The 57,671-nt window shown below is 62.0% G+C and carries 44 protein-coding genes and 2 pseudogenes (1 of these 46 running past the window's edge); 18 read left to right on the top strand and 28 right to left on the bottom strand.

What is annotated here, in order from left to right:
* Nucleotides 1-373 carry the 3' end of a heavy metal sensor histidine kinase gene (locus M1B35_RS21990; protein WP_279653868.1) on the top strand. 989 nt of this gene lie to the left of the window's left edge, so 373 of the gene's 1,362 nt are visible here — the last part of the coding sequence; its start codon lies beyond the left edge, outside the window; it ends in the stop codon at nt 371-373.
* A gap of 57 nt (nt 374-430) precedes the next feature.
* Here M1B35_RS21990 and M1B35_RS21985 read toward each other — a convergent pair whose 3' ends face one another.
* The 3 genes from M1B35_RS21985 to M1B35_RS21975 form a co-directional block, all read right to left on the bottom strand.
* Nucleotides 431-1,675 (bottom strand): lipoprotein-releasing ABC transporter permease subunit, encoded by a 1,245-nt coding sequence (locus tag M1B35_RS21985; protein WP_123330724.1) that lies wholly within the window; start codon nt 1,673-1,675, stop codon nt 431-433.
* Between the two features lie 72 nt (nt 1,676-1,747).
* Complete coding sequence (gene lolD, locus M1B35_RS21980; RefSeq protein ID WP_185039174.1) at nt 1,748-2,431, bottom strand: lipoprotein-releasing ABC transporter ATP-binding protein LolD; 684 nt, start codon at nt 2,429-2,431, stop codon at nt 1,748-1,750.
* Between the two features lie 7 nt (nt 2,432-2,438).
* On the bottom strand, nt 2,439-3,689 hold the full coding sequence (locus M1B35_RS21975) for a lipoprotein-releasing ABC transporter permease subunit (RefSeq protein ID WP_123330719.1): 1,251 nt from the start codon (nt 3,687-3,689) through the stop codon (nt 2,439-2,441).
* Nucleotides 3,690-3,783: 94 nt separating this feature from the next.
* Between M1B35_RS21975 and M1B35_RS21970 the strand changes: the two genes are divergently transcribed.
* Both M1B35_RS21970 and M1B35_RS21965 read left to right on the top strand, forming a co-directional pair.
* Nucleotides 3,784-4,371 (top strand): PilZ domain-containing protein, encoded by a 588-nt coding sequence (locus M1B35_RS21970; RefSeq protein WP_123330717.1) that lies wholly within the window; start codon nt 3,784-3,786, stop codon nt 4,369-4,371.
* Nucleotides 4,372-4,432: 61 nt separating this feature from the next.
* Nucleotides 4,433-5,155: a glycerophosphodiester phosphodiesterase gene (locus M1B35_RS21965; RefSeq protein ID WP_123330715.1), complete on the top strand. Its 723-nt coding sequence runs from the start codon at nt 4,433-4,435 to the stop codon at nt 5,153-5,155.
* Between the two features lie 42 nt (nt 5,156-5,197).
* Here M1B35_RS21965 and sthA read toward each other — a convergent pair whose 3' ends face one another.
* Nucleotides 5,198-6,592, bottom strand: a complete 1,395-nt coding sequence (gene sthA / locus M1B35_RS21960; RefSeq protein ID WP_078471222.1) for a Si-specific NAD(P)(+) transhydrogenase — start codon at nt 6,590-6,592, stop codon at nt 5,198-5,200.
* A gap of 201 nt (nt 6,593-6,793) precedes the next feature.
* Nucleotides 6,794-7,771 (bottom strand): FAD:protein FMN transferase, encoded by a 978-nt coding sequence (locus M1B35_RS21955; protein ID WP_268263050.1) that lies wholly within the window; start codon nt 7,769-7,771, stop codon nt 6,794-6,796.
* Between the two features lie 332 nt (nt 7,772-8,103).
* Between M1B35_RS21955 and tcuC the strand changes: the two genes are divergently transcribed.
* Nucleotides 8,104-9,402 carry an MFS transporter gene (gene tcuC, locus M1B35_RS21950; protein WP_268263049.1) on the top strand — a complete coding sequence of 433 codons (1,299 nt, stop codon included), beginning with the start codon at nt 8,104-8,106 and terminating at the stop codon, nt 9,400-9,402.
* Nucleotides 9,403-9,411: 9 nt separating this feature from the next.
* Here the strand turns inward: tcuC and M1B35_RS21945 are convergent, their stop codons facing one another.
* From M1B35_RS21945 to M1B35_RS21925, 5 genes are all read right to left on the bottom strand, one after another.
* A complete protein-coding gene (locus M1B35_RS21945) occupies nt 9,412-10,881 on the bottom strand; it encodes an efflux transporter outer membrane subunit (protein ID WP_268263048.1) in 1,470 nt (489 codons plus the stop codon).
* Between the two features lie 9 nt (nt 10,882-10,890).
* Complete coding sequence (locus tag M1B35_RS21940; protein ID WP_268263047.1) at nt 10,891-13,035, bottom strand: glycosyltransferase family 2 protein; 2,145 nt, start codon at nt 13,033-13,035, stop codon at nt 10,891-10,893.
* Between the two features lies 1 nt (nt 13,036).
* On the bottom strand, nt 13,037-14,287 hold the full coding sequence (locus M1B35_RS21935) for a hypothetical protein (RefSeq protein WP_268263046.1): 1,251 nt from the start codon (nt 14,285-14,287) through the stop codon (nt 13,037-13,039).
* A complete protein-coding gene (locus tag M1B35_RS21930) occupies nt 14,284-15,495 on the bottom strand; it encodes an HlyD family secretion protein (RefSeq protein ID WP_268263045.1) in 1,212 nt (403 codons plus the stop codon). The genes M1B35_RS21935 and M1B35_RS21930 overlap by 4 nt, the downstream gene beginning before the upstream one ends.
* A gap of 657 nt (nt 15,496-16,152) precedes the next feature.
* Complete coding sequence (locus M1B35_RS21925; RefSeq protein ID WP_123330703.1) at nt 16,153-17,616, bottom strand: glyceraldehyde-3-phosphate dehydrogenase; 1,464 nt, start codon at nt 17,614-17,616, stop codon at nt 16,153-16,155.
* A 352-nt stretch (nt 17,617-17,968) separates the two neighbouring features.
* Here M1B35_RS21925 and mfd point away from each other — a divergent pair, with 352 nt between their 5' ends.
* The 3 genes and pseudogenes from mfd to M1B35_RS21910 all read left to right on the top strand — a co-directional run bounded on the left by mfd (nt 17,969) and on the right by M1B35_RS21910 (nt 24,698).
* The gene (mfd, locus tag M1B35_RS21920) at nt 17,969-21,418 is read left to right on the top strand and encodes a transcription-repair coupling factor (protein WP_268263044.1); all 3,450 of its coding nucleotides are present in this window, start codon (nt 17,969-17,971) and stop codon (nt 21,416-21,418) included.
* A 10-nt stretch (nt 21,419-21,428) separates the two neighbouring features.
* Nucleotides 21,429-21,995 (top strand): CsiV family protein, encoded by a 567-nt coding sequence (locus M1B35_RS21915; RefSeq protein WP_268263043.1) that lies wholly within the window; start codon nt 21,429-21,431, stop codon nt 21,993-21,995.
* Nucleotides 21,996-22,006: 11 nt separating this feature from the next.
* Nucleotides 22,007-24,698 (top strand): annotated as a pseudogene (locus M1B35_RS21910) (SNF2-related protein).
* Between the two features lie 46 nt (nt 24,699-24,744).
* Here M1B35_RS21910 and M1B35_RS21905 read toward each other — a convergent pair.
* The 3 genes from M1B35_RS21905 to M1B35_RS21895 all read right to left on the bottom strand — a co-directional run bounded on the left by M1B35_RS21905 (nt 24,745) and on the right by M1B35_RS21895 (nt 27,411).
* Nucleotides 24,745-25,488: an S-methyl-5'-thioinosine phosphorylase gene (locus M1B35_RS21905; protein WP_268263042.1), complete on the bottom strand. Its 744-nt coding sequence runs from the start codon at nt 25,486-25,488 to the stop codon at nt 24,745-24,747.
* A 12-nt stretch (nt 25,489-25,500) separates the two neighbouring features.
* Nucleotides 25,501-26,499 carry a beta-N-acetylhexosaminidase gene (gene nagZ, locus M1B35_RS21900; protein ID WP_185039279.1) on the bottom strand — a complete coding sequence of 333 codons (999 nt, stop codon included), beginning with the start codon at nt 26,497-26,499 and terminating at the stop codon, nt 25,501-25,503.
* Nucleotides 26,500-26,703: 204 nt separating this feature from the next.
* On the bottom strand, nt 26,704-27,411 hold the full coding sequence (locus M1B35_RS21895) for a TetR/AcrR family transcriptional regulator (protein ID WP_268263041.1): 708 nt from the start codon (nt 27,409-27,411) through the stop codon (nt 26,704-26,706).
* Nucleotides 27,412-27,663: 252 nt separating this feature from the next.
* Between M1B35_RS21895 and lexA the strand changes: the two genes are divergently transcribed.
* Nucleotides 27,664-28,272, top strand: coding sequence for a transcriptional repressor LexA (gene lexA, locus M1B35_RS21890; protein WP_123330689.1), 609 nt, complete (start codon nt 27,664-27,666; stop codon nt 28,270-28,272).
* A gap of 10 nt (nt 28,273-28,282) precedes the next feature.
* Nucleotides 28,283-28,756 (top strand): SOS-induced cell division inhibitor SulA, encoded by a 474-nt coding sequence (gene sulA / locus M1B35_RS21885; protein ID WP_268263040.1) that lies wholly within the window; start codon nt 28,283-28,285, stop codon nt 28,754-28,756.
* Nucleotides 28,757-28,848: 92 nt separating this feature from the next.
* On the opposite strand, the gene M1B35_RS21880 is transcribed toward sulA, so the two are convergent.
* From M1B35_RS21880 to M1B35_RS21840, 9 genes and pseudogenes are all read right to left on the bottom strand, one after another.
* Nucleotides 28,849-29,082, bottom strand: a complete 234-nt coding sequence (locus M1B35_RS21880; RefSeq protein WP_123334319.1) for a hypothetical protein — start codon at nt 29,080-29,082, stop codon at nt 28,849-28,851.
* A gap of 160 nt (nt 29,083-29,242) precedes the next feature.
* Nucleotides 29,243-29,800: a LemA family protein gene (locus M1B35_RS21875; RefSeq protein WP_123330685.1), complete on the bottom strand. Its 558-nt coding sequence runs from the start codon at nt 29,798-29,800 to the stop codon at nt 29,243-29,245.
* A 3-nt stretch (nt 29,801-29,803) separates the two neighbouring features.
* Nucleotides 29,804-30,805: a hypothetical protein gene (locus tag M1B35_RS21870; protein ID WP_268263039.1), complete on the bottom strand. Its 1,002-nt coding sequence runs from the start codon at nt 30,803-30,805 to the stop codon at nt 29,804-29,806.
* A 50-nt stretch (nt 30,806-30,855) separates the two neighbouring features.
* On the bottom strand, nt 30,856-31,380 hold the full coding sequence (locus tag M1B35_RS21865) for a DUF6586 family protein (protein ID WP_268263038.1): 525 nt from the start codon (nt 31,378-31,380) through the stop codon (nt 30,856-30,858).
* 156 nt (nt 31,381-31,536) lie between these two features.
* The gene (gene topA, locus M1B35_RS21860) at nt 31,537-34,149 is read right to left on the bottom strand and encodes a type I DNA topoisomerase (RefSeq protein WP_123330678.1); all 2,613 of its coding nucleotides are present in this window, start codon (nt 34,147-34,149) and stop codon (nt 31,537-31,539) included.
* Nucleotides 34,150-34,263: 114 nt separating this feature from the next.
* On the bottom strand, nt 34,264-34,500 hold the full coding sequence (locus M1B35_RS21855; protein ID WP_123330676.1) for a DUF1653 domain-containing protein: 237 nt from the start codon (nt 34,498-34,500) through the stop codon (nt 34,264-34,266).
* Nucleotides 34,501-34,599: 99 nt separating this feature from the next.
* Nucleotides 34,600-35,775, bottom strand: a complete 1,176-nt coding sequence (gene fadA / locus M1B35_RS21850) for an acetyl-CoA C-acyltransferase FadA (protein ID WP_268263037.1) — start codon at nt 35,773-35,775, stop codon at nt 34,600-34,602.
* A gap of 30 nt (nt 35,776-35,805) precedes the next feature.
* Nucleotides 35,806-37,952 (bottom strand): annotated as a pseudogene (fadB, locus tag M1B35_RS21845) (fatty acid oxidation complex subunit alpha FadB).
* Between the two features lie 574 nt (nt 37,953-38,526).
* Complete coding sequence (locus M1B35_RS21840) at nt 38,527-38,964, bottom strand: hypothetical protein (RefSeq protein WP_268263036.1); 438 nt, start codon at nt 38,962-38,964, stop codon at nt 38,527-38,529.
* A gap of 104 nt (nt 38,965-39,068) precedes the next feature.
* Here M1B35_RS21840 and M1B35_RS21835 point away from each other — a divergent pair, with 104 nt between their 5' ends.
* Nucleotides 39,069-39,506, top strand: a complete 438-nt coding sequence (locus M1B35_RS21835; protein ID WP_123330665.1) for a universal stress protein — start codon at nt 39,069-39,071, stop codon at nt 39,504-39,506.
* 64 nt (nt 39,507-39,570) lie between these two features.
* Here the strand turns inward: M1B35_RS21835 and M1B35_RS21830 are convergent, their stop codons facing one another.
* Nucleotides 39,571-41,490, bottom strand: a complete 1,920-nt coding sequence (locus tag M1B35_RS21830) for an ATP-binding cassette domain-containing protein (protein WP_123330663.1) — start codon at nt 41,488-41,490, stop codon at nt 39,571-39,573.
* On the opposite strand from M1B35_RS21830, the gene M1B35_RS21825 reads away from it, so the two are divergent.
* Nucleotides 41,489-41,662: a hypothetical protein gene (locus M1B35_RS21825; protein ID WP_185039172.1), complete on the top strand. Its 174-nt coding sequence runs from the start codon at nt 41,489-41,491 to the stop codon at nt 41,660-41,662. The two genes, M1B35_RS21830 and M1B35_RS21825, sit on opposite strands and share 2 nt — an antisense overlap.
* A 41-nt stretch (nt 41,663-41,703) precedes the next feature.
* Nucleotides 41,704-43,632, top strand: a complete 1,929-nt coding sequence (locus tag M1B35_RS21820; RefSeq protein WP_123330661.1) for a transglycosylase SLT domain-containing protein — start codon at nt 41,704-41,706, stop codon at nt 43,630-43,632.
* A 135-nt stretch (nt 43,633-43,767) separates the two neighbouring features.
* On the opposite strand, the gene M1B35_RS21815 is transcribed toward M1B35_RS21820, so the two are convergent.
* Complete coding sequence (locus tag M1B35_RS21815; RefSeq protein ID WP_268263035.1) at nt 43,768-45,546, bottom strand: ABC transporter transmembrane domain-containing protein; 1,779 nt, start codon at nt 45,544-45,546, stop codon at nt 43,768-43,770.
* Between the two features lie 255 nt (nt 45,547-45,801).
* Here M1B35_RS21815 and M1B35_RS21810 point away from each other — a divergent pair, with 255 nt between their 5' ends.
* Nucleotides 45,802-45,981: a PA1571 family protein gene (locus M1B35_RS21810; RefSeq protein WP_123330657.1), complete on the top strand. Its 180-nt coding sequence runs from the start codon at nt 45,802-45,804 to the stop codon at nt 45,979-45,981.
* A 90-nt stretch (nt 45,982-46,071) separates the two neighbouring features.
* Here the strand turns inward: M1B35_RS21810 and pdxB are convergent, their stop codons facing one another.
* Nucleotides 46,072-47,217 (bottom strand): 4-phosphoerythronate dehydrogenase PdxB, encoded by a 1,146-nt coding sequence (pdxB, locus tag M1B35_RS21805; protein ID WP_268263034.1) that lies wholly within the window; start codon nt 47,215-47,217, stop codon nt 46,072-46,074.
* 181 nt (nt 47,218-47,398) lie between these two features.
* Here pdxB and M1B35_RS21800 point away from each other — a divergent pair, with 181 nt between their 5' ends.
* Nucleotides 47,399-48,808: an MATE family efflux transporter gene (locus M1B35_RS21800; RefSeq protein WP_268263033.1), complete on the top strand. Its 1,410-nt coding sequence runs from the start codon at nt 47,399-47,401 to the stop codon at nt 48,806-48,808.
* Here the strand turns inward: M1B35_RS21800 and tusA are convergent.
* Nucleotides 48,805-49,056, bottom strand: coding sequence for a sulfurtransferase TusA (gene tusA, locus M1B35_RS21795; protein ID WP_123330651.1), 252 nt, complete (start codon nt 49,054-49,056; stop codon nt 48,805-48,807). The two genes, M1B35_RS21800 and tusA, sit on opposite strands and share 4 nt — an antisense overlap.
* A gap of 144 nt (nt 49,057-49,200) precedes the next feature.
* Nucleotides 49,201-50,274, bottom strand: coding sequence for a 23S rRNA (cytidine(2498)-2'-O)-methyltransferase RlmM (gene rlmM, locus M1B35_RS21790; RefSeq protein WP_123330649.1), 1,074 nt, complete (start codon nt 50,272-50,274; stop codon nt 49,201-49,203).
* A 202-nt stretch (nt 50,275-50,476) separates the two neighbouring features.
* Here rlmM and acnA point away from each other — a divergent pair, with 202 nt between their 5' ends.
* The 3 genes from acnA to M1B35_RS21775 all read left to right on the top strand — a co-directional run bounded on the left by acnA (nt 50,477) and on the right by M1B35_RS21775 (nt 55,939).
* A complete protein-coding gene (gene acnA / locus M1B35_RS21785) occupies nt 50,477-53,218 on the top strand; it encodes an aconitate hydratase AcnA (RefSeq protein ID WP_268263032.1) in 2,742 nt (913 codons plus the stop codon).
* Nucleotides 53,219-53,346: 128 nt separating this feature from the next.
* Nucleotides 53,347-54,138, top strand: a complete 792-nt coding sequence (locus tag M1B35_RS21780) for a CPBP family intramembrane glutamic endopeptidase (protein ID WP_268263031.1) — start codon at nt 53,347-53,349, stop codon at nt 54,136-54,138.
* Between the two features lie 235 nt (nt 54,139-54,373).
* Nucleotides 54,374-55,939 (top strand): methyl-accepting chemotaxis protein, encoded by a 1,566-nt coding sequence (locus tag M1B35_RS21775; RefSeq protein WP_123330643.1) that lies wholly within the window; start codon nt 54,374-54,376, stop codon nt 55,937-55,939.
* Nucleotides 55,940-56,118: 179 nt separating this feature from the next.
* Here the strand turns inward: M1B35_RS21775 and M1B35_RS21770 are convergent, their stop codons facing one another.
* Nucleotides 56,119-56,814 carry an alpha/beta family hydrolase gene (locus M1B35_RS21770; RefSeq protein ID WP_123330641.1) on the bottom strand — a complete coding sequence of 232 codons (696 nt, stop codon included), beginning with the start codon at nt 56,812-56,814 and terminating at the stop codon, nt 56,119-56,121.
* A gap of 99 nt (nt 56,815-56,913) precedes the next feature.
* Here M1B35_RS21770 and M1B35_RS21765 point away from each other — a divergent pair.
* Nucleotides 56,914-57,671 (top strand): cbb3-type cytochrome c oxidase subunit I (locus M1B35_RS21765; protein WP_268263030.1); only part of this gene is annotated, 758 nt, incomplete at its 3' end.

The raw sequence follows: 57,671 nt of genomic DNA, 5'->3' as shown, positions 1-57,671 counted from the left end.
CCTGAGCCGGGAAGGCGACGCCGATGTTGCCGGGGATCGCAGCATGCTCAGGCGAGCACTGTCCAACCTGCTGGACAACGCCCTGCGTTTCACTCCCGCCGGAGGCTCGGTCAAGGTGCGGATCAGCGACGGCCCACAGGAATTGAGCCTGAGCATCGAGAACACCGGCGAAGGCATCGCCAAGGAAGTGCTGCCACGGTTGTTCGATCGTTTCTACCGCGCCGATCCGGCGCGGCGCGAAGGCAGCAGTGAGCATGCCGGGTTGGGGCTGGCGATCACCCAGTCGATCATCCGCGCCCATGGCGGGCAGATCCGTTGCGAATCAGACCCAGGCTGGACCCGCTTCGTCATCACGCTGCCAAAAACCAACTAAACCGCCTCCCACAACTCGCGGTAGGAGCCGGCTTGCCGGCGAAACCCTACTTAAAAATCACGAATAACGCAGGGCGTGGGCCGGCTCGACCTTGGACGCCCGCCAGGCCGGGTAAACCGTCGCCAGGAAGCTCAGGACAAACCCGGCGCCGCAAATCAGCGCCACGTCCCCGCCCTGCAACTCGGACGGCAGATTGCTGACGAAATACACATCCGAACTGAAGATATGCTGGCCGGTCACGCGCTCCAGCCACCCCACCAGTTCACTGACATTCAACGCCGCAATCACCCCCAGCACGCCGCCAACCAACGTGCCGACGATGCCGATCACCGTGCCCTGAACCATGAAGATCGCCATGATCTGCCGCGGTGTGGCGCCGATGGTGCGCAGGATGGCGATGTCCGCCCCCTTGTCGTTCACCACCATGATCAAGGTGGCGATGATGTTGAACGCGGCCACTGCAACGATCATCAGCAGCAACAGGCCGATCATGGTCTTCTCCATTTTCATCGCGCTGAACAGGCTGCCCTGGGTGTGGGTCCAGTCGTCGGCCTTGAAGTCCGCACCCAAGCCTTTGGCGATGTCACTGGACACCAGCGGCGCAGCGTACAAGTCCTTGACCGCCAGGCGCACGCTCTGCACCTGATTCGGCTGCCAGCGCTGCATTTCCGCGGCGTCGGCCACGTGGATCAGGCCCATGGAGCCGTCCAGCTCGGCACCCACCTTGAACACCCCGACCACGTTGAGACGCTGCATGCGCGGGGTAATGCCCCCTGGCGCCGAGCTGACTTCCGGAACGATCAGGGTCAGTTTGTCGCCGACGCTCAAACCGAAGCGCCGCGCGGTAATTTCACCGATCACCACACCGAACTCGCCGGGTTTCAGGTCTTGCAGGCTGCCACGGACAATATGCTGGGTAACGATGGAGACTTTGCCTTCCTGGGCCGGGTCGATGCCACTGATCTGGATCGGCTGCATCAAGCCTTTATAGGACAGCATGCCTTCCATCTCGGTGAAGGGCACCGCAGCAGTGACTTCAGGGTTTTTCAATGCCGCAGCGGCCACCGGCTGCCAATCGTCGATCGGCTTGACGCCGACGATGGTGGCGTGGGGCACCATGCCGAGGATGCGCGAGCTCATCTCGCGCTGAAAGCCGTTCATCACCGACAACACCACAATCATCGCCAGCACGCCCAGGGCGAGGCCGATCATCGAGGTCATGGAGATAAACGAGACAAAGCGGTTGCGGCGCTTGGCGCGGGTATAGCGCGTGCCGATAAAGATCGATAACGGTCTGAACATTAGCGAGGCACCGTAGAAAAATTAGAAACCCGGCGCCCGCGGATCAAGCCGCCAGCGCCGTGTGCAGCCGCATCAAATCGCGACCAGATGGCCTTCTTGCAAGTGCAGTACGCGATCCATCTGCCGGGCCAGGTTCATGTCGTGGGTCACCACCAGGAACGCGGTGCGCATCGAGGTGCTGAGTTCCAGCATCAAATCCTGAATGCCCTGGGCGGTGTGGGAGTCGAGGTTGCCGGTGGGCTCGTCGAGCATCACCAGCCCGGGCCGGTTGACCAGCGCTCGAGCAATCGCCACACGCTGGCGCTCGCCGCCGGACAATTCGGCCGGCTTGTGCTCCAGGCGATGACCCAGGCCAACCCGCTCCAGCAACGCCGTGGCACGCTGCCGCGCCTCGGGGATTGGCGTGCGGCCGATCAGCAACGGCATGCAGACGTTTTCCAGGGCCGTGAATTCCGCCAGCAAGTGGTGGAACTGATACACGAAGCCCAGGGAGCGGTTGCGCAGTTGGCCGCGGGCCTTTTCACCCAGGGCCGACAGTTCTTCACCCGCCAGCCAGACGCTGCCCTTGGACGGCGTGTCCAGCCCGCCCAGCAGGTTGAGCAAGGTGCTTTTGCCGGAACCGGAAGTGCCGACAATCGCCACGCGCTCACCCGGGTGCAGCTCCAACTGCAGGCCAGACAACACCACCACCGACTCCGGGCCTTCCTCGTAGGCCTTGCCCAGGTCGCGGCAGCTCAAGATTGCTTTTTCACTCATGCCCAACTCACTCATAACGAAGCGCCTCCGCCGGCTGGGTGCGCGCGGCACGCCAGGCTGGATACAGGGTGGCGAGGAAACTCAGGACCAAGGCCGCGCCACAGACCATCAACACGTCCTCGGCCATCAGCTGGGACGGCAGGTAGTCGATGAAGTACACGTCGGCATTGAGGAATTTGTGCCCGATCAGGCCTTCCAGGGCGGAGATCGCAGCGCTGACATTCAGCGCGGCGAACATCCCGACCAAGGCGCCGATCAGGGTGCCCACCACGCCAATCACCGTGCCCTGGACCATGAAGATCGCCATGATCGTGCCCGGTGTGGCGCCCAAGGTGCGCAGAATGGCAATGTCGCCCTTCTTGTCATTCACCACCATCACCAGGGTGGAGATGATGTTGAAGGCCGCCACCGCGACGATCAGCAGCAACAGCAGGCCGATCATGGCTTTTTCCATGCGAATGGCCTGGTACAGGTTGCCGTGGGTACGGGTCCAGTCACGGGCGTAATAGTGGTTCTCACCCAACTGCTGGGCGATTTCCCAGGCAGTGCGCGGCGCCTGGAACAGGTCGTCGAACTTCAGGCGCAAGCCCTGGACCTGGTCCGGCTTCCAGCGATGCAAGCGGCCCAGGTCATCGAGATTGGTCACGCCCAGGTAACCGTCGATCTCACCGGCACCGACGTGGAAGATGCCGACCACCGTGAAGCGTTTCATGCGTGGGAACATCCCCGCCGGCGTCACCGTGACTTCCGGCGCGACGAAGGTCACCTTGTCGCCCAGGACCACGCCCAGCTTGGCCGCTGCTTTGTCACCGATCACGATGCCGAAGCTGCCGGGCGCCAGGGCGTCCAGTTGGCCTTGCTGCATGAAGTTGTCGATGATCGACACCTGCCGTTCTCTGGCCGGGTCGATGCCATTGAGCAAGACCTTCTGCACCTGGCCGTTATTGGTCAGCAACCCCTGCATCTGGGTGAAGGGCGCCACCGCCAGCACTTTGGGGTTCTGCTTGACCTTGTCGGCCAGGCTTTGCCAGTCGCCGATGGGCTCACCGGACTCGATGGTCGCGTGGGGCACCATGCCCAGCACGCGGGTGCGCATCTCATGGTCGAAACCATTCATCACCGACAGCACAACGATCATCACGACTACGCCGAGGGCGAGTCCGATCATCGAGGTCAGGGAAATGAATGACACAAAATGATTGCGACGCTTTGCACGGGTATAACGCGTGCCAATAAATACAAACAGAGGTCTGAACATGTCGGGGCTTGTTCGGAGGAAAAGAAGACGTCCTTGTGGCGGGGCCTGGTAAGCAGCTTTACACTCAGACCACTGCCTCTACCATGGGTTCGCCATGTCGACATTAGATGAAGAAGATCGCCGCGAATACTACCGTATCGAGGACACGATCGCACTGGAAATTAGGCCCCTGTCCGCCCCCGCCGCGGCGAGCAGGGAAGTGTTGCTGGATGAGTCGCCGCTGTTCAATTTGCTCAGCGAATTGCACCTCAGCGAGTTCGAATCCCAGCATCTGCTGCGCCAAGTCAGCGAGCGTGATCGCACGCTGGCCGCCTACCTGAAAGTCATGAACAAACGCATCGATCTGCTCGGCCAGGTGGTGGCCCAGACGGTGCTCGGCAAGTTTGGCGAACCGCAGCGAGTAATCATTTCCGAAGGCGGCATCGAGTTCAGCCATCACCTGGCCTACCCGACCGGCAGCCACCTCGCGGTGAAACTGCTGCTGATGCCCCAGGCGCTGGGCTTGCTGCTACGCGCCAAAGTCACCCATTGCGAACCGCAAAGCTTCGGCACCTTCGAAATCGGCACCGAGTTCGAAGCCCTGACCGACGGCCAACGGCAGCTCCTGGCCCGCTACATCCTGCAGAAACAGGCACAGGAACGGCGCCTGGCCCGAGAGCAGAACGATCCGCCGGCTGACTGAGTCATAGCTGTGCGGCGCCCTCAAGAACACCTGCTGTAACCCTCTGCGTTAAGGAGCAAACGTGACCCTGATTTATGGCCATCGCGGCGCTAAAGGCGAAGCACCGGAAAATACCCTGACCAGCTTTCAGGAGTGCCTTAAACACGGCGTTCGCCGTTGCGAGCTCGACCTGCACCTGTCCAAGGACGGCGAGTTGATGGTGATCCACGACCCGACCCTGAAACGCACCACCGAACGCCGCGGCAAGGTAGTGGAGCACAGCGCAGCCGAACTGGTGACCTACGACGCGCGCAAGGGCGGCCCGGGCTGGATCAACCCCTGCCCCATTCCACGCCTGGAAGAGTTGTTCGAGAAGTGCGACTTCGACCACTGGCAACTGGAGGTCAAGAGCGCCTCCCGCACCCGCGCCGCCACCACCGTGCTGGCGATTCGCGAGATGGCCCAGCGCTTCGGCCTGCTGGACAAGGTCACCGTGACCTCTAGCTCCCGGGAAGTGCTCAAGGCGGCGGTCGACCTGACCCCCGACCTGTCCCGTGGACTGGTCGCCGAATACGCCTGGCTCGACCCGTTGAAGGTCGCGCAAAGCTATGGCTGCGAGATTCTGGCGTTGAACTGGACGTTGTGCACCCCGGAGCGCCTGCAACGGGCACAGCGCCAGGGCTTGCATGTATCGGTATGGACCGTCAACGAACCCGCGCTGATGCGCAGGCTCGCCGACTTCGGCGTAGATAGCCTGATTACAGACTTTCCCGGTTTGGCCACTGCCACCCTCGAGAATTACTGAAATCGGTCTCCCCGGCCGGCTCAGGCCACCGGCCGGAGCCGCTCAAAAAAGCCGGTTGAGGCCGTCGTACGCCGCTACCCGATAGGCTTCAGCCATGGTCGGGTAGTTGAAGGTGGTGTTGACGAAGTACTTCAGGGTGTTGAGTTCGCCCGGCTGGCTCATGATGGCCTGGCCGATGTGGACAATCTCCGACGCCTGGTAACCGAAGCAGTGCACACCCAGCACTTCCAGGGTTTCACGGTGGAACAGGATCTTCAGCATGCCTTGCGGCTCGCCGGCGATCTGCGCCCGCGCCATGCTCTTGAAGAAGGCCTTGCCGACTTCGTAAGGCACCTTGGCCTGGGTCAGTTCCTGCTCGTTCTTACCGATCGAGCTGATCTCGGGAATGGTATAGATCCCGGTCGGCACGTCGTTGACGAAACGCCAGCTGCCGTTGTCGACGATGCTGCCCGCCGCCGAGCGACCCTGGTCATGGGCGGCACTGGCCAGGCTTGGCCAGCCGATCACGTCACCGGCGCCATAGATGTTCGGGACGCAGGTGCGGTAGTTCTCGTCCACCTCGATCTGGCCCCGGCTATTGACCTTGACCCCGATGTTTTCCATGCCCAGCTTGTCGGTGTTGCCAGTCCGGCCGTTGCACCAGAGCAAGGCGTCGGCCTTGATCTTCTTGCCGGACTTCAGGTGCAGGATCACGCCGTTGTCCAGGCCTTCAACGCGGTCGTATTCCTCGTTGTGGCGCACGGTGATGTTGTTGTTGCTGAAGTGGTAGCTCAGGGCCTGGGAAATCTCCGAATCCAGGAAGCTGAGCAACTGGCCGCGGTTATCCACCAGCTCCACCAGCACCCCAAGGCCGCTGAAGATCGAAGCGTATTCGCAACCAATGACCCCGGCGCCGTAAACAATCAGTTTGCGCGGGGTGTGGCCGAGGCTGAGGATGGTGTCGCTATCGTAGATACGCGGGTGGTGGAAATCGATATCGGCCGGGCGATAAGGACGCGAACCGGTGGCGATGATGATGTGCTTGGCCACCAGCTTTTCCACTACACCGTTGGCGCAAACCACTTCAATGGTCTGCTCGTCGGCGAAGCTGCCGGTACCGAAGAACACATCGACCCGGTTGCGGGCGTAGTAACCGGTGCGCGAGGCCACCTGCTTGGAGATGACCTTCTCGGCGCTCTTGAGCACGTCCGGGAAGGAGAACCAGCGCGGCTCGCCAATGGCCCGGAACATCGGGTTGGTGTTGAACTGCATGATCTGGCGGACCGAGTGACGCAGGGCCTTGGACGGAATGGTACCCAGGTGGGTGCAGTTACCGCCGACCTGGCGACGGCTATCGACCATCGCCACTTTGCGTCCTGCTTTCGCGGCATTCATTGCCGCACCTTCTCCAGCGGGGCCTGAGCCCAGCACCACTACGTCGTAGTTGTAGACAGCCATGCGTACTCCTCAGAACAGGCCGAGGCACCCTTCTGGCGCCTCCGGCTAAATCATGCCGCGGCCAGCGGCATGAAGGATCAATTTGGCTCGGTCACGAACCCGGGCACAGTCTATAGAAGCGTCAACGCCGCGCACATTAACCCTTGGTCGCGTCGTAGGCTACTTTTGCCTTCACTACAGGCCGCACCGAGGCGCACAGGATCAGGGCCTTGGCCCGCCAAACAGGCGCTCGAAGGGTGGATTGCTGCGTGTGACGAAAGCTGTATCGGCACGAATCACAAAAAATGCTGCGATATCGTGCTTTTCTGCGTAATCCCAACCCTGCTCGGGGCCGAGAATCAGCAACAAGGTGGATAAGCCATCGGCCATCAGCGCGGAAGGATGAATCACCGTGACCGAAGCCAGGGCGTGATTTACCGGCTTGCCGCTGCGGGCGTCGAAGGTGTGCGAATAGCGCTGGCCACCCTGTTCGAAGTAATGGCGATAATCCCCCGAGGTGGAGACGCCATAACCGTCCAGTTCGATGATCCGCTGCGCCACCTGCCGATCATCCCGAGGCTCCTCAAGGGCGATGCGCCAAGGCGCACCGTCGGGTTTCCTGCCGGCGGCCTTGAGTTCGCCGGTGGCTTCCACCAGGTAATTGGCGATCCCCATCTGCACCAGCCTGGCAGCGATTCGGTCCACGGCGTAGCCGGCGGCGATGCTATTGAAGTCCACTTCCACCGCCGCATCCTTGCACAGCCGATCGCCGTCGATACGCAGATGGCCGTGCCCGACGCGCTGGTGCACCTCGGCCTGAGCCGCCGCACTCGGAACCTGTTCCTCGCGCCCTTGCGGGCCAAAACCCCACAGGTTGAGCAACGGCTCGACCGTCAAATCGAAAGCGCCGGCGCTCTCCCGGGACAACCCCTCGCCCACCCGCACCAATTGCAGCACCGGCTCGGGCATCACCTGGCAGCTGTTGGCCGGCAACCGATTAAAGACTTCGATCAGCGAATCGCCGCGGTAAGTGGATAACTGCTGATCGACCTCGGCGAGGATCTTTTCCACCTCGCCCTGCACTTCGCCGGGAGCAGCCAACCCGGCCTCCCGGACGTAGCTGACCGAATAGTGGCTGCCCATGGTCGGGCCGCCGATCTGCTCCAGGGACGCGCCCTGGCCGCAGCCCCCAAGCAACACCGCCAGCCATCCGAGAACCGCCCCTCGCCACCCTTGCTCAACCACCAAGACCCGTTCTCCCGTACAGGGGCCGAAAACCACGGCCCTGCTGTTGCAACACTGGCCATTATGCGACAAACGGAAGCCGGTTCCGCCCCGCTATTTCGCCACTAACCGCTCTAACTCGCGCACCGGGCCAATCACTAGGTAGCTAACGGTTTTTATTGCCTGAACGCCGCTCTACACATATTGTTACAAATATGCTCCACCGTGCAGCCCTGCGCCGCAACGTTGCAGTGAGGACGAGTAACGACCATGGATTGCTAACAAGACAGCCAAAGTGAGTGAAAAAAATGTCCACGACCACGGGCAAAGGCAAGGCGATCTTTCGCGTTGTCAGCGGTAACTTCCTCGAAATGTTCGACTTCATGGTCTACGGCTTCTACGCCACGGCCATTGCCAAGGCCTACTTCCCGGCCGACAGCGCTTTCGCGTCGTTGATGCTGTCCCTGGCGACCTTCGGCGCCGGCTTCCTGATGCGTCCATTGGGGGCGATCTTCCTCGGTGCCTACATCGACCGCCACGGCCGGCGTCAGGGCCTGATCATCACCCTGATGCTGATGGCCGCCGGCACCGTGCTCATCGCCTGTGTGCCCGGCTACGCCACCCTGGGCGTCGCCGCACCGCTGCTGGTGCTGCTCGGGCGCCTGCTGCAAGGCTTTTCCGCAGGCGTTGAGCTGGGCGGGGTTTCGGTCTATCTGGCAGAAATTTCCACCCCGGGCCGCAAAGGCTTTTTCGTCAGTTGGCAGTCCGCCAGCCAACAAGCGGCGGTGGTCTTCGCCGGGTTGCTGGGCGTGGGCCTGAACCATTGGTTGAGCCCCGAGCAAATGGGCGACTGGGGCTGGCGCGTGCCGTTCCTGGTGGGCTGCATGATCGTTCCGGCGATTTTCATGATCCGCCGCTCTCTGGAAGAAACCCCGGAGTTCGAAGCGCGTAAACATCGCCCTACCCTGCAGGAAATCATCCGCTCGATCGGTCAGAACTTCGGCATTGTCCTGGCCGGCATGGCCCTGGTGGTGATGACCACCGTGTCGTTCTACCTGATCACGGCCTACACCCCGACCTTCGGCAAGGCCGAATTGAACCTGTCGGACCTCGACGCGCTGCTGGTGACGGTGTGCATCGGCCTGTCGAACTTCTTCTGGCTGCCGGTGATGGGCGCCCTCTCCGACAAGATCGGGCGCAAGCCCTTGCTGCTGAGCGCAACCATCCTGGCGATCCTGACGGCCTACCCGGCCCTGTCCTGGCTGGTGGTCAACCCGAGCTTCAGCCACTTGCTGCTGGTGGAATTGTGGTTGTCCTTCCTCTATGGCTCGTACAACGGCGCCATGGTGGTGGCCCTCACCGAAATCATGCCAGTGGAAGTGCGCACCACCGGTTTCTCCCTGGCCTACAGCCTGGCGACCGCGACCTTTGGCGGCTTCACGCCGGCGGCCTGCACGTACCTGATCCACGTGTTGGATAACAAGGCCGCGCCCGGTATCTGGCTCAGCGGCGCAGCGGTGCTGGGGCTGATCGCCACCCTGGTGCTGTTCCGCGGCAACCGCCATGCGCTGCGCACCGCCCAGGCGGCCACCGTCAGCAACGCCTGACCAGCGTCTTCAGGGGCTGAGCCGTTGCGGCCCGGCCCCTGTCGTTCCGGCAACCTTCAGCGACTGACTCCAGCCGCCCCCCAGAGCCTTGTACAGGCTGACCTGATTGATCTCCCTCGCCAGCTCCATCTGTGACCATTTCTGCTGGGCCTCGAACAGCGAACGCTGGGCATCCATGGTGGAAAAATAACTGTCCAGGCCACCCTCGAAGCGCAGTCGCGACTGCCGATGGGCTTCCTGATAGTCACCGACCAGACGCTTCTGAAACGCGACCTGGGCAAGCATTTCCTGGCGTGCGTTCAACGCATCGGCGGCCTCACGAAAGGCGTTTTGCACCGTGGCTTCGTAAGCGGCAGCCTGCCCCTGGAAGCGCGCACGACTGGCATCCACCTGCGCCCGCCGCGCGCCCCCGTCGATCAGGGTCAGGGAGCCGGCCAAGGCCACCGACCAGAACTGCGCCGGCCCGCTCAGCAAGCGGGAAAAGTCGCCACTCAGGCTGCCCAGCGCCGAGGTCAGGGAGAACGTCGGAAAGTAAGCGCTACGAGCGGCACCGATGTCTGCATTGGCCGCGCGCAACAGCGCCTCGGCGGCCATGATGTCGGGCCGCCGCTCCAACAATGACGACGGCAAGCCGGCCGGCACATCGGCCGTGGCCAGGGACTCGCCGAGCAACCCTGTCGGCAGCAAGGCCGGCGGCACCGGCTGGCCCACCAGCACCCGCAACGCATTGAGGTTCTGCGCCACCTGCATGCGATAAGTATTGACCTGCACCGCCGCGGTGTTGGTTTGCGCATCCGCCTGGTGCACATCGATGCGGGCGCTGGAGCCCAGGTTGAAACTCTTGCGCAACAGCTCGCCGTAGCGGTTCTGCGCGTCATAGGTGTTTTGGGCCAGGTCCAGCAGGTTCTGGCTGGCCTTGAGGGTCAGCCAGGTGCTGGCAACTTCGCCGATCAACGCCAGGCGCGCCGTCTGATAGTCCGCTTCCGAGGCTTCGAAACGCGCCCCGGCGGCGTTGCTCTGGCTGCGAATGCGCCCGAACAGGTCCAACTCGTACGAGGTAAAACCCGCGCCGACCTGAAAGGTATTGGCGATGCTGCCGGCGCTGTCGCCACCGCCCGGGGTTCGTACCAGCGGCGGCAACTTGCTGCGCCCGGCATAACTGTCGATGCCGAGGGACGGAAACAACCCCGAGCGGGTCCCCGCGTACCCGGCCCGGGCCTCTTCCACACTGGCGGCGAACTGGCGCAAGCCACGGTTGTTATCCAGGGCCAACTCAATCAGCGAGCGCAGGCGCGGGTCGAGAATAAACCCATGCCAGTCCCGGTCGAACGCCTCCTTGGCGTTGCAACAGCTGTCGAGGGACGCCGCCGGCCATTGTTCGTCGATCGGCGCATCCGGTTTTTCATAGGTGGGCTCCAGGGAGCAGGCCGTCAAGAACAGCACGGACATCACGCAGGTCGAAGCAAGGCAAGTGTGCATGGTTCACCTCTAGAAACGCTGACCGAGCAAGGCACGCAACGGCGCCAGCAACGCGCCCCACACACCCCCTGTGAGATTGACCATCGGCGCCAGCGGTCGCCTGGCCGAGCGCCGCGCATGCACAACCGGCAACACGCTGGCGGGCACCGCCCGAGGCGCACGCGCAGGTATTGGCGCAGTGGCTTTTTCCCCAACCAGCGCCCGTCGCAACAAGGTGCCAAAGGCCTGGGCCGGCTCCGCCTTGCTGACCACATTGATGCTGGCATCACTGAACAGACGGGCAATCAAGCGTTGCCGCAAGCCCTCGTTCAACTCGACAAATCGCACGCCAAGCCGGTCACTGCCGTGATTGCGCATCACCTCAAACCCTAGCCAGCCGAGCTTGTTGATCCACAACTGGCCCTTGACGCCAGGCTTGATCGAACGAGCAAAGGCACAGGACAGCGAGGCCCCGCTCAGGGAAATATCCAGCAGGCGCCCAGGCAGGACTTTATCCGCCAGGCGCAAGCCCGTGGGCTTGTCGAAGGGGAACCGCTCCTCGCCGTGCAACCGCGGACGGTCCACGCAGGCCACCAGCGTGGCCAGGTTGTAGATCAGCGCCACCACGGTCCAGCACAGGTTGAACAGCATGTTGCCGTCGAAGGAAGCGGCCGTGCTGATGGCGATAAAGGCCCCGGCCTGGGCCAGCAGAGTCAGCGTCAGGAAAAAACCGAACAACTTCCAGTGGACAACGGTGTGGGTCCGGTCCAGGCCCTTGGCAGTGACCTTGAACGGCCGCCCGAACGGTCGCAGCAGCGCGCTGGCCAGGGTCGCGGTGACCGCCAGGGAGGCGACGATCTGCGTCACCTCGGTAAACACCGGCAACGTGCGCCGATCGGTGACCCAGGTGCCGTAGCCCCAGAAGGCGATCAACGCCGGCAGGCCATGGACCAGGAAATCCCCAGGCGTGGCATAGAACCCGGCGATGCCGAAGTACCAGTAGAGCACCGGCGACACCAGCATCATCAAGATGAACGGCTTGGAGAACCAGTGCATCAGGCCATGCAGGTAATGCAGTCGATCGTTCAGGCTGTAGCCCCGGCCGCGCAGCGGGCCGTCCTTGAGCAGCGCTACCTGGACAGTCCCCAGGCACCAGCGCGAGCGCTGGTTGATGTACTCGGTCAAGCCTTCGGCCGACAGGCCAATGGACAGCCGCTCATTGAGCCAGCGCGTCACGTAGCCTTGCTGCAACAAGCGGTAGGTGGTGTAGATGTCCTCACACACCGAACCGGTGGGAAAGCCGCCGATCTGGTTGATCAGGTCACGCCGCACCACAAATGACGTGCCCACACAAAACGCCGCATCCCAGCCATCCTTGGCCGGCTGAAAGACATCGAAGAACACCCGCTGCTCGTCCACCCAGCACATCGAGGAGCCGAGGTTGTGCTGGATCGGATCGGGGTTGTAGTAGAACTGCGGCGTCTGCACCAGGCCGACCCGAGGGTCATCGAACAACCCCAGGGTACGCATGAGTATCGGCTGCTGGGCGGCGAAGTCGGCATCCAGCACCAAGATGTACGGCGCATTGCTCAAGGCCGCGGACTGACGCAAGCCATTGTTCAGGTTACCGGCCTTGGCGTGGGTGTTGTCCGGGCGCCGAGCATAGTGCACGCCCACTTCGGCGCAGTAGTCGCGCAGCCAGTCGCGACGGGTATCGTCCAGCACCCAGAGGGTGAAATTCGGGTAGTCGATGGCCTGGGCGGCAATGATGGTTTTTTCCAGGATCTCCAGGCCTTCGTTATAGGTGGCGATAAACACATCCACCGCTGGCACCCCGCGCCCCGCCGCCCGCAAACGCTGCTCACCGGCATCGGCGGCGGCCCGATGATCAGAGCGGCAGAGCATCACCAGGATGGAAAACAGGGTGTATCCGATGGCCAGCATCTCGAAAAACACAAAGGCGTATGCCCACACCGTGGCAAAGCCAGAGCCGCTGTCGGGCAAGGTCTCGCGCACTCGCCACACGGCATAGTTGACCAGCAGCAACGCCGTCAGCGCGCCGAACCCGGCCCGCGCGCCCCATTGCTCGCGGCGGGTCAAGCAGCTGAAGAGCACCACTGCCGCCAGGGTCCAGGCGTTGATTTGCACAAGTTGCAGCGAGTCCAGTGCCTGCATGTCAGTCAGCCTCTCGTGATCCGGTAAACGGGTTGACACCGGTCGCGGCAATCGCCGCCCACGCCGTGGCACCCAGGTGAGGCAGGTGGTAATAGAAAAAGTCATTGCCGACAGAGTCCGGGCCTATGGCCAGCCCGGTACCGATACGCGCTTGCGGTGTTGCAAACAGCCAGCCCTGGCTGGCCTGTTGCGCCAACAGCACCCGCCACAGCGGGCTGGCCTGGCCCTGCAGGCCACTGAGCCGCGCCACCGCCGCAGCCTGGGCGGTGCCTTCCGTCCACAGGCCGTCCGGGTCGCGGTTGAAGCCGTAGCCTTCGCCGAAACGATGGGCACGGTCGATAAACGCGAACACCCGGCGCCAGTCCTGCGGGGGCTCGGGCACCGCCAGCAGCGGCCAGATCTGCGCATCCAGGCCGGAGCGCAGGCGATCGGAGGTTTGCCCATCTTCACCGGTGCCGATCAAAAAGCGGCCCTGGGTCTCGTCCCATTGGCTTTGCACAAACTGCCGGGCGATCTGCGCCTGAGCGCTGGCGTCAGCATCAGGCACCCACTGCGCCAAGGCGTGCCAGGCCGCCACCAGGTCGACATTGTGTTCAGTGGACTTCCAGCCCTGACGCACTTGCCGGGGAAAGTAGCCATACAAGCCACCACTAAACCCCGCCGGAGCCCGCGAGTCGTAGGTGTTCTGCCGCACCCAGTCCAGCAAGCGGCGCGCGGCCGCCAGGTAGCTCGGTTCACGGGTCTGGCGATAGGCCTCCAACAGCGCCAGCGCGCCCCAGGCCTGATTGCCGGTGGCGCTGCTGACCTGATAGGCATCCTGGCTCCAGGCATTGAGTTCGACGCTCCAGTACCCCGGCAAGCGCATCGCGGGCGTGGCCACAGGGCCCGAGGCATAGGCATTGCGCAGGCGCCCGTCCTGATATTCCGGGTCGTGCATCACCGCAAAGGCCAGGGCATCGGCAATCTGCCGCGCCGGCCCCGGCTTGCCGCACGCGAACAGGGCAATGCTGGCCAGAGCGTTGTCGTAGGTGAACGCCACCCCGCGCAACGCCAGGATCGAGGTCGGCGGCAGGTCCAGCGCAGGGTAGCTGGCCAGCAGCAGCGGCCCGTTGCCCTGGGCCTGCACCGCACGATCCAGGGCTGCGCAGGTCAGGTCCGCCAACTGCAGGCGCCCAGGTTCGGCCCAGCCGGCCCTGGTCATCGGCATCAGCAGCACCCCCGCGAGAACCGGCCAGATCAGGCGCCAGCTCATGGGCCCGATACCTCGGCGGACGCCCACAGCCCCGGCTTGCAGACCATCGCCCGCTGCGCCTCACTGAGGTCCTCGGCAAAGGTGCCGACCACGTAGACCGAATTCTGCTCGGCATAAGGAAACGGCACGCTGTAGGTGCCAGCCTGAATGTCCGAGGAGCTGGACAACAGTTGCGCCACCTTGGCCTTCAACGGCTCCGACAAGCCGCGAATCCGCACCGTGAGCACGCTGTCGCGGTCGATCTTGCTGGCCATGCGCTCGGGGAATACCGCAATCACGTAGCTTTCCCCACAGTTGGTGGCACGCAGCAAGGTGGCGCCGGCACGCACCAAGGTGCCTTGGGGGGCCAGCAACTCCTGCACCGTGCCCGGCGCATAAGCCACCACGTCGTAACCGACCATCAGTTTCACCCGGGTGTTCTCGGCCTCGATCAAGGCGTCGAGCTGCTCCAGTTCCTGCTCCAGGGTCTCGCGGTTGCGCGCCTGGTTTTCGAGGCTCAATTTCAAGGTGACCATTTGCGCCCGCAGATCGAACATGCGCAGTTGGTCGGGGTCCAGGTAGACCTGCTGATTGGCCGCGTTCAGATCACCACTGCTGATGCCCAACTGCGAGCGAATCGACTCGGCGGCGCCTTGCAGCGAAGCCAGTTGGGCTTTCGACGAAGCCACCATCGCCCCGCTCACCGCACCCTGGCGGAACAGCTCGAGGTTGCGCTCCACTGTCTCCCGGGCGTCCTGCAAACGGGCGCTGGCGGCGCTGCTTTCGGCGCGCAGGGCTTTCTGGGTGTAGAGCTGGCGGGTGTGGAAAGCCGACTGGTACTCCAGGCTGGTTTTCTCCAGGGCCTGGTAGAACTGCTGGTCGTGCTCTGACTGGCTGCGTGATGAGGATAACTGCTGCTCAAGGCTCAGGCGGCGGGTGCGCAGGGTCAGCAGGGTTTCCTGATTGGCCCGCGGATTTTCCACCAGGGCGATGCTTTGCCCTCGGGTGAAGGCGCTGCCGGATTTGACGTTAAGGGCACTGACCACACCGTCGATGGGTGTCGTCAGCAAAATCACCGGCGCATTCAGGATCGCCCGGGTGGCCGAAGCCGATACCAGCGGCATCAACAGGGTGGACAGCAACAGCCAGAGAATAAAAGCCAGAACCCCCAAGCCCACCAAACGGGGCAACAGGGATAGTGAAAAGAACTTTGAGCCTGCTTGCACCATGTCTGACGCTCCCACTAAACCCATAAACACGGCCTGTGGTAGTTGCTCGCCAATGGCAGGCAACAACACTCCAGAACCGCACATGCATCAGGCAGGCGTTATCAGAAAAATAAAATCAATACACCAGACAACCCAAAACAGCCGTTGGCTTAGTGGTGATTCTTATGAGGTGAGCAGGAATGAGATTCCCGTCTTTTTGGGGAGTTATATAAGGTCAGAACAGGCAAGTGCACTGTCTATGACATTCGTAAACTCAATACTGGCAGGAAGTAGGAAGTGCGCCTGATCAACCGAACAAGGCACATTGACATCTCTGTCCCGGGGGATGCCGGGCGTTGTCAGAGGCGACACTAAGTTCAGCCGCCAAGCAGTGTCAAGTACTGGCCACCGATCAAATTAATGGCGCCAATTAGATGCCGACATATAACCTGGATCCAACTAACAAACAAAACAACAGAACCGCGACAAGTACTTATTTTTAATCGGCGTTTTTTATAAATACCCAATCGATATAAAGCAGCAACTGCGAAGTGGGTTCTGAGCAAACCATTTCCCAGATTAAAACGATATAAAACCCTCGCCAACGCTTCGCCTGTCCTGCATCACCGCAAAAAAAACGCCCCGACAAGTCGGGGCGTTTTCATAAGCGGCTAAGGCTTAGCGCGGGAACGCTGGCGGGTTTACACCGGCCATGTCTTCCATCACGCGAATCACCTGGCAGCTGTAACCGAACTCGTTGTCGTACCAGACGTACAGCACAACGCGGTTGTCTTGGGAGATGGTCGCTTCAGCGTCCACTACACCGGCGTGGCGCGAGCCAACGAAGTCGGTGGACACCACTTCCTGCGAGTTGACGAAGTCGATTTGCTTATGCAGATCGGAGTGCAGCGCCATGTAGCGCAGGTACTCGTTCATCTCTTCACGGGTGGCGGCTTTCTCAAGGTTCAGGTTGAGAATGGCCATCGACACGTTCGGCGTCGGAACACGGATCGCGTTACCGGTCAGCTTGCCGGCCAGCTCAGGCAGGGCCTTGGCAGCAGCGGTGGCAGCACCGGTCTCGGTGATTACCATGTTCAGCGCAGCGGAACGACCACGGCGATCGCCTTTGTGGAAGTTGTCGATCAGGTTCTGGTCGTTGGTGTACGAGTGAACGGTTTCAACGTGGCCGTTGATGATGCCGAACTTGTCGTTGACGGCCTTGAGCACCGGCACGATGGCGTTGGTGGTGCAGGACGCCGCGGAAACGATCTTATCGTCAGCGGTGATTTCGGCGTGGTTAATGCCGTGAACGATGTTCTTCAGCTTGCCTTTGCCGGGCGCGGTCAGCACCACGCGATCGATACCCGGGCAGGCCAAGTGCTGGCCCAGGCCGTCGGCGTCACGCCATACACCGGTGTTGTCCACCAGCAACGCGTTCTTGATCCCGTATTGGGTGTAATCCACCTCGGTCGGGTTCTTCGCGTAGATCACCTGGATCAGGTTGCCGTTGGCGGTGATGGTGTTGTTTTCTTCATCGATGGTGATGGTGCCGTTGAACGAACCGTGCACCGAGTCGCGACGCAGCAGGCTGGCGCGCTTGGTCAGGTCGTTGTCGGCGCCTTTGCGCACCACGATGGCACGCAGACGCAGGCCGTCGCCGCCACCGGTTTTTTCGATCAGGATGCGCGCCAGCAGACGGCCGATACGACCGAAGCCGTAGAGCACAACGTCGGTGCCTTTGCGTGCGGAAGCGTTTTGCTGGCCAACCACGTCAGCCATTTCTTCGCGGACGAACTGCTCGGCGGTGCGGCCGTTGCCTTCGTTGCGGAATTTGAACGCCAACTTGCCCAAATCTACCGAAGCCGCGCCGAGCTTGAGCTCGCTCATGGCTTTGAGCAGTGGGAATGTTTCGTGGACGGAGAGTTCGCTGTCGTCGGCGGAACGGTGGCGAGCAAAGCGGTGAGCTTTGAGAATCGCGATGACAGACTGGTTGATCAGGCTGCGGCCATAGATCGAGCTGACCACATTGTTATTGCGGTACAGCTGACCGATAAGCGGAATCATCGCTTCTGCGAGTGCTTCACGGTCGATCCATTCACCAAGACACTGGTCGGGCTTCTGAGTCACGGGAACCTTCCACATGTAGGGGCAGAAAAAAGGGGCTACATTATGCCGCCGTGTCCCTCCCGTAGCAATGCGCGCCTGTCGTTGGATCAGTAACAAAAACCCTTGCAAAAAAATAACACCGCGCTAAAAGCCAGTAAAACCGGGGCCTCCAGGAGCGTCAATTTTTTGAACGACTCAGCGCCTTGTCTGTAACCCTCCGTAACCCAGCCCCGATTCGGCACTACATTTAGCTCCGAACTGGTGCTTTTTTTGTCATTGCCACTACATTTGCCCCAACCGGCGTAATAGACGCATCAGCCACTGACAGCCGGCACCCGCCCCCGCTACAATTGCCGACTTTGTCGCAACGCTTGGAGCTCAACCTTCCGTGCCCGTCCTGCGTCTACCGCTACTCCCTACCGCCTCCGGCAAGCAGCATTGGGGCAACCTGCCCGGTGCCGCGCTGAGCCTGGCCATCGCCGAAGCGGCCAGCGCCGCCAAGCGTTTCACCCTGCTACTGACCGCCGACAGCCAAAGCGCCGAGCGGCTGGAGCAGGAGCTGGGTTTCTTCGCCCCGGATTTGCCGGTGCTGCACTTTCCCGACTGGGAAACCCTGCCCTACGACCTGTTCTCGCCGCACCAGGACATCATTTCCCAGCGCATCGCCAGCCTTTATAGGCTGCCGGAGCTGGAGCACGGCGTGCTGGTGGTGCCGATTACCACGGCCCTGCACCGCCTGGCGCCGACCCAGTTCCTGCTGGGCAGCAGCCTGGTGCTGGATGTGGGGCAGAAGCTCGATGTGGAGCAGATGCGCACCCGCCTCGAAGCCAGCGGCTACCGCTGCGTGGACACGGTCTACGAACATGGCGAGTTCGCCGTGCGTGGCGCCCTGATCGACCTGTTCCCGATGGGCAGCAAACTGCCCTATCGCATCGACCTGTTCGACGATGAAATCGAGACCCTGCGCACCTTCGATCCGGAAAACCAGCGTTCCATTGACAAGGTCGAGTCGATCCGCCTGTTGCCGGCCAAGGAATTTCCGCTGCAGAAAGAGGCGGTCACCCGCTTCAAGGCGCGTTTCCGCGAACGTTTCGACGTGGACTTCCGCCGCTGCCCGATCTTCCAGGACCTGAGCAGCGGAATCACGCCGGCCGGCATCGAGTACTACCTGCCGCTGTTCTTCGAAGAAACCTCGACCCTGTTCGACTACCTGCCCCAGGACACTCAGGTGTTCTCCCTGCCGGGTATCGAGCAGGCGGCGGAAAACTTCTGGAACGATGTGCGCAACCGCTATGAAGAGCGGCGCATCGATCCTTCCCGGCCTCTATTGCCACCGGCGGAATTGTTCCTGCCGGTGGAGGACTGCTTCGCCCGGCTGAAGAACTGGCCACGGGTGGTGGCCAGCCAGCAAGACCTGGAAGCCGGCGTCGGCCGCGAACGCTTCCCGGCCCAAGAGCTGCCGAACCTGGCCATCGAAGCCAAGGCCAACCAGCCGTTGGCGGCGCTGGCGAACTTCCTCGACGAATTCCCCGGGCGCGTGCTGTTTACCGCCGAATCCGCCGGCCGCCGGGAAGTGCTGCTGGAGTTGCTGGAACGCTTGAAGCTGCGGCCCAAGACGGTCGACAGCTGGCCGGATTTCGTCACCGGCAAAGACCGCCTGGCCATCACCATCGCCCCCCTGGACGAAGGCCTGCTGCTGGATGACCCGGCCCTGGCCCTGGTGGCCGAAAGCCCGCTGTTCGGCCAACGGGTCATGCAGCGCCGGCGCCGGGAAAAACGCGCCGACGCCAACAACGACGCCGTGATCAAGAACCTCACCGAGCTGCGCGAAGGCGCGCCGGTGGTGCACATCGACCACGGTGTCGGCCGCTACCTGGGCCTGGCGACCCTTGAAATCGATAACCAGGCCGCGGAATTCCTCACCCTGGAATACGCTGAGGGCGCCAAGCTTTACGTGCCGGTGGCCAACCTGCACCTGATCGCCCGCTACACCGGCAGCGACGACGCCCTGGCCCCGCTGCACCGCCTGGGCTCGGAAACCTGGCAGAAAGCCAAGCGCAAAGCCGCCGAACAGGTGCGCGATGTGGCCGCCGAACTGCTGGACATCTACGCCCGCCGAGCGGCCCGCGAAGGCTATGCCTTTGCCGACCCGAAAGCCGACTACGCCACCTTCAGCGCCGGCTTCCCGTTTGAAGAAACCCCGGACCAGCAGACCACCATCGAAGCGGTGCGCGCCGACATGCTCGCGCCCAAGCCCATGGACCGCCTGGTGTGCGGCGACGTGGGCTTCGGCAAAACCGAAGTGGCCATGCGCGCGGCGTTCATTGCCGTGCACGGCGGCCGCCAAGTGGCGATCCTGGTGCCCACCACCCTGCTCGCCCAGCAGCACTACAACAGCTTCCGCGACCGCTTCGCCGACTGGCCGGTGACCGTGGAAGTGATGAGCCGCTTCAAATCGGCCAAGGAAGTGAATGCTGCGGTGGCGGACCTGGCAGAAGGCAAGATCGACATCGTCATCGGCACCCACAAGCTGCTGCAGGACGACGTCAAGATCAAAAACCTCGGCCTAGTGATCATCGACGAAGAGCACCGTTTTGGCGTACGCCAGAAAGAACAGCTCAAGGCATTGCGCAGCGAGGTGGACATCCTCACCCTCACCGCCACGCCGATCCCGCGCACGCTGAACATGGCGGTATCGGGCATGCGCGACCTGTCGATCATTGCCACGCCGCCGGCGCGACGCCTGTCGGTGCGCACCTTTGTCATGGAGCAGAACAAGAGCACGGTCAAAGAGGCCCTGCTGCGTGAGCTGCTGCGTGGCGGCCAGGTTTATTACCTGCACAACGACGTGAAGACCATCGAGAAATGCGCCGCGGACCTGGCCGAACTGGTGCCGGAAGCACGGATCGGCATCGGCCATGGGCAGATGCGCGAACGCGAACTCGAACAGGTGATGAGTGACTTCTACCACAAGCGCTTCAATGTGCTGATCGCCTCGACCATCATCGAGACCGGCATCGACGTGCCGAGCGCCAACACCATCATCATCGAGCGCGCCGACAAGTTCGGCCTGGCCCAGCTGCACCAGTTGCGCGGCCGGGTCGGCCGCAGTCACCACCAGGCGTACGCCTACCTGCTGACACCACCGCGCCAGCAAATCACTCCGGACGCCGAAAAGCGTCTGGAAGCCATCGCCAACACCCAGGACCTGGGGGCCGGCTTTGTCCTGGCCACCAACGACCTGGAAATCCGTGGCGCTGGCGAACTGCTGGGCGACGGCCAGAGCGGGCAGATCCAGGCCGTGGGTTTCACCCTTTATATGGAGATGCTCGAGCGCGCGGTGAAAGCCATCCGCAAGGGCGAACAGCCGAACCTCGACCAGCCTCTGGGCGGCGGTCCGGAAATCAACCTGCGCCTGCCGGCACTGATTCCAGAGGACTACCTGCCGGACGTGCACGCGCGGCTGATTCTCTACAAACGCATCGCTTCGGCCACCGACGAGGATGGCCTGAAGGACCTGCAAGTGGAGATGATCGATCGCTTTGGCTTGCTGCCAGAGCCGACCAAGAACCTGGTGCGCCTGACCCTGCTGAAACTGCAGGCCGAGCAATTGGGCATCAAGAAAGTCGATGGCGGCCCCCAGGGCGGACGCATTGAGTTCGCCGCCGACACCCCGGTGGACCCATTGGCGCTGATCAAACTGATCCAGGGCCAGCCCAAGCGCTACAAGTTCGAAGGCGCAACCCAGTTCAAATTCATGGTGCCCATGGAGCGTCCGGAAGAACGCTTTAATACATTGGAGGCGCTGTTTGAGCGCCTCACCCCGAAATCTGCTTGAAGGACGCCCAATGCGCCTGTTTCGCTCGCTGCCCCTGCTGCTGACCCTGATCGCGCCCCTGGCCGTTGCCGACGACCTGTACCAGGTGGAAATGATCCTCGTGCGGCAGAACGCCGTGCCCGCCATCCTCAGCCGCGCCGCGCCCGAGGACTGGGCGGCCGATGCCCAGCGCCTGCCTGCCGAGAGCCAGCGCAGCCCGGCCCTGGGCGGCATTGCCGACAAGCTCGGCGCCAGCGGGGACTACAGCGTACTGATGCACAAGGCCTGGCAGCAGAGCCTGGGGGAAATCCCGGTCAAAGTGGCCCTCAGCGACGGCCAGGAGCAATTCGGCCAGTACCCCATCGAAGGCACCCTGGGCCTGAAACTCGGGCGCTTTACCGATGTGGCCGCCGATTTCTGGGTCAACCAGATCGACGCCAACGGCCTGATTACCGCCAGCGAGCGCCTGAAGCAGGAAAGCCACACCAAGAACGGCCAACTCAATTACCTGGACAACGGCCACTTGGCGCTGCTGATCAAAATCACCTCGCTGTCCAGGCCCGCCCCGAGCCAGGCGCCCGTTGAAATACCGGACTGATTGAAGTCCTTATGACCCCGCCCCTGACCAAACCCCTGGCGCCTTCCTGGGTCAATCGCTTCAAAGAGCAAGCACTGGAGCGCGGCCGGCGCTACGCCCTGGAGAACCGCGTGCGGATCGTCCAGGTGGGCGACAGCACCATCACCGCCAGTTGCGAGGGCTCGGGAGGCAACGTCTACCGCCAGACCATCAGCCTGCGGGAGTCCTCCAAAGGCGCCTTGTTGCTGCTCGACACTCAATGCACCTGCCCGGTGCGCAGCAACTGCAAACACGTGGCCGCGGTGCTGCTGCAAGTCCAGGAAACCCTGGCCTACCCGGCCGCCGCCAAAGACGCTGAACTGCTGGAGAAACTTCAGGCTGTCCTGGAGAACCGCACCCCGCCGAGCCTGCCCCAGCAGATCGTCGACACGGTGCAGCCGCGTCCGCGACTGTGGCTGGCAAGCATTGAATTCAGCGCCTTCGAGCCGCGCAACGGCAAGATGCAACGCTATATCCAGCACCGTGCCGCGCTGTCCTTCAACTACCTGGACGAGTACGCCAGCGGGCAGAAAAACAGCGACATCATCGTGCGCCAGGAACACCAGACCCTGCGCATCAGGCGCCAGCCGGAAGTGGAACAGGGTTACCGCGAACAGCTGCGCGCCCTGGGTTTCAAGATCGCCACCCGGCAAAGCAAGGCGCTGCCGGAAAGTGCCGGCGAACTCTTTGAAATGGTCAATGACAGCGCTTGGCTGACCTTTACCCTGAATGAGCTGCCGACCCTGCGCACCCGAGGCTGGGAGCTGCAGATCGACGACGATTTCGGTTTCGACCTGACCACCGTGGACGACTGGTACGCCACCGTCGACGCCGCGCCGGAGCGGGACTGGTTCGACCTGGAACTGGGGATCATCGTCAATGGCGAGCGTCTGAGCCTGCTGCCGATCCTGCTCAACCTGATGCGCTCCCACACTGAGCTGCTCAACCCGGAGCGCCTGGCCAAGCGGCGTGACGACGAACTGATCCTGGTGAACATTCCCAATCGTCCCAATTCACCCCACGGCCCACTGCAAGTGGCCCTGCCCTATGGCCGACTGAAGCCGGTACTGGCCACCCTCGGCGAGTTCTATCTGCAAGAACCCGGGGAAACCACCCTGCGCCTGAGCAGCGCCGACGCCACCCGCCTCAACCCGCTGGAAGCGCTGCCCCTGCTGTGGGAAGGCGGCGAGCATATCCGCACCTTCGCCCAGCGCCTGCGGGACATCCGCGACTACTCGGCACCCGCGCCACAAGGCTTGAACGCCACCTTGCGGCCTTACCAACTGGAAGGCCTGAGCTGGATGCAGTCGCTGCGCCAACTGGAAGTGGGCGGCATCCTCGCCGACGACATGGGCCTGGGCAAAACCCTGCAGACCCTGGCCCATATCCTCAGCGAAAAAAAACGCCGGGCGCCTGGATCGCCCCTGCATGGTGGTGATGCCCACCAGCCTGATTCCCAACTGGCTGGACGAAGCGGCGCACTTCACCCCGCAGCTCAAGGTCCTGGCGCTGTACGGCGCCGGGCGCAAAAAGCACTTCCCGAACTTGGCCGACTACGACCTGCTGCTGACCACCTACGCCCTGCTGCCCAAGGACGTCGAACTGCTGGCCGCCCAGCCGCTGCATGTGCTGATCCTGGACGAAGCGCAGTACATCAAGAACCCGTCGAGCAAGGCCGCTCAAGCGGCTCGCGAGCTCAACGCCCGGCAACGCCTGTGCTTGTCCGGCACGCCCTTGGAAAATCACCTGGGTGAGCTGTGGTCGCTGTTCCACTTCCTGCTCCCGGGTTGGCTCGGCGATGTGAAAAGCTTCAACCGCGACTACCGGGTGCCGATCGAGAAGCACACCAGCGAAGTGCGCCTGCAGCACCTCAATGGCCGGATCAAACCCTTCCTGCTGCGCCGCACCAAAGAGCAGGTGGCCACCGAGTTGCCGCCCAAGACCGAGATTATCCACTGGGTCGAACTCAACGAGGCGCAGCGCGATGTGTACGAAACCATGCGCCTGGCCATGGACAAGAAAGTCCGCGACGAAATCACCCGCAAAGGCGTGGCCCGCAGTCAGATCATCATCCTCGAAGCCCTGCTCAAGCTGCGCCAGGTGTGCTGCGACCTGCGCCTGGTCAGCGACACGCCGCCGCCTCGCGGCAGTTCGTCGGGCAAGCTCGACAGCCTGATGGAAATGCTCGAAGAACTGTTTGCGGAAGGCCGGAAAATCCTCCTGTTTTCCCAGTTCACCTCGATGCTGAGCCTGATCGAAGACGAGCTGAAACGTCGCCACATCGACTATGCCCTGCTGACCGGCCAGACCCGTGATCGACGCACGCCGGTCCGGGACTTCCAGAGCGGCAAGCGGCAGATCTTCCTGATCAGCCTGAAAGCCGGCGGCGTAGGCCTGAACCTGACGGAAGCCGACACGGTGATCCATTACGACCCGTGGTGGAACCCGGCCACGGAAAACCAGGCCACCGACCGCGCCTATCGCATCGGCCAGGAAAAACCGGTGTTCGTCTACAAGCTGATTGCACGCGGCACGGTGGAGGAGAAAATCCAGCACCTGCAACAGGAGAAGTCCGACCTGGCGGCCGGCGTGCTGGATGGGCGCAAGGCCGGGGACTGGCAACTGCAGAATGACGATATCGAAGCGCTGTTCGCGCCCTTGCCGGACAAGAAGTCCACACGCTGAACCCGCACCGGCAGCCAGGGGAAGAGGCGCCCCTGGCTGAAAGGCCTTAGGCGCTTGCTGCCAGTACCCGTGCCAGGGTCGCCGTGACCCGCCCCATCCCTTCCTGCAGTGCTCGCTCGATATCAGCCATGGTAATCAACACCGTGGACTTGCCTGCGGCCGGGTTGACCACCAGCGCCAGGCAGGCGTAATCCAGTTCCAGCTCACGGGCCAGGGCAGCTTCGGGCATCCCGGTCATGCCGACAATGTCGCAGCCATCGCGCTCCAGGCGGGTGATTTCTGCGGCCGTCTCCAGGCGCGGCCCCTGGGTGCAGGCATACACACCTTGAGCGCTGTGGGCGCAGCCTTCGGCCGCCAGGGCGGCGATCAGTTGCTGGCGCAGCGACTCGCTGTAGGGGTGGCTGAAATCAATGTGCGTCACCGCCTCCAGGTCATCGGCAAAGTAGGTGTGCTGGCGCCCGCTGGTGTAGTCGATCAACTGGTGAGGCACACAAAAATGCCCGGTGCCCATGGCTTCATGAATGCCACCCACGGCGTTGACCGCCAGGATCGCCTGGGCGCCGGCCTGCTTCAGCGCCCAGAGATTGGCCCGGTAGTTCACCTGGTGAGGCGGGAAACGATGGGGGTGGCCGTGACGAGCCAGAAACAGCACATCGCGACCGGCGTACTCGCCAATTTGAACCTCGGCTGACGGCGCACCGTAAGGCGTGTCGAGGGCCAGAGACTGGCGAATGTTCAACCCTTCCAACTGGGTCAGGCCGGTGCCGCCGATAATTGCGTAGACCGTCATGGCAAGGCGTCCTTAATCAATCAGTTGGGCATCTTTGAGGGCACCCAGCGCCGTCAGCCAACGGGGGTCCTGCTTGTACTCCAGCGAGCCCATTCCCTGGCCGCGCATCCGGGCGATTCGCGGTGCAGGCGTCACCTTCAGACGCTGGGCCGCACTCAGGGCCAGCTCGGCCGCAGCACGGTCATTGCACACCAAGCCCATGTCGCAACCAGCCGTCCAGGCGGCTTCGACGCGGTTCGCCGCATCCCCCACTACATGGGCACCGGCCATGGACAGGTCGTCGCTGAAGATCACCCCGTCGAACTGCAACTCGCCCCGCAGGATGTCTTGCAGCCAGCGCCGGGAAAAGCCGGCAGGCTGGGAATCGACCTGGGGATAGATGACATGGGCCGGCATCACCGCCGCCAGCTGTTGGCTCAGGCGGGCGAAGGGCACCAGGTCCTTGGCGCGGATCTCGTCCAGGCTGCGCTCATCATTGGGAATGGCGACATGGGAGTCGGCTTCGGCCCAACCGTGCCCGGGAAAGTGCTTGCCCGTGGCAGCCATGCCGGCACTGTTCATGCCACGGATAAACGCTCCGGCCAGCTCGGCGGCACGCTCAGGGTTGCCCTCGAATGCCCGCGACCCCACCACCGCGCTGCGTTGATGGTCGAGGTCCAGCACGGGAGCGAAACTCAGGTCCAGACCCATCGCCAAGACTTCCGTGGCCATGATCCAACCGCATTGCTCGGCCAGGTAGTCGGCATTGGGATTGTCTGCCAGCGCACGCATGGCCGGCAGCCGGACAAAACCCTGGCGCAGACGCTGAACCCGCCCGCCCTCCTGGTCCACGGCCAGCAACAGGTCCGGACGGACCGCACGAATCGCTGCACACAGCTCTCGCACCTGGCGCGGATGCTCGATATTGCGGCCGAAAATAATCAGGCCGCCCACTTCGGGCTGGCGCAGCAGTTGTCGATCTTCAGCCGTCAGCCAGGTACCGGCGACGTCCACCATCAAGGAGCCTTGCAGGCCAGCGGTCATAGAATTTCCTTAATAACGAAGGGCTCGCACCGAACGGCCAAGCCCATGGGCCCGGCACAGGCGCAGGAAAAATTCGCCACAGGCATAGCCAGGCGAATGACCCACGGTGAGGGGCGTACAAAGGGATAGGGAGCGAGAGTCGGCATGGGTGGCTAGCTTAGCGGATGTAAGCTGGCGCGCCCACCCGTGGCATCAGGCCTTGGCGACTGCCGGAGCCGACTTGCTACGAGGTTTAAGCTGGGCGCTGGCCATGGCATCGTCGGTCACGCCGGTCTCGGCACGCATGCCGGCAGCGAGGAACGGCACCATCAGGCGCATCACTTGTTCAATGGAGGTATTGACCCCGAAATCGGTTTCGGCGATGGCGCGCAACGCCTTGATCCCGGACATGCTAAAAGCCGCCGCACCCAACATGAAGTGCACGCGCCAGAACAGCTCGATCGGCGGAATGCGCGGGGCGGCTTCGTTGACCAGCAGCATGTAACGGCGGAACACCTTGCCGTACATATCTTCCAGGTAACGTCGCAAATGCCCCTGGCTCTGACTGAAAGCCAGCCCCAGGAGACGCATGAAAATAGACAGGTCGTTGCCACTGCGAGGCTGCACCACCAGAGCCTGCTCGACGAGGATCTCCAGCAGCTCTTCCAGGCTTGGCTTATTGTCCGGCTTGGCTTGGCGCCGCTCCAGCTCACGATCGAGGCTGATGCAAAAAGGCCCGAGGAAGCGCGAGAACACAGCTTGGATCAGGGCCTTTTTCGAACCGAAGTGATAGTTCACCGCCGCCAGGTTGACCCCGGCCTTGCTGGTGATCAGCCGCAATGAGGTTTCGGCAAAACCTTTTTCCGCGAACAACTGCTCGGCAGCATCGAGAATGCGTTCAACGGTTTCCGACTGGGCCATGGCTACTCCGCCTGACAAACACTTGTTTGAAACATACGTTTCAGCCCCTGCAATGTCAAGCCTGTCAGCCTGCTTCAGGCCCCACTGGCGCGCTATTTAACCATACCTGCAGCCCGCTGTAGCCAGCCCTGCCCAACCGGGCCGGAACAACCCCTCAAGAACCGTCCGGCGCCCCCGGAAAAAAGGAGGATTGCCAAGCGCGACTCACTGTATATAATCCCAGTCACTGTATAAAAAGACAGAGCGATCGACATGCTAAAACTGACGCCCCGCCAAGCTGAGATTCTGGCTTTTATCAAACGCTGCCTTGAAGACAATGGCTACCCGCCAACCCGTGCGGAAATCGCACAGGAACTGGGCTTCAAGTCCCCCAATGCCGCCGAAGAGCACCTCAAGGCGCTGGCCCGCAAAGGCGCAATCGAAATGACCCCGGGCGCTTCCCGCGGGATTCGCATCCCGGGTTTCGAAGCCAAGGCCGACGACTCCACGCTGCCGATCATTGGCCGCGTCGCCGCCGGCGCTCCGATCCTGGCCCAGCAACATATCGAAGAGTCCTGCAACATCAACCCGGCCTTCTTCCATCCACGCGCTGATTATCTGCTGCGGGTGCACGGCATGAGCATGAAGGACATCGGCATCATCGACGGTGACCTGCTGGCCGTTCACACCACGCGCGAGGCTCGCAACGGCCAGGTGGTCGTGGCGCGCATTGGTGATGAAGTCACCGTAAAACGCTTCAAGCGCGAAGGCAGCAAAGTCTGGCTGCTTGCCGAAAATCCTGAGTTCGCCCCTATCGAAGTCAACCTGAAAGATCAGGAACTGGTGATCGAAGGCTTGAGTGTCGGCGTGATTCGCCGCTAAAGGAGGCTTTATGCAGTTCCCACACGCACCACAGCAAGCACAACTGTCGCTGTTCGAGGCATTCCTGGCCCAACCCTTGGCGCCGATCCTCAAAGAAGTGACCGAAAAGCCCTGGAACAATGATCCGGAAGTTTTCAGTGAACTGTCGTTACGCGGTGCTGCGGGGAACTGCCTGAGCCTGCTGGCCCCCATTCTTCGGGAGCTGAGCGAAGAGCAAGACGCCCGCTGGCTGACCCTGATTGCCCCACCGTCGAGCCTGACCCAAACCTGGCTGCGCGATGCCGGCTTGAATCGCGAACGCATCCTGCTGCTGCACCCTCGCGGCGCTCAAAGCGCCCAGCAGTTGACCTGCGAAGCCCTGCGCCTGGGGCGCAGTCATACGGTCGTTAGCTGGCTAAATCCGCTGAACAACAGCGCCAAGCAGCAACTCATCAGCGCAGCGCGCACGGGCGACGCACAGAGCCTGAATATTCGATTGGGTTGAAACGGGAATGCTGCGGAATGACACGAGGCTTCTCGAGGATTGAGAAGCCGAAACAAAGCAAAAAACGACTGCAAAAAAACCGACCAGCGGACTCAGTGAAGAACCCGCGGCCCCTCTTCCTTATCGATTTCACCTTCAACCAAACGTCCGGCCATCTGCACGCCGACGCTCAACATGGCCTTGGCCACTTCCACATGCTGCCCCTGCAGGAAAGCCTTGGCGTCCTCGGAGAAATCCAAAGTAACCAGAGAACCCTCGTCCTCAGCCCTGCGCAGCTCGATACGACCGTCTGGCAACTCGACAATTTCTAGAAAGGACGTTGGCATAAAAGTCTGTTCTCCACGAAAGGCCGGGATTATATCAGTCATCGCTATGCCCTCGCTTGGGATCTTGAGCACGATCCACCCGCTAGCGACCCCGGTGCCTCTCGTTTCTTTCCTGGGTAAACCCACCCCGCATCCGCTTGTATCGAGCCTTCAGACTGACTCAGAAGTTCGGCTTGTACTCGAAGGATGCTGACGCCTGACTGTCCGAAAAAGGCGTGACTGGCGACTTCTTCAGAGTGATCTGATTGACCAAAGAGCCCGGGAACAGCTGCAGGCTGTTGTTGAAGCTCTCCACGTTCAGATTGAACAGCGTAATGGCGGCACCCACGTTGCCTTGCTGCTCCGCCACTTCCCGCAGCAAGCCATTCATCAGGTCCGCGGATTTCAACTCCGGATAGGCCTCGAAAGCCACATCCAAGCCCCCCAGCAGCGCCTTTGCCCCCTGATCAACGGGAGTCAGCGCTGCCCCATCCGCCATGGAAGGCAGGCGGGAGATGGCCGTGCGCAACTCGACGATCTGCGTCAGCAACTGGCTTTCATACTCCTGAAAACCCGCCACTTTGGGCTCGAGCATATCGAGCACCCGGATGGCTTGGCGCTCGTAGGTCAGCACGTCCGACCAGGCGCGTTGCACACGGTTATGGGCGGCGATGATTCTGTTGTAGCTGAGATACACAACAACCCCGAGGCCCACGACCACTACCAACAACAACTCCATTGCTTACTGCTCCATCTTGTCAGCGACCTTCGAAGGAAGATCAAAATTATTGTCGTGCAACTCTGCCAACTGATGCGCCAACTCCAACAGCGGACTCAGCCCTGGCAACTCAATACCCGCTTTGATTTGCTCACGAAAGGCCTGGAGATCAGCCAGAGATCCCGGATAGGCATAAGCCATGACTTCATCATTGTTGAAGCTCAGGCATAACCGCCCCTGCTCGGAGAACTCCAGGTTCACCTTGCTCAGCCGACGGGAAAGCGCCATCAGAAAGAGCAGGGTCGTGGGCGTGGCGAACTTGGCACAATCCAACTCGCGGCGACCCTGCAAAAGAAAGGTCCGATTAAAGTCGTCGAGCGTGGTCTCGAAACCCTTGCCCGCCAATGGCGCGCCCACCACGTCGGTCCGAACCGACAGCCCCTTCACCCAGGGAAAGTCCAGCACCAGGCTGTAGCGATCAAAAACCTCTTCGCCACCGCCTTTATCCTTGCGGAGATTCACATAGCGCAGATGGTGATATTCGAACGCCAACGAATGCAGGGCTCCCTGAAAGACACCCTGGGCAGACGTCACGATATCGCGACGCTCAGTACCGCGCAGGTAATCACTGAACTCGCTGCTCAACTTCTTGAAACACCAATCGGCAGTGCTTTCGGGTTCGCTCAACCCGTTGCTGAACAGCGAGCACTTACGTCCGATCCGGGCCGACAAATCGCCCAACGAGGACGAACGCCCTCGCTTGACCAGAAAACTGGCAAAGCAGCAGCCTATGGCGACCCAACCCATCCACCCCATGCCGTCCATCAGGTACGAGACGACCAGCGAGGCGAACGCCAGAACCAGCAGCAGCTTGGGCTGCGCGTGATCAAACTCCAGGCCACCTGGGAAGGCTTCAAGCCGGTCGAGCACCTGCAGCAAGTCGGCATTGGACTGGGCCCGGGAGACCTGCACCTGGCAGGAACCCAGTAAGCGGATCAGCTCTTGATCGCGCTGGAAAAACAACATGACTCATCCTTGATCAAATCTTCGAAGCCCGGATCAACCGGCACTCAGGCTCAGCACTCGTTCAAGCCATCACGAAAACGAATCGCCAGGGCCTTGAGGTTTTGCCGCCAGCTTTCCAACTCTTCTCGGCTCAGTGCCTGTTCCGGCTCGTCCTCATCGAGGTTGACCGCCACGATCAACGGCTGCGTCACATCGCCCTTGGGCTTGTGCGGGGCACGGGGCGGCTGGAACAGCGCGGCGTAGGCTGCCAACAGCTTGGCCAACCAAGTTTCCGAGTTATGGGCCAACTCCACCAGCTCGGCCAGCTCCGGAATTGCCAGATGATCCAGCACTTCCTGGGTAAGGATCAGCTCCGCACGAGGCGCATTGGCCTGGGGCAGGCGGTAAAACCCGGCAATTTCGTGGCAAAGCCCAAGCAGCGCGCCATAGAGATGAAACAGCACCGATTCCCGACCAGCCTGAACCTGAGCCTGAGCAGTCATCGCCCGCCCCTCTTCAGCTCGAGCCAAGGCTTCCAGGGACAAGCCGGCAAAGTAAATTTTCTGATTGGTACGGGTATAGAGTTCGTGGGCCATGACGGCAGCCTCCACAACAAAAAGTAAAACGGCACGTGGGTGGCACAGTGTCATGGATGGACTTGACCAATCGCAAGACAAAAAAAACCGCATGCAGCACATCGGCTGCATGCGGCTTTCAGGCGCCGGAGAAGTGGCCTCCCCCGTCACCCAACCTTAACGCTTGTCTTCGACCTTCCAGGTGCCGCCGTCGTAGAACGCACGCCAGCCGGTCGGCTTGCCGTCGACTTCGGTCTGCACGTACTGTTCTTTGGTCTTACGGCTGTAACGCACCACCGCCGGACGGCCATCTGGGTCCTTCTTCGGCGCTTCGCAGAGGAAGTGGTACTTCGGATCGATCTCATCCTTGTGCGGGATCAGCTCCAGCACCAGAGGCGCCCGAGTCTCACGGTTTTTCGGGAACTGACTGGCTGCCAGGAACAGACCCGAAGCACCGTCACGCAGGATGTAGGTGTCGTTGACCTTTTCGCATTTCAGCTCAGGCATCTTCACCGGGTCCATCTTCGGCGGCGCCGCATCACCGCTCTTCAACAGCTTGCGGGTGTTCTTGCAGGTCGCATTGGTGCAACCGAAGAACTTGCCGAAACGGCCAGTCTTCAGTTGCATCTCACTGCCGCACTTGTCGCATTCCAGGCTCGGACCTTCATAGCCCTTGATGCGATAGCTGCCCTCTTCGATCTCGTAGCCCGCGCAATCCGGGTTGTTACCGCAGATGTGCAGCTTGCGCTTCTCGTCCAGCAGGTAGGCATCCATCGCCGTGCTGCAGATCGGGCAGCGATGCTTGCCGCGCAACACCAGGGATTCGGATTCACCTTCGTCGTCCGCAGCAATCTCGTCACCCGGCACCAGGTTGACGGTGGCCTTGCAACGTTCTTTCGGCGGCAGGCTATAACCCGAGCAGCCGAGGAATACGCCAGTGGACGCTGTACGAATCTGCATCGGACGGCCACAGGTCAGGCACGGGATGTCGGTCATCACCGGCTGGTTGGCGCGCATGCCGGTCTCGGCACCTTCCGCCACTTCAAGTTTCTTCTTGAAGTCGCCGTAGAACTCGTCGAGCACGTTCTTCCAATCACGCTCGCCCTGGGCGACGTCATCGAGGTTCTCTTCCATGCCGGCAGTGAAGCCGTAGTCCATCAGGTTGGAGAAACTCTCGGAGAGACGCTCGGTGACAATGTCACCCATCTTCTCCGAATAGAAACGACGGTTGTGCAGGGCCACGTAGCCGCGATCCTGAATGGTGGAAATGATCGCTGCGTAAGTCGACGGACGACCAATACCCCGCTTTTCCATCTCCTTGACCAGGCTGGCTTCAGAGTAACGCGCCGGCGGCTTGGTGAAGTGCTGGCTCGGGTCGAGCTTGATCAGCTTCAACACTTCGCCCTGGGCCATGTCTGGCAACACATCGTCGTCGCCCGGCTTGCTGATTTGCGGCATCACACGGGTGTAGCCGTCGAACTTGAGGATGCGGCCCTTGGCCCGCAGCTCGAAGCCGCTGGCCGCGACACTGACAGTGGTCGACAGGTATTGCGCCGGCAGCATCTGGCACGCCAGGAATTGGCGCCAGATCAGCTCGTAGAGACGCTCAGCATCACGCTCCATGCCCGACAGCTTGCTTGGCTCGGTGTTGGCATCAGAAGGACGAATCGCTTCGTGAGCCTCTTGTGCGCCTTCCTTGCTGCTGTAGACGTTGGGGTTCTCCGGCAGGTACTTCTTGCCGAACTCGCTTTCAATATACGTCCGTGCCATCGCCACGGCATCGACCGAGAGGTTGGTGGAGTCGGTACGCATATAGGTGATGTAGCCAGCTTCATAGAGACGCTGGGCCATCATCATGGTTTTCTTCACCCCGAAGCCCAGACGGTTACTGGCAGCCTGTTGCAAGGTGGAGGTAATAAAAGGTGCCGACGGCTTGCTGCTGGTCGGTTTGTCTTCACGCTTGGCGATGGTGTAGGCAGAAGCCTTGAGCTTCTCCAGGGCTGCCATGGCCTGGGCTTCGTTGAGTGGCTTGAAGGCTTCGCCGTTTTCCCGAGCCACTTCAAAGCGCACCTTGGCACCCTTGGCGGTGCCCAGGTCGGCGTGGACTTCCCAGTACTCTTCAGGGTTGAACGCACGAATCTCGCGCTCACGCTCCACCACCAGCTTGACCGCCACCGATTGCACACGGCCGGCAGACAGGCCACGAGCGATTTTCGCCCACAGCAACGGCGAAACCATGTAACCCACTACGCGGTCGAGGAAGCGTCGAGCCTGCTGGGCATTGACCCGGTTGATATCCAGCTCGCCGGGCTGGGAGAAGGCTTCCTGGATCGCCTTCTTGGTGATTTCGTTGAACACCACGCGCTTGTAGCGGCTGTCGTCACCGCCAATGGCTTCCCGCAGGTGCCAGGCAATGGCTTCCCCTTCGCGGTCCAAGTCCGTTGCCAGATAGATGGTGTCGGCATCCTTGGCTAGGCGACGCAGCTCTTCAATGACCTTTTCCTTGCCGGGAAGGATCTCGTACTTGGCTTTCCAGCCGTGATCCGGATCGACACCCATGCGCGAAACCAGCTGCTTGCGCGCCTTTTCCTTCGGCGACAGGGCCGGTGCCTCGCCCGCAGCGGCCTTGCCGCGCTTGGCGGCAGGCTCCTTGGCGGCACTGGCCGAACCGCTGGTGGGCAGGTCTCGGATATGGCCGATACTCGACTTCACCACGTATTGGTTACCCAAGTACTTGTTGATGGTCTTGGCCTTAGCCGGGGATTCCACAATGACCAGCGATTTGCCCATGGATCAGAAAATTCCTGAATTCGAGAAGTGAAAGGCGGTTGGCGCCTGACGCGGCACCGCTATATATAGTGGCAACAAGGTGAGGTCAAGCGCAGGGTTCCGCGCGACCAGCGCTCAAGCCGGTGAAAAAAGACTGGCTTCGGCCTGCACCAAAGCAAAGCGTGGGACCTGTTCGCCGTCAACCTCGACCGACTCCAGGAACATGCTCAAGGGACGCACCCAAAAGCCGTAATCGCCATACAGGGCTTGGTAGAAGACCACCTCTTCTTCGGTTTCCGAGTGCCGCGCCACGTTGAAAACGCGGTACTGCGGCCCCTTGTAATGCTGATAGAGCCCGGGTTGTAACTTCATGCTCTGGCCCTCGTGCAAATTTTTTAAAAATAAAAACAAATAAATCGTCAGAAAAACAAAAACCGGGGCACTGGGCCCCGGCTTCCATCGAGCGAACGCTTAAACGCGTTCGAAGACGGTGGCAATGCCCTGGCCGAGGCCAATGCACATGGTGGACACACCGAAGGTGCCGCCATTCTGCTTCATCACGTTGAGCAAGGTGCCGGAGATCCGTGCACCGGAGCAACCGAATGGGTGGCCCAGGGCAATCGCACCGCCGTGCAGGTTAACCTTCTCGTTCATCTTGTCGAGCACTTTCAAATCTTTCAGCACTGGCAGGGCCTGTGCAGCGAATGCTTCGTTGAGCTCGAAGAAGTCGATATCGGCAATCCCCAGACCCGCGCGTTTCAGGGCTTTCTGAGTCGCTGGTACTGGACCATAGCCCATGATCGCCGGGTCCACACCCGCCACGGCCATGGAACGGATCACCGCCAAAGGCTGGATCCCCAGGTCCTGGGCACGCTGGGCCGACATCACGATCATGCACGAGGCACCGTCAGTGATCTGCGACGATGTACCGGCTGTCACGGTGCCGCCCTTAGGGTTGAAGGCCGGCTTCAAGGCCGCCAGGCTTTCCAGGGTGGTTTCCGGACGGATGGTTTCGTCGTAGTCGAACAGCTTCAGGAAACCGTTCTCGTCGTAACCCTGCATCGGGATGATTTCGTCCTTGAACTTGCCTTCCACCGTCGCCTTGTGGGCGAGTTGGTGGGAACGCACGCCAAAGGCGTCCTGCTGTTCACGGGTGATGCCGTGCATCTTGCCGAGCATTTCCGCGGTCAGGCCCATCATGCCCGAGGCTTTCGCCGCGTACAGGGACATGTGCGGGTTCGGATCGACACCGTGCATCATGCTCACGTGGCCCATATGCTCGACGCCGCCCACGACGAATACGTCACCGTTGCCGGTCATGATCGCTTGCGCAGCGGTGTGCAGGGCGCTCATGGAGGAACCGCACAGGCGGCTGACCGTCTGACCGGCCGAGGTGTGAGGGATCTGGGTCATCAGCGACGCCATGCGTGCGATGTTCCAGCCCTGCTCCAGGGTCTGGTTGACGCAGCCCCAGATCACATCTTCGACTTCGTTGGGGTCGACCTTGACGTTGCGTTCCAGCAGCTTGCTGATCAGGTGCGCCGACATGTCTTCGGCGCGGGTGTTGCGGTGCATGCCGCCCTTGGAGCGGCCCATCGGAGTACGACCGAAGTCGACAATCACGACGTCTCTAGGATTCAAGCTCATATGTTCACTCTCGCTCTCTAGTGGGGGCGCTTAACCGAAGAAGCTCTGGCCGTTCTTGGCCATTTCACGCAGCTTCGCGGTCGGGTGGTACAGCGCGCCCAGATCGGCGTACTGATCGGCCAGGGCAACGAACTCGGCGACACCGATTGAATCGATGTAACGCAGCGCACCGCCACGGAATGGAGGGAAACCAATACCGTAGACCAGGCCCATGTCGGCTTCAGCTGCGGTTTCGACGATGCCGTCTTCCAGGCAACGAACGGTTTCCAGGCACAGCGGGATCATCATCCAGTTGATGATGTCTTCGTCAGTGACTTCACGCTGCTCGTAGACGATCGGCTTGAGCACTTCCAGCACCGACGAATCGGCGACTTTCTTCTGCTTGCCGCGCTTGTCGGTCTCGTAGGCGTAGAAACCCTTGCCGTTTTTCTGACCCAGGCGCTTGGCTTCGTAGAGCACGTCCACGGCCGAACGACGGTCGTCCTTCATGCGGTCCGGGAAGCCTTCAGCCATGACGTCGCGGCCGTGGTGGCCGGTGTCGATGCCGACCACGTCCATCAGGTACGCCGGGCCCATGGGCCAGCCAAATTTTTCCATGATCTTGTCGATACGCACGAAGTCCACGCCGGCGCTGACCAGCTTGGCGAAACCGCCGAAGTACGGGAACAGCACGCGGTTGACCAAAAAGCCCGGGCAGTCGTTGACCACGATCGGGTTCTTGCCCATTTTCTTGGCGTAGGCAACGGTGGTGGCCACGGCCAGTTCGCTGGACTTCTCGCCACGGATGACTTCCACCAGCGGCATCATGTGCACCGGGTTGAAGAAGTGCATGCCGACGAAGTTTTCCGGACGCTTGAGGGCCTTGGCCAGCAGGCTGATGGAAATGGTCGAGGTGTTGGATGCGAGGATGGTGTCCTCTTTGACCTGGCCTTCGACTTCAGCCAATACCGCTTGCTTGACCTTAGGGTTCTCGACCACCGCCTCGACCACCAGGTCGACGTGACCGAAGTCGCCGTAAGACAGGGTCGGACGAATACCGTTGAGCACTTCAGCCATTTTCGCGGCAGTCATGCGGCCTTTATCAACGCGACCGACCAGCAGTTTCGCGGCTTCCGCCAGGCCCTGCTCGATACCGTGTTCGTTGATGTCTTTCATCAGGATCGGCGTGCCTTTGGACGCCGACTGGTAGGCAATGCCACCGCCCATGATGCCTGCGCCGAGTACCGCGGCCTGCTTCACGTCTTTGGCGATTTCATCGTAGGCCTTGGCCTTTTTCTTCAGTTCCTGATCGTTCAGGAACAAGCCGATCAGGCTTTGCGCCGCCGAGGTCTTGGCCAGCTTGACGAAACCAGCAGCTTCCACTTCCAGGGCCTTGTCGCGACCGAAGTTGGCGGCTTTCTGAATGGTTTTGATCGCTTCGACCGGCGCGGGTAGTTCGGGCCAGCCTGGCCGGCCACGAAACCTTTGGCGGTTTCGAACGCCATCATTTGTTCAATGGCGTTGAGCTTGAGTTTTTCCAGCTTCGGCTGGCGCTTGGCCTTGTAGTCGAACTCGCCGGAGATGGCACGCTTGACGGTGGCCAAGGCGGCTTCGTGAAGTTTTTCCGGAGCGACCACAGCGTCGACTGCGCCGACTTTCAGCGCGTCTTCAGCACGGTTTTCCTTGCCGGCGGCGATCCACTCGATGGCGTTGTCGGCACCGATGATGCGCGGCAGGCGCACGGTCCCGCCAAAGCCCGGGTAGATGCCCAGCTTGACTTCCGGCAGGCCGATCTTGGCGCTGGCAGCCATGACGCGGTAGTCCGCCGCCAGGCACATTTCCAGGCCGCCACCCAGGGCGATGCCGTTGATCGCGGCAACGGTCGGAACATTGAGGTCTTCAAAATCGCTGAAGATCTTGTTGGCTTCGAGGTTGCCCGCCACCAGCTCGGCATCCGGCAGCTTGAAGTTGTCGACAAACTCGGTGATGTCGGCGCCGACGATGAACACGTCTTTGCCACTGCTGACGATCACACCCTTGATCGAAGCATCTGCCTTGATGGTGTCAACAGCCTGACGCAATTCGTTCAGGGTTAGACGGTTGAACTTGTTGACGGACTCACCCTTGAGGTCGAAATTCAATTCGACGATGCCACTTTCAAGAGCCTTAACCGTGATGGCTTTACCTTCGTAAATCATCAACTGATCTCCACGATATGGAAGCTGAACAGTACACGTCGGACGCTAACTTCTGGCTCGGCACGGACGTTTTCGTCGATGCTCAGGCCAATCCGCAAGGCACACCCGCCAACGCGATAGTCGGGATTCTGTACAGAGCCATTTGCCATGCAAACGCTCATTTCATACGCCCGTTTGATTTGGGTACGCCACATTCAGGGAAAATCCGCCAATTGTCAATCGTACAAAAGGCTGTTTGAAACGCGACTTTGCAGTCATCTCGGTAACGCCCCGAGCACCAACACGCGCGCGCATTTTTAACCATTCATAGAATCAATAATTAGAAAGTTCGCCCTAACTCGCCTTGCATGAAGGCAATTGAAGCCTAAGCTGGCGAAAAGCTTGAGAGAAAAATGTACGCGCTTTTGTCGAATGCAAAGCGTAGGATCAGCGACACACAAAACCCTATGGTGCGCCCTGGGTCGCTGCAAACAGATTACCGGCCTGCCTGGCCAATCCCAGCCCGATGATGATGTCGGGCTTTTTATTGCCTGCTATTTCGGGCGACGCCGTTGCAGCGCCCCCCCCTTGCAGCTCAGGCCTGGGCTTTGAGCAACTCGGCAATATCCTGCAAGACACTCAGTTCGCCGCGCTCATTCCAATACAGGGCGATCATCTGTTTATCTGCCTCGACTTTGAAGACTGTCGACGGCAGCACGCTTAACTGAGCGAGCAATGCCTGATCCTCGCAAGGCTCGCGCCATTGATTAACCCACTCCCCCGGCGCGATTTGCCAGTAGCTCCAGCACGCCGCCGCAACACTGCGGCGCGGGCGATGGTACTGCGGACAGGGGTTCGGCGGCTCCTGCCCGAGCCAGTGCGGCCACTCCTGGGGCGCCAGCTGCATGGCCAGCCCCATGCGCCGCGCCTCCATGCGCATGGCGATCTGGCCGCTCTGGCGGCGCGAAGGACGCAGCCATGCCAGAGGGCTTAACACCACCGCAAGGATTGACACCACTATCCAGACCGTCATATCTGTACTCCCGATTCTTGATGAGCGCGTTGGGCCACACCGGAACCAACGCGCTTGAAACCAGCCATACTTGAAGCTATCGCCATCCTCAGGAGGAGCACCTCATGTCCTACAACCATATTCTGGTCGCTGTAGACCTAACCGAAGAGTGCGATCCTGTTATCCACCGCGCTCGCGAACTGTCGGTCGCCAGCGGGGCCAAATTGTCCCTGGTGCACATTGTCGAGCCGATGGCCATGGCCTTTGGCGGCGACGTGCCGATGGACCTGTCCCAACTCCAGCAACAGCAATTCGACCAGGCCAAGGAGCGCCTCGACCGACTGATCGCTAAATACCCGGAGCTGACCAAGGAGTTCAGCCACCTGACCTACGGCCAGCCGCGTCAGGAAATCCATCACCTGGCCAAAGAGCAGCATTGCGACCTGATCGTGGTCGGCAGTCACGGCCGCCACGGCCTGGCCCTGCTGCTGGGCTCCACCGCCAATGACGTGCTGCATGGCGCACCCTGCGACGTGCTGGCCGTGCACCTGGCCAAGCGCTAAGCAAACACGGCCGCAGAAAAAAGCCCGACATCAACGTCGGGCTTTTTTATCAGCACAGAGTCAATCAGGCATCCAGCTCGGCCCAACGCTCGACCATAACCTCAAGCTCGGCGTTCAACTGCTCCAACTGAGCGATCACCGCCGCCGTCTCGGTCGCCGGACGCTGATAGAAACCGCCATCCGCCATCTCGGCCTCGACCGCAGCAATCTGCTGCTCCATGGCTTCGATCTGCGCTGGCAGGGCTTCCAGCTCGCGCTGCAACTTGTAGCTGAGCTTCTTCTTCGCCGGTGCTTCCTGGGCCGCAACCGGAGCAGGCGTTGCGACAGGAGCTACCACCGCCGAATTCAGCTCGGCCTTGCCCGATTTATTCTCGGTCACGCCCAACAGCCGTGGCGAACCACCCTGGCGCAGCCAGTCCTGGTAACCACCGACGTATTCACGCACCTTGCCTTCCCCTTCGAACACCAGGGTGCTGGTAACCACGTTGTCGAGGAATGCCCGGTCGTGGCTGACCATCAGCACGGTGCCATTGAAGGTCAACAGCACCTCCTCCAGCAGCTCGAGGGTTTCCACGTCCAAATCGTTGGTTGGTTCGTCGAGTACCAGCAGGTTTGCCGGCTTGCTGAACAGCTTGGCCAGCAGCAGGCGCGCACGCTCACCACCGGACAAGGCTTTTACCGGCGTGCGAGCACGCTGCGGGCTGAACAGGAAGTCGCCCAGGTAGCTGAGTACGTGGCGGCTCTGGCCGTCGATGTCGATAAAGTCGCGACCTTCGGCGACGTTGTCGATCACGGTCTTTTCCAGGTCCAACTGGTGGCGCAACTGGTCGAAGTAGGCCACGTCAATCTTGGTGCCCTCTTCCACCTTGCCGCTGGTGGGCTGCAGGCCGCTGAGCATCAGTTTGAGCAAGGTGGTCTTGCCGGTACCGTTGGCGCCCAGCAAACCGATACGGTCGCCACGCTGCAGGACCATGGAGAAGTCCTTGATCAGGAACGGGCCGTCCGGGTGATGGAAGCTGACGTTTTCCAGCACCATCACTTGCTTGCCCGACTTGTCGGCGGTTTCCAGCTGGATATTGGCCTTGCCGGTGCGCTCGCGACGCTCGCTGCGTTCAACCCGCAGGGCTTTCAACGCACGTACGCGGCCTTCGTTACGGGTACGCCGGGCCTTGATGCCCTGGCGGATCCACACTTCTTCCTGGGCCAGGCGCTTGTCGAACAAGGCGTTGGCGGTTTCTTCCGCCGCCAGCATCGCTTCCTTGTGCACCAGGAAGCTGGCGTAGTCGCCGTTCCAGTCGATCAGGCCACCACGGTCCAGTTCGAGGATGCGGGTCGCCAGGTTTTGCAGGAAGGAACGGTCGTGCGTGATAAACAGCACAGCGCCCTGGAAATCCTTCAGCGCCTCTTCCAGCCAGGCGATGGCACCGATGTCCAGGTGGTTGGTGGGCTCGTCGAGCAGCAACAGGTCCGGCTCGGACACCAGGGCCTGGGCCAGCAGCACGCGGCGACGCCAGCCGCCGGACAACTGGGCGAGGGTCTTGTCGGCCGGCAGTTGCAGGCGGCTCAGTGTACTGTCGACCAGTTGCTGCAAACGCCAGCCGTCACGGGCTTCGAGGTCCTGCTGGACGTGCATCAGCTTGTCCAGGTCCTCTTCGGTAACGCAGTTCTGCGCCAGGTGGTGATACTCGGCGAGCAACGCGCCAACACCGTCCAGGCCTTCAGCCACCACGTCGAACACGGTCCGCTCGTCGGCCACTGGCAGTTCTTGCGGCAATTCGCCGATCTTCAGGCCGGGCGCACGCCACACGGAGCCGTCATCGGGCTTCTGATCGCCCTTGACCAGCTTCATCATGCTGGATTTGCCTGTGCCGTTACGGCCGATGATGCACACCCGCTCACCACGGGCGATCTGCCAGGACACCTTGTCCAACAACGGCATAGCGCCGAAAGCAAGGGACACATCGCTGAATTTGAGCAGGGTCATGATCTTCTCCAAAAACCGGGCGCGCATTCTACCTGACTTGCGCCTGCAGCAGGCCGGCATTTTCGCCGCTGAAGCACCCGGAACAACATTTGTGGCGAACTTCGGCCCGCGGGGCGGCAAAGCTTTCGCCGGTTGCTGGCAAAAGGCTAAGCTAGACGGCAATCAGTGCTGACTCCGTCAGCACTTGTCATGATTTTTCTGCCCGGATGTCTCATGCGCAGTCGCCTTTTCAGTTTTTTGTCCTGTCTATTTATCTCCACCGCTGCCGTTCATTCCGCCCAGGCGGCCGACCTGTCTCTCCAACGCCAATATTACGATGAGGCCAAGCGCGCCCTGGCCAAAGGCGACTCCGCGCCGTATTTCCGTTACGCCCAGGTCCTCAGTGACTACCCCCTGGAACCCTACCTGGCCTACGACGAACTGACCGCACGGCTGAAGTCCGCAAGCAATGCGGAAATTGAGAAATTCCTCGCTGAACACGGCGACCTGCCCCAGGCCAACTGGATGAAACTGCGCTGGTTGCGCTGGCTGGCCGAACGTGGCGACTGGGCCACCTTCGTCAAGTACTACGACCCGAAACTTAACTTCACTGAGTTGGACTGCCTGAACGCCCAATACCAACTGGGCCATAACCTGAAGGCAGAAGGTTACGCCGCCACGGAAAAACTCTGGCTGACCGGCAAATCCCAACCCGCCGCCTGCGATGCACTGTTCGCCCAATGGGCCGCTGAAGGCCAACTCACCGAACAGAAACGCTGGCAGCGCGCCAAACTGGCCGCCGAAACCCGTAACTACGCGCTGGCCAACAGCCTGGTCAAAAGCATGACCAGCCTGGCGCCCCAGGGCCGCCTGCTGATCGACGTCGCCCAGAAGCCCGAGCTGTTGAGCCAGCCGTCGCGTTTCACCCCGGCCGACGATGCCATGTCCGACGTGGTCGGGCTCGGCCTGCGCCGCCTGGCACGCCAGGACCCGGACAAGGCCATGGGCCTGCTCGACGGCTACGCCAGCAGCATGCACTTCTCCCGTGACGAAAAAGTGGCGATCGCCCGCGAGATCGGCCTGACCCTGGCCAAGCGCTTCGACAGCCGCGCCCTGGGCGTGATGACCCAATACGACCCCGAACTGCGGGACAACACGGTTTCCGAATGGCGCCTGCGCCTGCTGCTGCGCCTGGCACGCTGGGAAGACGCTTATCAGTTGACCCGCAAACTGCCCCAGGACCTGGCCACCACCAACCGCTGGCGCTACTGGCAAGCCCGCAGCCTGGAGCTGGCCGAACCGCAGAACCCGCAAGCCCTGGCACTGTTCAAGAACCTGGCCCGTGAGCGCGACTTCTATGGTTTCCTTGCAGCCGATCACGCCAAGGCGCCTTACCAACTGACCAACAAGCCGCTGGTGCTGAGCCAGGCGCTGGTCAATAAGGTGCGCAATACCCCAGGCGTGCGCCGAGCCCTGGAGTTCCATGCACGCGGGCAGATCGTCGACGGGCGCCGCGAGTGGTACCACGTCAGCCGGCATTTCAACCGCGACGAGATGGTCGCCCAGGCCAAGCTGGCTTATGACCTGAAGTGGTACTTCCCGGCCATTCGCACCATCAGCCAGGCCCAGTACTGGGACGACCTAGACATCCGCTTCCCCATGGCTCACCGCGACACGCTGGTTCGTGAAGCCAAGGTCCGTGGCCTGCATTCCAGCTGGGTGTTCGCCATTACCCGCCAGGAAAGCGCCTTTATGGACGACGCCCGCTCCGGTGTTGGCGCCAGCGGCCTGATGCAGTTGATGCCCGGCACCGCCAAGGAAACCGCACGCAAGTTCAGCATTCCCCTGGCATCGCCCCAGCAAGTGCTGGACCCGGACAAGAACATCCAGCTGGGCGCCGCCTACCTGAGCCAAGTCCACAGCCAGTTCAACGGCAACCGTGTACTGGCCTCGGCGGCCTACAACGCCGGCCCTGGCCGGGTACGCCAGTGGCTCAAGGGCGCCGACCACCTGAGTTTCGATGTCTGGGTGGAAAGCATTCCCTTCGACGAGACCCGCCAGTACGTGCAGAACGTACTGTCCTACTCGGTGATTTACGGACAGAAGCTCAACTCGCCCCAGCCGCTGGTGGACTGGCACGAGCGCTACTTCGACGATCAGTGAAACCAGCCTCGACAAGCCCGCAGCGATGCGGGCTTTTTTATTGGGCAACGACCCAACGCAGGGGCTGACTGGCCAGCGAAGACGCCTTCGAACTCTGCGCCAGCACGATGACCGCTTTCGCCGGCAAGCCGACGCCTACACAGGCGGCTGAGAGCCGTCGCTGAACTGCAGGGCCGCCAGGCGCGCATACAGCGGGTTGCTGGCAATCAGTTGCTGGTGAGTGCCCACGGCCACCAGCTTGCCCTGATCCATGACCGCAATCCGGTCGGCATTCTTCACCGTGGCCAGGCGATGGGCGATCACCAGGGTGGTACGGTTCTTCATCAGGCTGGGCAAGGCTTGCTGGATCAGATGCTCACTCTGGGCATCCAGGGCGCTGGTGGCCTCGTCCAACAACAGGATCGGTGCATCCACCAACAGCGCCCGGGCAATCGCCAGGCGTTGCCGCTGGCCGCCGGACAGGCCCAGGCCGCCATCCCCCAGATGCGTCTGATAGCCCTGGGGCATCTGTTGGATGAACTCGTGGGCGTAGGCAATCTTTGCCGCCTCTTCGACCTGCTCCAGGGTCACGCCTGGGTTGCCGTAGCGAATGTTCTCTTCGATGCTGCCGAAGAACAGCGCCGGGCTTTGCGACACCAAGGCGAAACAGCGCCGCAGATCCAGTGGGTCCAGTTGAGTCAGGGGCACGCCATCCAAGAGAATTCGCCCTTGCTGCGGGTCATAGAAACGCAGCAGCAGGTCATAAAGGGTCGACTTGCCCGCGCCTGAAGGGCCCACCAACGCCACGGTCTCACCGGCCTTGATGGTCAGGCTCAAGCCATCGACAGCGAAGCTTTCCGGGCGTGAGGGGTAGGAAAAGCGCAGATCCTCCAACACCAGGTCGCCACTCACCCGCTCAGGCAAGGCCACCAGGCCCGTGGCCGGCGCCTGAATGATGTTCTCCGAGCGCAGCAACTCGGCAATCCGCTCGGCGGCACCCGCCGCCCGCTGCAATTCACCGATCACCTCGCTCAAGGTGCCGAAGGCGCTGCCGACGATCAGGCTGTAAAACACAAAGGCCGCCAGTTCGCCACCGGAAATGCGCCCGGCAATCACGTCCATGCCGCCGACCCAGAGCATCACGCCCACCGCCCCCAGCACCAGCACGATCACCAGGGTGATCAGCCAGGCACGCTGGACGATGCGTTTGCGCGCCGTCTCGAACGCCTGCTCCACGGTCAGGGCAAACCGGCGCTCATCCTGGGCCTGGTGGTTATAGGCTTGCACGGTCTTGATCTGCCCCAGGGTCTCGGACACATAACTGCCGACATCGGCGATGCGGTCCTGGCTCAAGCGCGACAGGCTGCGTACCCGCCGGCCGAAAATCAGAATGGGCGCCAGCACCAGGGGCAAGGCCACCACCACGATGCTGGTGAGTTTGGGGTTGGTGATAAACAGCAGCACGATGCCGCCCAACACCATCAGCGCGTTGCGCAGAAACAATGACAGCGACGAGCCGATCACCGATTGCAGCAAGGTGGTATCGGCCGTCAGCCGCGACTGGATTTCCGAGCTGCGGTTGTTTTCGTAAAACCCCGGGTGCAAGTAGATCAGGTGGTTGAAGACTTGCCGGCGAATGTCCGCCACGCAGCGCTCGCCAATCCAGGACACCAGATAAAACCGCACAAAGGTGCCCACTGCCAGTGCCAGGACCAGCAGCAAAAACAGGCCGATGGATTGATTGAGCAAATGCGGCGACTGGGTCATGAAGCCCTGGTCCACCAGCAAGCGAATGCCCTGCCCCATGGACAAGGTGATGCCGGCAGTCACCACCAGCGCCAGCAACGCGCCCAGTGCCTGCCAACGATAAGGAGCAAGAAAACGACTGGCCAGGCCAATGGCCCGGCGTTGACGGGAAGAGAGCATGAAATTCATCCATTGAAGCGCCTGGGGGAAAACCCCGCCCAGCCTACACCGGGCAATGCGCAGGAACTTTGGTAAATGCCTGTGAGTCAGCTTGGATATGACCGCTGACGCTAGAGCCTAGAGGTTATTGGTCTAAAGTCCGGCTGGCGGCCCCTGCGTATTTCTGGTGGAGTGAAGCTGCCGTACCCGCGTTGTAGAAGGTTGTCACAGCCTGGTCACGTGGCGGTCCTAGAGTAAGCACACAACCTGATGAGGAGACAGGCCATGTCCTTGCAACACAGCAGCGACGACAAGATTCAAGTGATCCGCACCCAACCCGAGCAGTCTCTGGGTTGCGCCATCATCGACGCCCAGGGTCGCGAAGTGCCCATCACTGAAAACATGATCCAGGACGCCTGCCGCGAACTGGAGAAGCGACTGGTCAAGCCTGCCAAGCAAGATTGACACCGCGCCTCAGTCCCCTTGACCCGGCACCGGCTGCCGGGTTTTTTATGCCCGCTGCGCGCCAACCAAACGCCTACCAAGCCCGAGCGCTCAGCCCTCCAGTGTGGCACCCAAGGCGGTGACGATCTGGCGCAATGCCGACGACTCGCCGTGCACCCGTACCTTCAGCCCATCAATTTCCCGCCGTTCGGGGTAATGCTTGCGCAACCCGTCAAAACGGCTGCGCTGCTCAGCAACGTCGTCCACTAAGCTACGTCGGAAGTCGGCATCGTCACGACGCGGGTCATACACCGCACGACAAACCGTGGCCAGCGCCCAAGCCGGATCGGCATTGGCGTTAAGGCTGATTTCCGGCACCCAGGGCGCGGGCAACAGTTGATCCAGGTTGACCTGCTCGGCCTGGCCGGCGAACGCGCAATAGGCCTGGTAAATCTGCGCCGTGCCACGCAGCTTGCCATCCAGGCTATAACCGGCGATATGGGGCGTGGCCAAGACGCACAGGTCCACCAACGCCCGGTCCACGCTGGGCTCGTGTTCAAACACATCCAACACCGCTTGCAGGTCTTCGCGTTGCAGCAACACCTCGCGCAAGGCCTGGTTGTCCACCACCGGGCCACGGGCTGCGTTGATCAGCCAAGTGCCGGGCTGCAGTTGCTGCAGGCGAGCCCGGTCGAACAAATGCCAGGTGGGCGAGTCGCCGCCTTTATTCAGCGGCGTGTGCAGGCTGATCACATCGCACTGCTCGATCAACTGCTCCAGGCTGACATAATCACCGCCTTCCGCCGCCTGTCGCGCCGGGTCGCAGATCCGCACCTTCCAACCCAGGCCACGCAGGACCGTGATCAAGCGCCCGCCCACTTCGCCGGCACCGACCACGCCATAGGTGCGCTGGGTGAGGTCGGCGCCCTCGATCTCCGCCAGGGTCAACAGGCTGCCCAACACGTAATCCACCACGCCCCGAGCATTGCAGCCCGGCGCGCTGGACCAAGTGATGCCGGCCTCTTGGAAATAGTCGAGGTCCAGGTGATCGGTGCCAATGGTGCAGGTGCCGACGAAGCGCACATTGCTGCCTTCGAGCAGGGCTCGATCCACCTGAGTCACAGAGCGCACCAGTAGCACATCGGCGTCCTGGACCATGGCGCGATCGATGCTACGGCCGGGGAAACGGCGGATCTCGCCGAAACCGGCAAAAAAAGCTTCGATCAAGGGGATGTTTTCGTCGGCAACAATCAGCATGGCAGGCTCCTTCAGCGGAGCCGCAGTGTAGGCGTTGTCAGCGGTTCGGGGCCAGCGCGCGATCTGTCCGCAGGGTGCTTTTTATCGCTTACACATTCACAACACGGGATATTTTCCTGACCGAGGTGTCAACGCGTACAATGTCGCGTCCTGCGCAACACACCTAGGGACGCCTGCCTCCGTGAACTCCGTGACTGAACACCTCGCTGCCCCCTCGCTCAATCGCCCGGCCCGGGTGCGCCGCGAGCTCGGCAATCTGCTGAACCTGGCACTGCCGATCATGATTGCCCAACTGGCGACCACCGCCATGGGCTTCGTCGATGCGGTGATGGCCGGCCGCGTCGGCCCGCGTGACCTGGCGGCCGTGGCCCTGGGCAACTCGATCTGGATTCCGGTGTTCCTGCTGATGACCGGCACCTTGCTGGCCACCACGCCGAAAGTGGCCCAGCGCTTTGGCGCCGGCAGCCACTGTGAGATTGCGCCCATCGTGCGCCAGGCCCTGTGGCTGGCCCTGGTGGTGGGCTTGATGGCGACGCTGATGCTGTTCAGCGCCGAGCCGATCCTGCACCTGATGAAGGTCGACCCACAGTTGATCGAACCCTGCATGGGCTACCTGCGCGGCATCGCCAGCGGCCTGCCGGCGGTGGCCCTGTATCACGTGCTGCGCTGCTTCAGCGACGGCCTGGGGCGTACCCGGCCCAGCATGGTCATGGGCCTTTGCGGCCTGGCGCTGAACATCCCCATCAACTACGTGTTCATCTACGGCCACTTCGGTGTACCGGCCATGGGCGGCGTGGGCTGTGGCTGGGCAACCGCCATCGTGATGTGGGCGATGCTCCTGGGCATGGCCTGCTGGACCCGCTGGGCCCCGGCCTATCGCAACATTGCCCTGTTCAGCCACTTCGACTGGCCGCAATGGGCGGTGATCAAGCGCCTGCTGAGCATCGGCTTGCCGATCGGCATCGCGGTGTTCGCCGAATCGAGTATTTTCGCGGTGATCGCCCTGTTGATCGGCAGCCTCGGCGCCACCGTGGTGGCCGGCCATCAGATCGCCCTCAACGTCAGCTCCTTGGTGTTCATGATCCCCTACTCACTGGGCATGGCCGTGACCGTGCGGGTCGGCCAGGCCCTGGGGCGCAACGAACCTCGCGAGGCACGTTTCGCCGCCGGCGTGGGCATGGGCTCGGCCCTGGCCTATGCCTGCATCTCCGCCTCCGTCATGTTGTTGCTGCGCGAGCCCATCGCCACCATCTACACCACCGATCCGCGGGTGATCCAGGTGGCGTCGATGCTGATCGTGTACTCGGCGCTGTTCCAGTTCTCGGACGCGATCCAGGTCACCGCGGCGGGTGCCTTGCGCGGCTATCAGGACACACGAGTGACCATGATCCTGACCCTGTTTGCCTACTGGGGCATCGGCTTGCCGGTGGGTTACATGCTGGGGTTGACCGATTATTTCGGTCCGGCCAGTGGCCCGAGCGGGCTCTGGGAAGGCTTGATTGTCGGCTTGAGTTGCGCGGCGCTGATGCTGTCGATCCGCCTTACACGCAGCGCGCGCAAGCGGATCCGCATCAGCCGTACAGCGGGTTAAGCGAGCTTCTTGCGAATCCAGTACAGGTAGGTACCGGCCTCTTCCTGCTGCGCCACCAGTTCGTGATCGAGAAACACACAGAACTTGGGAATGTCGCGGCGGGTGGACGGGTCGGTGGCGATCACCTTCAACAGCCCGCCCGCCGGCAGGTCACGGATGTGCTGGTGCAGCATCATCACCGGCTCCGGGCAATTGAGGCCCGTGGCGTCAAGGGTGCCGTCAACCGGCGTATCAATGATTTGGCTCATAACTCACTCCTGAAACTGGCGGGCATTGTCGCGCAATGGCGCCATCCGGTCATCTGTTGCAACACCGCCAGCCTATGTAGACGCTAGCTCGCCAGCGATGGCGCCCTCGACGCCACACAAGGCTTGTCGCCGGCAAGCAGACGCCTAAAGGGATTTTGGTTTTTTCAGGTCCAAGCGGCGCAGGTGGCAGGTGACTTCCTCGCGGTCGTGATACAGCTGCTTGCAACCAATGGCCACACGAATGCCTCGCGCCTTGAAACCGTCCTCGATGCGTTCAAGCAGGCGCTTGACCTCAGCGTAACGCTGCTTCATCGGCAGCTTCAGGTTGACCACCGCCTCGCGGCAATGGCCCTCGCCGATCCAGGTTTCCAGCAGGGCCGCATTGCGCGCTGGCTTCTCGACGATGTCGCAGACCATCCAGTCCACCGGCTGCTTGGGCTTGAAGGTGAAGCCATCGGCCATCAGGTGCTGGACCAGCCCGGTGTCCATCAGGCTCTCGGCCATCGGGCCGTTGTCGATGGCGGTCACCAGCATGCCGCGATTCACCAGTTGCCAGGTCCAGCCGCCCGGAGCAGCGCCCAGGTCGACGCCGGTCATGTCGCCGTGCAGGCGCTCGTCCCACTGGTCGCGGGGAATGAAGTGGTGCCAGGCCTCTTCCAGCTTCAGGGTCGAACGGCTGGGCGCCTCGCGGGGGAACTTCAAACGGGGAATGCCCATGGGCCACATCGCCGAATTGTCAGCCTCGGCCAGCCCGACAAAGACTTCGCGACCGCTTTTAAAGGTCAGCAGCAAGCGCGGCCCGGCCGAGCCCTCCACCAGCTTGCCGGCAGCCGTCAGGGCCTTGCGCAGCGGTCCTTCGAATTTTTTGCAGAAGTTCGACAGCTCTTTGCCGTCGTTGGTGTCCACCACCTCCAGCCACAGGCTGCCGCAGGTAGGCACGCCGGCCAGGTGCTCAAGGATCACGCTGATGCGGTCGCTTTCCGGCAACTCGATAAAGCCCCCACGGGCCCATTGCCGGGGAAAGATCAGGTCGGCGAAGCGCAGGCCGCGCATCAAGCGCTCGGCGCCATCGTCCTCGGTGCAGACGAACTCGGCACAGGCGCTGCTCGGCTTGGCCTTGGCGTACCCGGCCACGTTCAGGTGCGCGGCGTGGTCAGCCATCTCGGAACAGACTTCGCCTTCGAAACCGGGGCGGCAATGCATAAAGAGGGTGTTCATGGAATCTCCTGGGCAACGATCGATGCGCAAACTTGCCCTGTAGCAAAGCCTGTCACGAAAACCGGCGCATGATAGCCGAGTTCGGAACCTTGGACTTGCCCATAGAGTCCAGTGATTAGTCATGTGTACCAAACAGGGCTAGGTTAAAAGCTCTGTCCGTCTCGTCAGGTCCGTAGCCGTGCGGGCCCAAAGGAGTCATTCAATGCCGTCCCTCGATAGCCTGAAAACCCTTAAAACATTACAGATCGACGACAAGACCTATCACTATTTCAGCCTGCCGGAAGCCGCCAGGCAGCTGGGCGACCTCGACAGCCTGCCCATGTCGCTGAAGGTCCTGCTGGAAAACCTGCTGCGCTGGGAGGACGGCAAGACCGTCACCGGCGCCGACCTCAAGGCCCTGGCCGCCTGGCTCAAGGAGCGCCGCTCCGATCGCGAGATCCAGTACCGCCCGGCGCGGGTGTTGATGCAGGACTTCACCGGCGTGCCGGCCGTGGTCGACCTGGCCGCCATGCGCGCCGCCGTGGCCAAGGCCGGGGGCGACCCGCAGCGCATCAACCCGCTGTCGCCGGTGGACCTGGTGATCGACCACTCGGTGATGGTGGACAAGTACGCCAGCAGCCAGGCCTTCGAGCAGAACGTCGACATCGAAATGCAACGCAACGGCGAGCGCTACGCCTTTCTGCGCTGGGGCCAGAGCGCCTTCGACAACTTCAGCGTGGTGCCGCCCGGCACCGGCATCTGTCACCAGGTCAACCTGGAATACCTCGGCCGCACCGTCTGGACCAAGGACGAAGATGGCCGCACTTATGCCTTCCCGGACACCTTGGTAGGCACCGATTCCCACACCACCATGATCAACGGCCTCGGTGTGCTGGGCTGGGGCGTGGGCGGGATTGAGGCGGAAGCCGCCATGCTCGGCCAACCGGTGTCGATGCTGATCCCGGAGGTCATCGGCTTCAAGCTTACTGGCAAGCTCAAGGAAGGCATCACCGCCACCGACCTGGTACTGACGGTCACGCAAATGCTGCGCAAGAAGGGCGTGGTGGGCAAGTTCGTCGAATTCTATGGCGACGGCCTGGCCGACCTGCCCCTGGCGGACCGCGCCACCATCGCCAACATGGCCCCGGAATACGGTGCCACCTGCGGTTTCTTCCCGGTGGACGACGTCACCCTGGAGTACCTGCGCCTGTCCGGACGCCCCACAGAGGTGGTCAAACTGGTGGAGGCCTACAGCAAAGCCCAGGGCCTGTGGCGCCTGCCGGGCAAGGAGCCGGTGTTCAGCGACAGCCTGGGCCTTAACCTGGGCAGCGTCGAAGCCAGCCTGGCCGGGCCCAAGCGCCCCCAGGACCGGGTCGCGCTGCCGAATGTCGGCCAAGCCTTCAGTGACTTCCTGGCCCTGCAATTCAAACCCACCAGCAAGGAAGAAGGCCGCCTGGAAAGTGAGGGCGGCGGTGGAGTGGCCGTGGGCAACGCAGACCTGGTGGGCGAAGCCGACTACGACGTCGACGGCCAGACCTATCGCCTGAAACACGGTGCGGTGGTGATCGCCGCCATCACCTCCTGCACCAACACCTCCAACCCCAGCGTGATGATGGCCGCCGGGCTGCTGGCGAAAAAGGCCGTGGAAAAGGGCCTGAAACGCAAGCCCTGGGTCAAGAGTTCCCTGGCACCCGGCTCCAAGGTGGTGACCGACTATTACGACGCTGCCGGCCTGACCCGCTACCTAGATGAGCTGGGCTTCGACCTGGTGGGTTATGGCTGCACCACCTGCATCGGCAACTCCGGCCCGTTGCTGGAACCCATCGAAAAAGCCATCCAGAAAGCCGACCTGAGCGTGGCATCGGTGCTCTCGGGCAACCGTAACTTCGAAGGTCGGGTCCACCCCCTGGTGAAAACCAACTGGCTGGCTTCGCCACCGCTGGTGGTCGCCTACGCCCTGGCCGGCACGGTGCGCATCGACATCAGCAGCGAGCCCCTGGGTGAAGGCCAGGATGGGCAACCGGTGTACCTGCGGGACATCTGGCCCACCAGCCAGGAAATCGCCGCTGCGGTGGCCCAGGTCAACACCCGCATGTTCCACAAGGAATACGCCGAGGTGTTCGCCGGCGACGAGCAATGGCAAGCCATTGAAGTGCCCCAGGCCGCGACGTACGTCTGGCAGGACGATTCCACCTACATCCAGCACCCGCCTTTCTTCGACACTATCGACGGCCCGCCGCCGGTGGTGGAGAACGTGGTGGGCGCACGCATCCTTGCCCTGCTGGGCGACTCGGTGACCACCGACCACATCTCGCCGGCCGGTAACATCAAGGCCGACAGCCCAGCCGGCCGCTACCTGCGGGAAAAAGGCGTGGAACCCCGGGACTTCAACTCCTACGGCTCACGGCGCGGCAACCATGAAGTGATGATGCGCGGCACTTTCGCCAACATCCGCATTCGCAACGAAATGCTCGGCGGCGAAGAAGGTGGCAACACCCTGCACATACCCAGCGGCGAGAAGCTGGCGATCTATGACGCGGCCATGCGCTATCAGGCCGAAGGCACGCCGCTGGTGGTGATTGCCGGGCAGGAATACGGCACCGGTTCCAGCCGCGACTGGGCAGCCAAGGGCACCAACCTGCTGGGGGTCAGGGCGGTGATCGCCGAGAGCTTCGAACGCATTCACCGTTCCAACCTAGTGGGCATGGGCGTGCTGCCGTTGCAGTTCAAGCTCGACCAAAATCGCAAAAGCCTGAAGCTCAGCGGCAAGGAAACCCTGGAGATCCAGGGCCTGAGCGGGGTCGAACTGACTCCGCGGATGAACCTGCCCCTGGTGATCACCCGTGAGGATGGCCGCCAGGAAAAGATCGAGGTGCTGTGCCGCATCGACACCCTCAATGAAGTGGAGTACTTCAAGGCCGGGGGCATCCTGCATTACGTGCTGCGCCAACTGATAGCCTCCTAACCCCCCTCGCCCCCCCCAAACACCGCCTTCGGGCGGTGTTTTTCGTTGGGCTGCCCCGTCGATATACTGGCGCGCCCCAGACCGCCTGCCCGCCTCGCTCATTACCGCGCCCTGCCCAAGGATTGAACATGCCCCGATTGCCCTGGCTGTGCCTGGCCCTACTCAGTGGCGGCTACACCCTGGCCCTGACATACGGCCAACTGGGCTGGCAGGCCGTCCTTCCGCTGCTGTTACTGCTGAGCGCCGGGGCCGCCGTACGCCAGCAACGCCGCCGTTACCTGCGCTACCTCGGCCACTGCCTGTTCGTGGTGCTGGCGTTGGGCCTGGCTTTGCATTGGCTGCCTGGATTCGAGAGCGGTCGGGGCATCGGACCCGAGCGCCTGACGGATGACGCGGTGCCTTTTTCCATGTACCTGAACCTGGACAAGCCACTGATCGGCTTTTGGCTGCTGCTGGCCTGCCCGTGGATTGTCGGCCGCAACTCCCTGCGCCTGTCGCTGTACGCCACGGCGCTGGCCCTGCTTCTGTGCGCCGTCGGCGCCCTGGGCGGCGCGCTGCTGCTGGGGATCATCCACTGGGCGCCGAAATGGCCGGACCAGGCCTGGCTGTGGCTGCTGAACAATCTGCTCCTGGTGACCCTGGTGGAGGAGGCGCTGTTTCGCGGTTACATCCAGGGCGGCTTGAGCCGGCGCTGGGGCCACCTGCCCTACGGCCAGAACCTGGCACTGGCAACCTCGGCCCTGCTGTTCGGCCTGGTGCACCTGGGAGCGGGTTGGCCATGGGCGCTGCTGGCCGGCATCGCTGGCGTCGGTTATGGCCTGGCTTATCGTTTCGGCGGCCTGGGCGCGGCCGTCGCCACTCATGTCGGCTTGAACCTCCTGCACTTCGCCCTGTTCACCTACCCCATGCTGGTGACCTGACCTCAGCGACCGCACTCCCCATCGTCGGCAGGGCCAAAGCAGTACTTCAGTAGTATTGACTGTTGAGCCAGAACCTCAATGATTACGCCCCTCGTTAACGCGTGAGAAACGCTGTTCGTTATCTTTGCAAGCTGCACTTCCTGCCAATGAGACCTGCGGCTGATTATGGAAAAATAATTTCAATAAACAGCCAGCGCGGCCGACAACCATTCAAAGCCTTGCGGATTGAAAAACCATGCGTAATAACCAGCCTGTCACTCAGCGCGAACGGACCTTCCCGGCTCAACAACGGTTGATTTCCACTACCGATGCCAAAGGCGTGATCACCTACTGCAACGATGCATTTGTCGAGATCAGTGGGTTTTCCCGCGAGGAACTGGTTCGCGCACCGCACAACCTGGTCCGTCACCCCGACGTGCCACCTGCGGTGTTCGCGCACATGTGGGGCACATTGAAACAAGGCTTGCCATGGATGGGCATTGTCAAGAACCGCTGCAAGAGTGGTGACCATTACTGGGTCAACGCTTATGTGACTCCGGTGTTCGACGGCAATCAGGTGGTCGGTTACGAATCGGTGCGGGTCAAGCCCACTGCCGAGCAGATCCGACGCGCCGAAGCGCTTTACCAGCGCATCAACCAGGGCAAGTCGGCGATTCCGAAACGCGACAAATGGCTGCCGGTTTTGCAGGATTGGCTGCCGTTTATCCTGGTCAGCCAACTGAGCTTCCTGATTGGCGTCTGGCTCAACTCGCACTGGGGTTTCGCCCTCGCCGCCGGCCTGTCCGTGCCCCTGGGCCTGCTGGGCCTGAGTTGGCAGCAGCGCGGCATCAAGCGCCTGCTGCGCCTGGCTGAGCAGACCACCTCCGATCCGCTGATCGCCCAGATGTACACCGACAGCCGCGGCGCTCAAGCGCGCCTGGAAATGTCGATCCTGAGCCAGGAAGCCCGTCTGAAAACCTGCCTGACACGCCTGCAGGACACTGCCGAGCACCTCACCGAACAAGCACGGCAATCCGACACCCTGGCCCATAACAGCTCCACGGGCCTGGAGCGTCAACGGGTCGAGACCGAGCAAGTGGCCACGGCCGTCAATCAAATGGCCGCCACTACCCAGGAAGTGGCCAGCCACGTACAACGCACCGCCGATGCCACCCAGGAGGCCAACCGCCTGACCGGGCGCGGCCGTGACATTGCCGGGGAAACCCGTGAAGCCATCCAGCGCTTGTCGGTGGTGGTGGGCGAAACCGGCCTGACCGTGACACAACTGGCCAAGGACAGCGATGAGATCGGCGGCGTGGTTGACGTGATCAAGGGCATTGCCGACCAGACCAACCTGCTGGCACTGAACGCCGCCATCGAAGCCGCTCGGGCCGGGGAAATGGGCCGTGGTTTTGCCGTGGTGGCCGACGAAGTGCGGCAACTGGCGCAACGCACCAGTGAGTCCACAGGGCAGATCCACGCCTTGATCGCCAAACTGCAGCAGACCGCCAGCACCGCCGTGCAGACCATGGACGCCGGTCATCGCCAGGCCGAAGAAGGCGTGGCTCGGGTGCTGGAAGCCGACCAGGCCCTGGTGGGCATCAGCGAGGCCGTGGCCAACATCACCGACATGACCACCCAGATCGCTGCCGCGACTGAGGAGCAAAGCTCGGTGGCCGAGGAGATCAGCCGCAACATCAGCACCATCGCCCAACTGGCGGACCAGACCTCGGAACAGGCTCAGCACTCGGCGCTGCTCAGTGAAGAACTGACCCGCACCGCCAACACCCAGTACTCGCTGGTGGAACGCTTCAACCGCTGACCCCTGGGCCGGCAACAAAAAAACCGGAAGCCTGCGCTTCCGGTTTTTTTATTCCCGCGAGCCGCCTCCCCCCTGTAGAAGCGAGTGAGGTGGCGAACGCGACCGACCTCACCCACCTCAGGGCTCGAACAGCGGATTCGTCATCCAGGCCCGCGCCTACGAAAAAGACCCCACGCCGCTCAGCGCACAGCCCTCAGGAATTCGGCAACCTTGGCCGCCGTGGACGCCAGGTGCTGCTCATGGCTGTACCCGGAGGCCTTCAGGGGCTTGAGGTCATGATCGGCCGCCGTCAGCCAGTGCAGCTCGATACTCGGCGCCAGTGAGTAGGCCTGCACGGCTTCTCGGTTGCCCAAGGCATCACGCTCGCCCTGCACGATCAGGGTCGGCGTAGCCAGCTCGGCCAGGTGCGCGACTCGCGGCTTCTCCGGCTTGCCCACGGCATAGAAGGGATAGCCCAGGCAAACCAAAGCATCGGCCCCCAGCTCATCGGCCAGCAAACTGGCCATGCGCCCGCCCATGGACTTGCCGCCGATGGCCAGGCGCCCAGCGACATGAGGTCGCACCTGGGCATACACCTCGCGCCAGCATTCCAGCAGCTTGGGGGCCGGATTGGGCGGGCGCTTGCCACCGTCGATACGCCGCTGCGCCATGTAGGGAAACTCGAAACGCAAAACGCTCACGCCCTGCTCCGCAAGGCGCACAGCCATGTCATTCATAAACCCGCTGTCCATCGGCGCGCCGGCACCGTGGGCCAGGATCAGGGTCAGCGGCACAGCACCCGCTGCCGGCGGCGCGACATCCCACAACCAGCCCCGTTCCGCCACGCACTGCCCCCATTGATCCCCGTCAATACTGGCCTTGTGCTCTTTGTCCATGCTTACCTCGCTTTTAGTCTGCCTATAACTCCAGAAGAAGTGAGCGCGCCTTGCCGTGCGCAGTCGCTTTCACTTCAGCTGAACCGTGGATGGGGAACCATGAACACTTCTATCAGTACCGCCTACAACTACAAGGTGGTCCGCCAATTCGCCATTATGACGGTGGTGTGGGGCATCGTCGGCATGGGGCTCGGGGTTTTTCTCGCTGCCCAGTTGGTCTGGCCTGAACTCAACTTCGACTTGCCGTGGACCAGCTTCGGCCGTCTGCGCCCGCTGCACACCAACGCGGTGATCTTCGCCTTCGGCGGCTGCGCACTCTTTGCCAGCTCCTTCTATTCGGTGCAACGCACCTGCCAGACCCAGCTGTTCGCGCCGAAAATCGCCGCGTTCTGCTTCTGGGGCTGGCAACTGGTGATCCTGCTAGCGGCCATCAGCCTGCCGCTGGGCTACACCAGCTCCAAGGAATACGCCGAGCTGGAATGGCCGATCGACATCCTGATCACCATCGTCTGGGTCGCCTATGCCGTGGTGTTCTTCGGCACGATCATGAAGCGCAACACCAAGCATATCTACGTGGGCAACTGGTTCTTCGGCGGCTTCATCATCACCGTGGCCATCCTGCACATCGTCAACAACCTGGAACTGCCAGTGAGCCTGACCAAGTCCTACTCGGTGTATGCCGGGGCGACTGACGCCATGGTCCAGTGGTGGTATGGCCACAACGCCGTGGGCTTCTTCCTCACTGCGGGCTTCCTGGGGATGATGTACTACTTCGTGCCCAAGCAGGCCGAGCGCCCGGTGTACTCCTATCGCCTGTCCATCGTGCACTTCTGGGCGCTGATCACCCTGTACATCTG

The organism is Pseudomonas morbosilactucae (genome assembly GCF_023241665.1).
In the GTDB taxonomy this organism is placed as follows: Bacteria; Pseudomonadota; Gammaproteobacteria; order Pseudomonadales; family Pseudomonadaceae; genus Aquipseudomonas; species Aquipseudomonas morbosilactucae.
This window is presented reverse-complemented; position numbering and strand designations above follow the sequence as displayed.

Bases quoted from the DNA above. Each gene is read 5' to 3' on its own strand.
- tcuC (WP_268263049.1), top strand. From the start codon at position 8,104: ATGTCCACGACCACGGGCAAAGGCAAGGCGATCTTTCGCGTTGTCAGC.
- fadA (WP_268263037.1), bottom strand. From the start codon at position 35,775: ATGAGCTTGAATCCTAGAGACGTCGTGATTGTCGACTTCGGTCGTACT.
- M1B35_RS21880 (WP_123334319.1), bottom strand. From the start codon at position 29,082: ATGCCAACGTCCTTTCTAGAAATTGTCGAGTTGCCAGACGGTCGTATC.
- topA (WP_123330678.1), bottom strand. From the start codon at position 34,149: ATGGGCAAATCGCTGGTCATTGTGGAATCCCCGGCTAAGGCCAAGACC.
- M1B35_RS21825 (WP_185039172.1), top strand. From the start codon at position 41,489: ATGATCTTCTCCAAAAACCGGGCGCGCATTCTACCTGACTTGCGCCTG.
- M1B35_RS21940 (WP_268263047.1), bottom strand. From the start codon at position 13,035: ATGCAGGCACTGGACTCGCTGCAACTTGTGCAAATCAACGCCTGGACC.
- M1B35_RS21970 (WP_123330717.1), top strand. From the start codon at position 3,784: ATGTCGACATTAGATGAAGAAGATCGCCGCGAATACTACCGTATCGAG.
- M1B35_RS21865 (WP_268263038.1), bottom strand. From the start codon at position 31,380: ATGGCCCACGAACTCTATACCCGTACCAATCAGAAAATTTACTTTGCC.
- M1B35_RS21870 (WP_268263039.1), bottom strand. From the start codon at position 30,805: ATGTTGTTTTTCCAGCGCGATCAAGAGCTGATCCGCTTACTGGGTTCC.
- M1B35_RS21840 (WP_268263036.1), bottom strand. From the start codon at position 38,964: ATGACGGTCTGGATAGTGGTGTCAATCCTTGCGGTGGTGTTAAGCCCT.
- pdxB (WP_268263034.1), bottom strand. From the start codon at position 47,217: ATGCTGATTGTTGCCGACGAAAACATCCCCTTGATCGAAGCTTTTTTT.
- M1B35_RS21915 (WP_268263043.1), top strand. From the start codon at position 21,429: ATGCGCCTGTTTCGCTCGCTGCCCCTGCTGCTGACCCTGATCGCGCCC.
- lexA (WP_123330689.1), top strand. From the start codon at position 27,664: ATGCTAAAACTGACGCCCCGCCAAGCTGAGATTCTGGCTTTTATCAAA.
- M1B35_RS21855 (WP_123330676.1), bottom strand. From the start codon at position 34,500: ATGAAGTTACAACCCGGGCTCTATCAGCATTACAAGGGGCCGCAGTAC.
- M1B35_RS21895 (WP_268263041.1), bottom strand. From the start codon at position 27,411: ATGGCCCAGTCGGAAACCGTTGAACGCATTCTCGATGCTGCCGAGCAG.
- M1B35_RS21945 (WP_268263048.1), bottom strand. From the start codon at position 10,881: ATGCACACTTGCCTTGCTTCGACCTGCGTGATGTCCGTGCTGTTCTTG.
- M1B35_RS21780 (WP_268263031.1), top strand. From the start codon at position 53,347: ATGCCCCGATTGCCCTGGCTGTGCCTGGCCCTACTCAGTGGCGGCTAC.
- M1B35_RS21835 (WP_123330665.1), top strand. From the start codon at position 39,069: ATGTCCTACAACCATATTCTGGTCGCTGTAGACCTAACCGAAGAGTGC.
- lolD (WP_185039174.1), bottom strand. From the start codon at position 2,431: ATGAGTGAAAAAGCAATCTTGAGCTGCCGCGACCTGGGCAAGGCCTAC.
- M1B35_RS21815 (WP_268263035.1), bottom strand. From the start codon at position 45,546: ATGAATTTCATGCTCTCTTCCCGTCAACGCCGGGCCATTGGCCTGGCC.
- M1B35_RS21830 (WP_123330663.1), bottom strand. From the start codon at position 41,490: ATGACCCTGCTCAAATTCAGCGATGTGTCCCTTGCTTTCGGCGCTATG.
- tusA (WP_123330651.1), bottom strand. From the start codon at position 49,056: ATGAGCCAAATCATTGATACGCCGGTTGACGGCACCCTTGACGCCACG.
- sthA (WP_078471222.1), bottom strand. From the start codon at position 6,592: ATGGCTGTCTACAACTACGACGTAGTGGTGCTGGGCTCAGGCCCCGCT.
- M1B35_RS21985 (WP_123330724.1), bottom strand. From the start codon at position 1,675: ATGTTCAGACCGTTATCGATCTTTATCGGCACGCGCTATACCCGCGCC.
- M1B35_RS21775 (WP_123330643.1), top strand. From the start codon at position 54,374: ATGCGTAATAACCAGCCTGTCACTCAGCGCGAACGGACCTTCCCGGCT.
- M1B35_RS21905 (WP_268263042.1), bottom strand. From the start codon at position 25,488: ATGACGGTCTACGCAATTATCGGCGGCACCGGCCTGACCCAGTTGGAA.
- M1B35_RS21770 (WP_123330641.1), bottom strand. From the start codon at position 56,814: ATGGACAAAGAGCACAAGGCCAGTATTGACGGGGATCAATGGGGGCAG.
- M1B35_RS21935 (WP_268263046.1), bottom strand. From the start codon at position 14,287: ATGAGCTGGCGCCTGATCTGGCCGGTTCTCGCGGGGGTGCTGCTGATG.
- sulA (WP_268263040.1), top strand. From the start codon at position 28,283: ATGCAGTTCCCACACGCACCACAGCAAGCACAACTGTCGCTGTTCGAG.
- M1B35_RS21925 (WP_123330703.1), bottom strand. From the start codon at position 17,616: ATGTGGAAGGTTCCCGTGACTCAGAAGCCCGACCAGTGTCTTGGTGAA.
- M1B35_RS21930 (WP_268263045.1), bottom strand. From the start codon at position 15,495: ATGGTGCAAGCAGGCTCAAAGTTCTTTTCACTATCCCTGTTGCCCCGT.
- M1B35_RS21975 (WP_123330719.1), bottom strand. From the start codon at position 3,689: ATGTTCAGACCTCTGTTTGTATTTATTGGCACGCGTTATACCCGTGCA.
- M1B35_RS21820 (WP_123330661.1), top strand. From the start codon at position 41,704: ATGCGCAGTCGCCTTTTCAGTTTTTTGTCCTGTCTATTTATCTCCACC.
- acnA (WP_268263032.1), top strand. From the start codon at position 50,477: ATGCCGTCCCTCGATAGCCTGAAAACCCTTAAAACATTACAGATCGAC.
- rlmM (WP_123330649.1), bottom strand. From the start codon at position 50,274: ATGAACACCCTCTTTATGCATTGCCGCCCCGGTTTCGAAGGCGAAGTC.
- M1B35_RS21875 (WP_123330685.1), bottom strand. From the start codon at position 29,800: ATGGAGTTGTTGTTGGTAGTGGTCGTGGGCCTCGGGGTTGTTGTGTAT.
- M1B35_RS21810 (WP_123330657.1), top strand. From the start codon at position 45,802: ATGTCCTTGCAACACAGCAGCGACGACAAGATTCAAGTGATCCGCACC.